Source organism: Maribacter sp. Asnod1-A12, assembly GCF_045063735.1.
Taxonomy (GTDB): domain Bacteria; phylum Bacteroidota; class Bacteroidia; order Flavobacteriales; family Flavobacteriaceae; genus Maribacter.
The window spans coordinates 3,368,433-3,426,103 of the sequence record NZ_JBEFNZ010000006.1 but is presented as its reverse complement, the minus strand read 5'-3'; the positions used below and the strand labels follow the sequence as shown (position 1 = coordinate 3,426,103).

The following is a 57,671-nucleotide window of genomic DNA, read 5'->3' as shown; positions in this document are numbered from 1 at the left end:
AGTTGCTGGGCAATTATCCCGTCCAAGTAAGCAAGAATTTGCAAAAAGAGTAAAAGATGCCAAACGGAACGCTAAGAGAAAACAGGCTGTTCGCGATAAGCATGCTCGTAAAGAAACAGGTATACGTAGTGCTCGTGAAGCACATGTTTTTGTTGCTCCAAAATTACTACCTGCAGCAGAATTGGCAAATAAAGATTTACCGGAATTGACAACACCTCGTAATTGTTACGTTTGCAAGGTTGAGTTTACTAAACTGCATCATTTTTACGACACCATGTGTACCGATTGTGGTGACTTTAATTATGCAAAAAGATTTCAGAATGCCAATGTAAAAGGACAGGTTGCCGTAATTACGGGATCACGTTTAAAAATTGGATATCATATCACCTTAATGTTGCTTCGTGGTGGTGCTACCGTTATAGCTACCACACGTTTCCCCGTAGATTCCGCGCTTCGTTTTTCCAAAGAGGAAGATTTTATGGAGTGGGGGCATAGACTCAAAATTCACGGTTTAGATTTACGCCACATCCCTAGTGTTGAAATATTCTGCAATTTTATAGAACAGCAATATGATAAGCTTGATATATTAATAAATAATGCCGCGCAAACCGTTCGTAGACCCGCTGGTTTTTACCATCATCTTATGGAAAATGAAGAAAAAGAAGTCTCTTCATTACCGAAGTTTGCTCAAATGGTGTTGAGTGATCATGAAAGTTGTTTACAAGAATTAAAAGGATTTAGTAAACAAGCATCACCAAATCAAAACATGCCGGTTACTTGGCACGGACCAGAACCGGGTATTGGTATACGAGCTTCTGCAAAGCTGTCTCAAATTCCATATAGTTTTGATAATGCGTTGGTAGCCCAAGAGGTTTTCCCAACGGGTGAATTAGATGCCGATCTACAACAAGTAGATTTGCGTAAAACAAACAGTTGGCGCTTAAAGTTAGGCGAAATAGAAACTACTGAAATGATTGAGGTTCAGCTGGTTAATTCTGTTGCTCCGTTTGTACTTTGCAATCGCTTGGCAGAGTTGATGAAGAAAGAGAATACAGGTCAAAAGCATATTATCAACGTAACGGCGATGGAAGGTAAATTTCACCGTTTCTTCAAAGAATCGCGTCACCCACATACCAATATGGCAAAGGCTGCCTTGAACATGTTAACACATACTGCTGCTGGTGAATTAGCAAAAGACGGAATCTTTATGAATGCTGTGGATACGGGTTGGGTAACAGACGAAGACCCTGCAGAATTGGCTAAGAAGAAGCAAGAAGTACACGATTTTCAACCACCCTTAGATATTGTTGACGGTGCTGCTAGAGTAATGGATCCTCTTTTTGACGGTATCAATACGGGGAAACATTGGTGTGGTAAATTTTTAAAGGATTACTTCCCAATTGATTGGTAATATCACAACGTTTAAAAGCTTTTATTGTTTCATTCTCAATTGTTTAGAAACGTTTAATAAAAAGTTAAAATTTATACGTTTCTAATTTACTAGTCTGAATCTATTTTCGTTTTTTTGCGGGATGATTAGGCTAACTATCAAAGTATTACTACAATTTCTTGTGTTCATTATCATCGGAATATCAATTCCCATGAATGCACAAGAAATACAAACCTATAACGGACATTTACAAATAGGGAAGTATAACGGTAAAGCAACGTATTCTTATAAAATTGTTGAGAACGACACCGTTCTTGATGGCAATTTTACAGTACTACGTTCCAATCTTCAAGAACTCTTAGAGAAACAAGATTACTCCTTTCAATTTAAAGGTGCTTTCGTGGACGGTACGGCAGATGGTCCTTGGAAATTTCAATTCGGAGAATTCAATTCTAAAAGTCAGTCTGAGGTTATAGATTATCAATACCGTGTTCTAGTGAGTGGAATTCAGAAATCTGCTATTGGTAAAATTAAAATGGGTAAGCCCAATGGTAAATGGACTATTGTAGAAGAAGAAATTGAAAATTCCGAAATATCCAAGACCTTATTTAAAAGTGTTATTTCTTTCGATAACGGTGTACCACAGCAAAACTTTAGCATCAATAACGAAAACTATACATTGGTAGGTAGATTTCTACGAGATGGTTTGGCGCATGACGAGTGGTCGTTGTTTCCTTCTAACGGTATGGACCAATCTGAAAGCTGGTTTTTTAAAGATGGGCTATTACAATCTATTAGAGTAGATGATGAAAACGACCATAAAACTATAAAGGCTTACCAAGGGTATAACGGTCAAACTAAAATCATCAATCTAAATGCGGGTTATATTAATGCTTTAGAAATTCAACTTTCGCAAGTAGATGTTGATATTCTTCATCATAATAGTCTACCTGAACTTTTAAAGCAAAATGCAGCACGTTATCAAGAAGTAGATGAGATATTATCTCAATTGGGTAAATCAAAATTTCTACCAGAGTTAAAAGTAAAAGTCCCTTATTACCCGCTTGATTCCTTAGAGGTCACTAAAATTGATAGCATTGTATCTTATTATAAAAAAGCACATGAGTTAGGTGAGTCTATCTTGCATAATTCACAATTGAACATCTTAAGATTATCCGATAACAATACTGCTTATCAATATAATACGGTAGTTCAATTGAAGGAGAATTTCTTAAATCCTATTCAAGAAATTGTAAGTTATGATTCATTGGGCATATTGGAATACACTTCTCAAGAGCAATTAATCAATCATGTGTTTGCTAACGGACTTCCAAAACCTCAAATGGATATTGATATACAAATAGATAGTGTTATATCTTCTAAATCTTATACAATTCCTTCAAGCTTTTCAATATCTGCTGCCACTCCCAACATAGAAAAAATTGAAGCTGTTGCTAAAATGGGCTATGACGGTATATTATCTATTGCAAATGAAGTAAAAGAAACACTTGCTCAAGAAAAACGACAAAACGAATTGGCTAGCTTGGAAGAAGAAATCATTATTAGAAATGATTCAATGATGGTTTTTATTGATTCTACGAGTTCAACTATTCCTTTAAAATACGCGACAGCCTTAAAACAAATAAAGTCTTTTACCAGTAAAACCATAAACGACTATTCTAAAGTGAAATCTGCAGAAAACAGATTAGCTGCTGCTAGAACAACTGTTGAATGTCTAAATAATTTAAACGAGTTATCTAAGACGGTTTCACAAATGCCAGTATATCAAACTACAATTAAAGAAAGCTATACCGATAAAATTTGGAATCCGTTTATGGCAACCTTAATGGATGAGGATATTAAAAAACGAATAACATCAGCTTATTCAAAATCGCTAGAACCTTATTTCTTAAATGAGATAGACCAACACTTGTCTTGCAATACTACTAAAGAATTAAACAGCACTATCAATGCTACATATACCAAGATTCTAGAATTAAAAGACCAAGACACCAAAAAACTTGAACGCAAGTTAAAGAGGCAAAAAGACCCTATTACTATATTAGAAATGTTGAATGTACAAAACACTGCAAAGCAATAGCCTATGAAAACGTTTCGTACATATAGCATAAAGCTTAAATTCTTATTCTTGTTTTTTCTAGTATTTCAAGGATTTTCACAAGAGAAAGAGGCTGTAGAATTGCCTGAGTATTCAAAATATAAAGATTTAGGTACAAAGACCTGGATCAATACTTATGGTAATATTAGAATTGGCAAGCGCTTATTTTGGGATGCGCAAACCCACCTTAGATTAGAAGAAACAGAAGCTACACCATTTTTTGGTCAGGTAGCCCAAGTATATAATAGACATGCCATTGGGTACATTCACTCTAAATATTTTAATGTTCGATTAGGTGGAGTTTTACGTTTAAATTTCAATACTGATGAAGCTTCTACAGATCGTAACTTAGTACCAGAATGGCGTATTTGGCATCAATATCAGTTTGCTCAATCACTTGCCAGTATGATGATTTATCATCGTATTCGTATAGAACATAGATGGACGCAAGGTTTTGCCGAAAATAGTGAATACATCTTTAGAAATCGTTGGAGGTATATGTTTAGAATGAAAATCCCTCTGAACAATCACAAGTTAAAACCAAAAACTTTTTACGTTGCACCAGAGGCAGAATTGATCATGCAAAGTGGAAAAGCGGTTGTTGCAAGCCCTATGGAAGATTTGCGTTTAACCACTACACTAGGTTATATTCTAACGCCAAGATTAACAGTTGCGGCAGGAGCAATGTATTCCCAAGGGCAAGATTTAGCTAACGGAGGATATTATAAGCAAAGCTGGGCAATGAGATTTCATGTTTACTATTCTCCTGATTTTAGAAAGGTAAAGAACAAACTTCCTGAAATTCACTTAACGGACTAGAGGGTCAGTAATAAGAAAAGTATGAAAAAAAAGGATATTACATTATACAGTTTGCTTGCTATCATTTCTGCACTAGCTCTTTATTTCGGAGTTAAATCCAGTACTCTAGAAAATGAGATAGGGGAGAGTAGCAAGGCAAAAGAGGAATTGGATGTACTTGTAACCGGTAATAAAGAATTAGTGGCAATTGATTCTGTATTAATGGAAGGTGATTATAATAAAGCAATTGAATCTTATAATACCACACTTCAAAATCATGAAGAGCTGAACAGCGTTATTCCTTTACGTATTGCCCTTGCTCAAAAATTAATGCAAAATAATACGGTAAATACTTCTGAAAAGGGAACAGAAAAAATCTCTGTAGATTCAATTACTGTAGCTCCGGTTTCGCAAAGTGAAATAAGAAGTATTGATTCTCTTAATTTTGCCCTAGAAAAAGCACGAGTTCAGTTAAATAACATGCGTAAGCAACTGAACAATAAATCTTTTGGTGAATATCTGAGTTTTACTAGTAAAAAAGGAACTGGTCTACATTATGTAGGTCAAGTGAAAAACAATAAGGCTAATGGTGTAGGTATTGCTGTTCTTGAAACCGGTAGCAGGTATGAAGGTGAATGGAAAGATAATTTACGTGAAGGCAACGGTACTTTTTATTGGCCTGATGGTGAATATTATATTGGCAGCTATAAAGATGACATGCGAAATGGTGAGGGAACATATTTTTGGCCTAACGGTGAAAAGTATAAAGGACAGTGGAAAAACGACAAGCGAAATGGCAAAGGTATTTTTCACAAGAAAGAAGGCTCTGTTATTAGTGGCATTTGGGAGAATGATAAGCTTAAGGAAGCTGACAAATTGAACAAAAAATAGTACCGGAATTTATTTTGCATAAATTTTATCAAATAGATCAGTTCTAATCTCAATAAAGAATTGTCAAAATAAGAAAATCGCAAAAATCATCTTGAACGTATGTTTTGCGTAATGGTTTAAGTAACTTTAGGTCTTAACCAAACTATTATTCAAACCTAAATGAAATCGTTCTTTCGTTACCTAGCCATTGCATCATTTGTATGCATTTCTTCATCCCTTTTTTCTCAAGATTTTTCAGCATTGGAGTATCGTACTATTGGTCCTTCAAGAGGTGGTCGTGTTACCACGGTTACCGGCACACCTGTTTTACCGGGCACTTTTTACCTAGGAGCTTCAGGTGCTGGAGTATGGAAAACCGATGATTATGGTACATCTTGGAATAATATTTCTGACGGATTTTTCGATACGCCTTCTATTGGAGCTATTGAAGTTGCCGTAAATGACCCTAATATCGTTTATGTTGGTACTGGTTCTGACGGACTACGTAGTAACATCATTAGTGGTAAAGGAGTTTATAAATCTATAGACGCCGGAGAAACTTGGGATCACATAGGGTTAGCAAAAGCAGGACAAATAGGAGCGGTTGAAATTGACCCTACCAATAGCAATATCGTTTGGGTTGCAGCAATTGGCGATGCATTCAAAGCAAATGAAGAACGTGGTATTTACAAAACTATAGATGGTGGTGTTACTTGGAAAAAGATGCTACACATATCTAACACAACCGGATTTGCAGATTTAGAACTATTACCCGGAAACCCTAATGTTGTTTATGCTGCTGCTTGGAAAGCACAACGTACACCTTGGACTATCATTTCTGGAGGAGAAAACAAAGAAGGAGGAATCTATAAATCTGTAAATGGCGGTAAAGATTGGATCAAACTAGAAACAGGATTACCACAAGGACTAATCGGTAAAATAGATTTAGCAGTTTCAGCAGTAGATTCAAGTATTCTTTATGCTGTAATTGAAGCTCCTGGTGATGAAGGCGGTGTATACAAATCTGTAGATCAAGGTAAGACCTTTGTACAGACATCTAATCATAAAGGGTTGGTCAATAGACCTTTCTATTATATTAATATAGAATTAGACCCTACCAATCCTGACATAGTGTATTCAAATGCCAACCCATTATTAAAATCTACCGATGGCGGAAAAAATTGGACGATGATGTCGGTTCCACACGGCGATAATCATGATATTTGGTTAAACCCTAATAATCCAGATTTACTAATACAATGTAATGATGGTGGTGCCAATGTTTCTCACAATGGTGGTAAAACATGGTCATCGCAATTCAATCAGCCAACGGCAGAGATATATCAAGTTGCTGTGGATGACCAATATCCTTATTGGATCTATGGAGCTCAACAAGATAATACCACTATAGCGATACCAAGCTCAGCACCTAGTGGAACTTCTGCTCAGGGTACTCAAGTTATGATTGAGGTGGGTGGTTGTGAAACCGGTCCGTCAATACCAAAACCAGGCAATCATAATATCGTTTATAATAACTGTAAAGGTCGTTTTAGTGTCTATAACAAAATTACCGGAGTAGGTAGGGAATATTCTATTGGTGCTTCTAATATTTACGGTCATAATCCTAAAGATTTAAAATATCGTTTTCAGCGTGTAGCTCCTGTTCATGTTTCGCCACATGATCCAGATGTTGTTTATATGGGCTCACAGTTTGTACATAAAACAAGGAACGACGGTGTTATTTGGGAAACGATCTCTCCTGATTTAACAGCTTTTGAAGCTGATAAGCAAGTGATTTCCGGCAGTCCGATTACTAGAGATATTACTGGTGAAGAATATTACAGTACTATATATTCCATAAGAGAATCAAAAATCAAAAAAGATTTAATCTGGACAGGATCTAATGATGGTGTGGTTTCTTTGACACAAGATGGCGGACAGACTTGGACGACCGTAACTCCAAAAAAGATGCCTAAAGGTGGTAGAGTAGAGTCTATTGAACCTTCTCAATTTAATCCTGCGACAGCATATATATCTGTAGATAGACATTTATTGGGTGATGCTACTCCGTATTTCTATAAAACGGCAGATTATGGTAAAACTTGGGAATTATTGAGTACTGCTACGAACGGAATTCCGTCTGACTATACCGCTAAAGTATTGCGTGAAGACCCTGAAAAAGCGGGAATCTTATATGCAGGTACTGAATACGGCATGTTCGTTTCGTTAAACGATGGACGAGATTGGAAATCTTTTCAGCAAAATTTACCGGTAACACCAATTACCGATATCATTATCAAAAGAGGTGATTTGGTTTTAAGTACCATGGGGCGTGGTTTTTGGGTATTGGATAACATTACCTCTTTAAGAGATTCTGCTATTGTTAATTTAGATGATACCCCTGTATTGTTTAAACCAGATAATACCTTTAGATATCGTACGCCTAGAAGAGCAAAAGGATTTCCTGACTATCCTTCAACGGGAGTTCTAATTGATTACTACCTAACAAAGGAACTTAAAAGCGAAGTACAATTAGAAATTTTAGATGCTAAAAATCAATCTATTGCAACTATCATAAGTGACTCTACAAAAGTGAAATCCAGTAAAGAAGAAGTAGAGAATATGGGGCTTAGTATGGCTTTTAGTTACTTTGACAATAAATTGGAAACTAAAAAAGGTATTAATAGGTTTCAATGGGATATGCGCCAAAAAGGAGCATGGAGCGACAAAGAATCTAGAAGCTACAAAAATGGACCAATAGTATTGCCAGGAACTTACACGGCAAAACTGACAGTAGGTAAAGAAACATTTGAGCAACCTTTTGAGATTCTGGTTGATCCAAGATTAGCAGAAGAAGGTATTGATGAAACAATTATAAAAGAACATTTAGTTTTTGAAAATAAAGTGTTAGCGCTACTGACCGAGGCTAGAAAATTTCAATCGCAATTAGAGAAAGAAATCAAGAAAACAACAGGAGACAAAAAAGCTTCTTTAGAGAAAACATTAAAAGAAATCAAGAATGATGAAGGGGCTTATCCGCAGCAAATGCTAGTGCCTCAAATTGCTTATTTGTCTTACATTGTTGGTGGTGCCGATAAAATACCTGGCAATGAAGAAGTAGAGCGTTTAAAAGAGCTTCAATTACAGTTTAATACCATAAAAAATCAAGTGGAATTGAACTAAACTAAAAATGGGCAATTGCAGTTGATATAACAATTGCCCAAAAATTCTCATCGATAAAATTCCACTTTCTGTATAAAAATATAGGCTAGACTTCTATTGCCTTTTAATAAGGAAGTATAAAGTTTCACATTTGGAGTGTTAATTATAAACACGCTTAAATGAAACATTATATATTCATAGCTGTCATTCTACTTACCCAATTTACATTTGGTCAAGATGTAGAAACCAATACGACTTCAAAAATATGGTCGCTAGAAGATTGTATTTCTTATGCCATTGAGCATAATATCACTTTAAAAGATGCCGATTTAAATACTAGTATTTCTGAAGTAGATTACAATCAGTCCAAATCTGCCAAACTACCGAATCTTTTTGGTAGTGCTTCTCAAAATTTTTCTAGCGGTACTTCTATTGACCCCATAACTAGTGATTATGTTTCCGATCAAATACATAGTACCAATGTTGGAATAAATAGCTCCGTCACACTCTTTCAGGGTAATCAGTTAACCAATCAGGTGAAGCAAAATAAACTTTTAATTGAGCAAAATAGTTTATTGGCACAAGAGGCCAAAAACAATATTGTTATCAGCATTTTAGAATCATATTTACAAACATTATATAGTAAAGAAGGAATTACAATTGCCGAAAACAATCTTAATGCCTCTGAAAAAGAGGTAATTCGTGCAAAATCTAGATTAGAAGCTGGTACTATTGCTTTGAGCGATTATACTGAGGCGCAAAGTCAAGCCGCAACTAATAAATACAATGTCATTGCAGCTAAAAACGACTATGAACTAAACATCATCACGCTAAAGCAATTATTAGAATTATCTCCGTTAGAATATTTACAGATTGAAACTGTTGATGAAAATGAAGATTTAATTCACCTTGAGCTAAATAGAGAGGCTATTTATACCAATGCCCTTTCATACTTACCGGAAGTAGAAGCTAGCGCTACCAATATACTTATAAATGAAAAAGAATTAGATATAGCAAAAGGCGGTTATTTACCAACGTTGTCAATGACCGGTAGTGTTGGATCTGGTTACACAAGTATTAGCGACAACAATTTCACAGATCAATTAGATGTCAATTTCAATCAAAGATTGGGCTTAAGTCTTAGTATACCGATTTTCAATAGAAACCAAACAAAGTCCGCTGTACAAATAGCATCTTTTAATATAGAAAAAGCCGAAATACAAAAACAAACGGTAGAAAAAGAGGTAATTAAAAAGGTGGAAACTGCATACCAAAACGCACTATCATCGCAAGAACAGCTAGTTGCTGCAGAAGCATCACAAGATGCCGCAGAACAGTCGTATAATCTAGCTCAAAAGAAATATGAGTTGGGAGATCTAAGTACAACAGACCTTGTGGTAAGTCAAAATACGTATACAAATGCCCAACAGAATTATTTACAATCTAAATACCTAAATATTTTATACCATCAATTATTACAATTCTATCAAGGAAACGAAATTAAACTTTAATCAAAATGAAAAATAAAAAAAATATCATAATAGGCGGTGTCATTTTGGTCATCTTAGCTTTTGTTGCATATAGTTTTTTCAAGGGTGATGATACAATTGCTATTGAAGCCAAAACAGTAGCTGCCAAAAAAGGTGATGTAACTACAATGGTGACAGCAACAGGAACAATCGAACCTATAAATCAAGTAGATGTAGGTACGCAAGTATCAGGTGTTGTAGAGAAGATTTATGTGGATTATAACAGTGTAGTTACGGAAGGACAATTAATTGCTGAACTAGACAAAACCAATCTTAAAGCTTCTATGACGCAAGCACAAGCTTCTTATGACAACGCGGTAAGCAATCGTAATTATTTACAAACCATTTACGACAGACAAAAGACATTATATGACAATCAAGTCATTAGCAAATCTGATTTTGATGATGCCGTTTACAATTATGAGACTGCAAAAGGTACGGTTACACAACGTTTATCTGATTTACAACAAGCAAGAACAAACTTAGGCTATGCCAATATCTACTCTCCTATAGATGGGGTGGTTCTTTCAAGAGATATTGATGAAGGACAAACCGTGGCGGCTAGTTACAGTACACCAACACTATTTACCATTGCCCAAGATTTAAAAGAAATGCAAGTGGAAGCTGACGTTGATGAGGCAGATATAGGTGTTGTAAAGGAGGGACAACGTGTAAGCTTTACTGTTGATGCCTACCAAGGTCAAGAATTTGAAGGTGAGGTAACACAGGTAAGGTTAGACCCAACAATTACTTCGAACGTGGTGACCTATACAGTGGTAATTAAAGCTGACAACCCTGATTTAAGATTGAAACCAGGTCTTACAGCTACCATTTCAATCTACACTTTAGAATTAAAAGATGTTTTATCTGTAGAAGCTAAGGCAATAAATTTTAAGCCGACTCCCCCTGAAATGATGGCTTATAATGAACAAGAACAATTGACTGTTGAACCTCCAAAAGGCGGCGGACCAAAACCTGATGAAAATGATGATAGTACAAGGGTTTGGGTTCTCGAATCTAATGGTGCCATTTCTCCAAAAAAGGTGACTTTAGGAGCTAGTGACGGGGTTAATGTTCAAATATTAAGTGGTATTAATAAAGGAGATAAACTGGTTTATAGTTTAAAATCAGAAGCTACTCAATCTGGTGCCCCAGCAGGCGGTACGGAAGAGAGTCCGTTTATGCCACAACGCCCAGGAGGTAAAAAGAAATAGCCATGAGTAAAGAAATCATAAAAATTGAAGACTTAAAGCGTGAGTTTACCATGGGTACCGAAACGGTTCATGCTTTACGTGGAATATCATTTACTATCAAAGAAGGTGAATTTGTAACCATCATGGGTTCTAGTGGATCTGGTAAAAGTACGATGCTTAATATTTTAGGGTGTCTGGACCAACCCACATCGGGTACCTATGAAATTGATGGTGTTAGTATGAAAGATTTAAGTAGAAATGAATTGGCGACAATCAGAAATGAAAAAATCGGATTCATATTTCAATCATATAATCTTTTAGCTAGAACTTCAGCCATTGAGAATGTCGAGTTACCGCTATTATATAATAGCAAGGTGTCTACAGACGAACGCAGAGAACGTGCTATAAAAGCTCTTGAAATGGTTGGTTTAGGAGATAGATTACATCATACTCCTTCTCAACTTTCTGGCGGTCAGCAGCAGCGTGTGGCCATTGCAAGATCTTTAGTAAACAACCCGGTAATGATATTGGCCGATGAGGCAACAGGAAATTTGGATACGAGAACATCTTATGAAATTATGTCGCTATTTCAAGATTTGAACAAAAAGGGAATTACCATCACATTCGTTACTCATGAGCCAGATATAGCAACATTTAGTAGTAGAACAATCGTATTAAAAGATGGTAGTATTATGCAAGATTATAAGAATCATAAAGTACAATCTGCAGCGGAGGAATTAGCAAAATTGCCACAAGAAAATCATTGATCATGAGAATATTAAATCTACTTAAAATTGCATTCAAGGCTATTGTTCTCAACAAAATGAGAACGTTATTGACCATGCTTGGTATTATTATAGGTGTAGCATCTGTAATTGCAATGCTTGCCATTGGTGAAGGTTCTAAAGAAAGCATAAGGAGTACCATTTCTAGCATGGGATCTAATATGATTACCATAAGACCTGGTACGGATGATAGAGGACCGGCAAGAGGTAGTGGGGGTGATGTGCAAACGTTGACACTAGATAATTATGAAGTCATAAAAGAAAAATCTACCCTATTGAGTTACATTACACCAGTGGTGAACGGTGGCGGACAAGTCATTAGTGGTGCAAATAACTGGCCAAGTACTATATACGGTGTAAACCCTGATTATCTAGAAATTAAAGTTGTTGGTCTTCAAAGCGGTAGCATGTTCACCGATGCCGAAGTAAAATCTGCCTCTAAGGTGGTCATTCTTGGGCAAACGGTAGTCGATAATGTATTTCCTGACGGGCAAGAACCAGTAGGGCAAATGATACGTTTTGATAATATTCCGTTTAAGGTAATAGGAGTTTTAGAAGAAAAAGGGGAAAATACCTTTGGTCAAGATCAAGATGATGTTGTAATTGCACCATACACTACGGTACAAAAACGAATTTTAGCAATAGATTATTTGAATCAAATAATGGGGTCGGCCGTTAGCGAAGATGACGCTCCCGATGCTGTTATAGAGGTCACCGATATTCTACGTGAAGAACATAAGCTCATGGATAATGAAGAAGATGATTTTACCGTACGGTCTATGGAAGAATTAATATCAACATTTAGTTCTACTAGTGAAATGCTAACTGTACTTTTAGTTGCTGTTGCCAGTATTTCATTGCTTATTGGTGGTATTGGCATTATGAATATCATGTACGTATCAGTAAAGGAGCGTACTAAAGAAATAGGGCTTCGTATGGCTGTTGGTGGTAAAGGATCAGATATTTTGCTGCAGTTTCTGATAGAAGCAATTTTAATAAGTATTACGGGCGGTGTGCTTGGGGTATTATTAGGGCTTAGCGCTACTGTTTTTATTGAAAAGTTCTTACATTGGCCTACAAGCGTAGCGATGTATTCTATAATAATTTCGTTTGCTGTTTGTGCGGTTACAGGTATTTTCTTTGGATGGTATCCTGCAAGAAAAGCTTCTGCTTTAGACCCGATTACAGCTTTACGTTATGAATAAATAATTATGTACAAGAATAAAAAAATAGTAATTGCGCAGCATCTTATAATTTGGCTGGTGTTGTTTAGCATGCCCTTCGTTCTATCTTACGGGCAAGATTTGGATACAAATAGGTTGATTGCACATTTCTTAATACCAATGTTGTTCTATGCCGTAATATTTTATTTAAACTTTTTTGTACTCATAGACAGGTTTCTTTTCTCTAAGAAAACACTGATTTTTATCATCGTCAATTTAGTCTTAATTGGTTTCTTTATTTTATTGAAAGAGTTTATTGAAGACAATTATTTTAGCGAACTAATTAATAATAGACCCCCAAATGCAAATAGGGAAGGACCACCGTTTAAATTGTTCATATATGTGCAAATGTTATCCTATGCGGCTCCTGTATTACTGTCCATAGCTATTAAATCGACTAAAAAATGGGTGAAGACAGAAGCAGAGCGAAAAGAAGCTGATAATTTTAAGTTACAAACAGAATTACAACATCTAAGATATCAACTTCAACCGCATTTCTTTTTCAACTCTTTAAATAACATATATTCATTAGTTGATATTTCGCCGGATAAGGCTAAATCTACCATACATAGTTTAGGTAAACTAATGCGGTATTTGCTTTATGAAACGAATACAGAATTGGTGACACTTTCAAAGGAAATTGAATTTATGCGAAAGTATATCGAGTTAATGAAGTTAAGATTAACAGATAAAACTGAAGTAGAATCTAGTTTTCCAGTTAGTGATTCACAAATTAAAATTTCGCCATTATTATTTATATCTTTAATTGAGAATGCTTTTAAACACGGTGTTTCTGCCAGTACAAAAAGTATGATTTCAATTGACATGGCCATTAAAGGAAATAAGGTGGATTTCACTATTGAAAATCATAATTTTCCAAAACAAGATAGTGACAAAAGTGGTAGTGGTATTGGCTTACCGAACTTAGAAAAACGGCTCCAATTATTATATCCAAATAAACATTCTTTTAAAAAAGAGCTTAAAGCTGGTGTTTACAGAGTTAATTTACAGATAGAGACTTAGGTAGTGTTCTGTATAAAATGAAATTTTCATTATTATAAACTTGTTGTAACTATATACATATGAAAAGTAACTTACTATTTATAATTTTACTTCTAGTAAATATTCACCTCTTTGCACATGAAGGTGGTCATGGAGACCCTTTAAAACAATGGGAAATAACAACCAATGATATAATTATCAAGGCTAATTTTATTTCATATGAGAACGGTGAAGTTTGGCTTATGGACGGCAATCATACTATTCAAACTTTTCAAATTACAGATTTTACAGAAGCTGATCAAAAGTTTATTAAAACAAAGAATGAATTCATTCATTCTTTAAATAGCAGCGCAGCTATTGAGGTTGATTCACAATCATCATTAAGTTTTCATTGGGCACTTATTGGTTTAGGTATTTTCCTTTTGTCCTTTTCTGTTTTCAAAATGATAAAACAAAAAAAAGTAATATACTTAACTCACGGAGTTCTTGGTTTGAGTGTCATTTTAATAGTATCATGTAAAAATACTGGTACTACTAAAACAAGTACTGTGCAAGTACCAGCAAATGATGTTTCGCTAATGCAAACTTTTTTTAAAAAATTTGACAGTGTCACAACGCATTCAGATGAGAACTACCTGTATGTTTCATCAAATGGATTACCAGATCATGACATGATGGTTGGTATTACAAACTGGCAGCAACAAGTGCCTATTAAACAAAATTATACCGGTGACAATAGTTTGGCTATACCTACGCATCCAAAAATGGCGGAACATCCACTTTCTACAAAAACTAACCTCTTAAAAGGTGCAATTGCGGTTGCTGTTAATGGTATCCCTATTTTCAACCCATTAAACAATAGAGGTGAAGATGCTAATGCTATTGGAGAATTAGACAATTGGGGCGGACATTGCGGTCGTGCAGATGATTACCATTATCATTTACCACCATTGCATTTACAAGATCAAGTAGGCGCAGGTAACCCAGTGGCCTATGCTGTTGATGGGTTCCCGGTTTATGGAAAAACAACAGAGTCTCTCGATGAATATTTAGGTATATTAAACTCAGATGGGTCTTATGAATACCACACTATTGATGAATATCCATATTTTATTGCAGGTATGAGAGGTGAAGTTGTGCTAGATCCAAAAACGGAAGCTCCTGAAAACCAGGTTTATCCCCAACCTAGAACTCAAGAATTACGACCTGCTTTAAGACCATTACGAGATGCTGAAATCATTGATTTCAAATCTTTAGGTGAAAATTCATATGCATTAACGTACAGCTTAGATTCAAAAGAATATACTATAAATTACAGTTGGAATAGTGATGACATCTATACCTACCAATTTATTAACCCTGATGGTACATCTTCCGTTGAAACTTATAAACCAAGACAAAAATGAAGCACTCCGTATTTGTATTTTCTTTTCTTTTTGTCTGCTTTATTTCCTGTAAAAACACAAATACTACAGAAGTAAATCACGATGATTTTAAAACTATACATTCCGATTTTAAACTAACAAGTATTGCGATAGAGGATGGTATTTTATTGGATGCATATAAGTGTGAAAAGAAGATTAATGATGTGGAAAATTCTATACCGCTCTCTTGGCAAAATGTTCCTGAAGGCACTAAATCTTTAGCTGTTGTAATGTATCATTATCCAAAAAAGGATAATAAAACTGAAATCAATTCATATCTACTATTATGGGATATAAATCCTGAAACAACAGGAATACCATACAAAATGGCATCTAAAGGTAATTGGTTTATGGGTGAAAATAAAGATGGTACAGCTATATCATATACATCTCCATGTTCTCATGGAAAAGGCAAACACGAATACACCATTGCTCTATACGCATTAGCAGAAAACCCACCTACTTTACCTAAAATGAATACTTTAGATGTAGATTATAATGTGTTCATGAATGCAATGGCTTCAGTAAAAATAATTGACAGAACAACTTTAACATTTTTAGACACCAAATAAATAATCTTATGAAATCTATAAAAAGCACCTTGCTAACAATTGCATTTCTATCAATAACACTTATTGGTTGTAAGAATAGCAATAAGACTGCACAAAAAGATGTAAAACAACAATCGGAAATTAGTATTTATAATGGTTCAGCTTCAGTTTCTCAAGGAGCGGCAACAGTAGAAACTGAAAATATATATGAATGCTATAGGGGTAGAGAAGCACCAATTGGTACATCTAAAACAACAGATGGTAGTAGTTGGACTGTACCGGCATTAGTTAATTTTACTGATGATAATTTCCCTTTGGCTTCAGATTTGTTCAACCCTTGTACAAAAGTTGAATACGCTTCCGCAGATGAAGCCCTAGCAGCATTAGATGGTACAGATATTGTTGAAGTAGATGCAGATGGCGAAGTAATTACAGCGTATATATTTGCTGACAATTATTTTGAAATGTACATAAACGGTATGCCTGTTGGTAAAGATAATGTGCCTTTTACGCAATTTAATTCTAACATTGTTCGGTTTAAAGTAAATACCCCTTTTACTATCGCCATGAAATTAGTGGATTGGGAAGAAAATAGTGGGCTAGGATCAGAAAGCAATAGGGGAAAAGCATTTCACCCAGGAGATGGTGGTATGGTTGGCGTTTTTAAAGATGCCAACAATGAAATTATTGCCACTACAAATTCAAATTGGAAAGCACAGACTTATTATACTGCCCCTATAAAAGACTTATCATGCGTTTCTGAAGAAGGTGCTTTACGATTAAGTAATAATTGCAGTACAGAAGATTCAGATGATGGTACCTCTTACTTTGCCTTACACTGGAAAACTCCAAAAGATTGGCAGTCTGAAAGCTTCGATGATAGTAAATGGCCTAGTGCATCTGAATTTGCAAATGATGTTATTGGAGTCGACAACAAACCGTCATATACCAACTTTACAGATATTTTCGATAATAATTCTGCTGATGCCCAGTTTATATGGTCTACTAATGTAATTTTGGATAACGAAGTGCTTGTTAGGTATACTGTAGAATAAATATCTGATTGTAAAGTAACTGATTAAATACAAGAAAACACTGTTCTTTAATTTATCTTAAAAACTAATATGGAAGCTATTCAAATAACCTGTATGATTGTTGACGATGAGCCTATGGCTGTTAATCTTGTAGAGAGTTATGTAGAAAAGACCCCTTATTTAAAGTTGATTAAAAAATGCAATAGTGCAATTGAAGCTATGCAATTCTTAAATTCAGAAGAGGTAGACTTACTTTTTCTTGATATTCAGATGCCAGATTTAACAGGAATTGAATTTTCTAAAATGCTTACGAAAAATTCTAAGGTCATTTTCACCACTGCATTTGATCAATATGCACTTGAAGGTTTTAAGGTTGAGGCTTTAGATTATCTACTTAAACCTTTTGATTATGCTGAATTCTTAACTGCTTCTAACAAAGCTTTAGAGTGGTTTTCATTAGTGAGAGGAAATAAAACCGCTCAAACTCAAGAAACATCTCAAGAAAAGGAGTTTCTTTTTGTAAAATCAGAATACAAACAACTTCGCATTAAACTTGCAGATGTACTATATTTTGAAGGATTGAAAGACTATATTAAAATTTGGCTGAAAGACAACCCCAAACCTATTTTAACATTAATGAGCCTTAAGAGCTTGGAGGAAGAATTACCGGGAACACATTTTATGCGCGTACACCGGTCATTCATTGTAGCTCTTAAATATGTTGAAGTAATTGAACGTAGTCAAATCATTATCAATAAACAACGCATTACGATTTCAGAGCAATACAAACCTCGGTTTTTAGAATACATCAATAATAATTCATTGAATTCTTAATGTTTAGACTAGTTCTATAAAAATTTACGGTAATTTATATATTAGGATATTTAAAAATTGATTTTCTTCAAGACAATCTAATTGCAGCTCTATATCTAATTGAAAATTAATAATATTTAAACTCTTAATTTTCAATATTCATCTTCTCAACAGATACATTTCAAATTCCAAAAACCTGTAAAAGTCAATTAATTAGAAACGCTTAAAACATTATTGAAATTTACCGGTTAATTCTTTTAGAGTCTTTTTTTGATTTATAACAGCTAATTATACTTTTTAATTCCAAGTAATTTTATGGCTATCACTATCAAAATGTCTATAAAATGAAAAATAAAACAACCGATACATCGAAACAAAAAGACTTAGAGAGTTATCAAAAAGATATGTCAAATAAAGCCTTGACCACCAATCAAGGATTAAAAGTAAATGATACTAACAATAGCTTAAAATCTGGGGAACGTGGGTCTACGTTACTAGAGGACTTTCTTTTACGGGAGAAAATTACAAATTTTGACCATGAACGAATTCCAGAGCGAATTGTACATGCTCGTGGTAGTGCCGCACATGGATATTTTGAATTATATGAAAGTATAGAAGAATTTAGCAAAGCAGGTATCTTTACAGACACTACAAGAAAAACTCCTGTTTTTGTTAGGTTTTCAACCGTTGCCGGGTCTAAAGGTTCGCCAGATTTAGCTAGAGATGTTAGAGGTTTTGCCGTAAAATTCTACACCCAAGAAGGTACTTGGGATTTAGTAGGTAACAACATGCCGATTTTCTTTATACAGGATGCCATGAAGTTCCCAGATTTAATTCATTCCGTCAAACCGGAACCGAATAAGGAAATTCCACAAGCAGCATCTGCTCACGATACTTTTTACGATTTTGTATCATTAACGACGGAAACATTGCATAATCATATTTGGGCTATGAGTGATAGGGCTATTCCTAGAAGTTTACGTATGATGGAAGGATTCGGGATTCATACTTTTAGATTGATCAATGATAAAGGAGAAGCACATTTCGTTAAGTTTCATTGGAAACCAACTTTAGGAGTACACTCTGTTACTTGGGAAGAAGCCGTAAAAATTAATGGGGCCGATTCAGATTTTCATCGTAGGGATTTATGGGATGCCATTGAAGCGGAACAATATCCAGAGTGGGAGCTAGGGATACAAATTGTACCAGAGGCCGATGAACATAAATTTGATTTTGATTTATTAGATCCTACTAAATTAATTCCAGAAGAAATTGTTCCGGTTAAAATCATTGGTAAAATGACTTTAAACAAGAACCCAGAGAACTTCTTTGCAGAAACAGAACAAGTAGCATTTTTACCAGGGCATATTGTTCCAGGTATCGATTTTACGAATGATCCATTATTACAAGGTCGCTTATTCTCTTACAGAGATACACAATTATCTCGTTTAGGGAGTCCTAATTTTCATCAGATTCCGATAAATCGTCCAGTTGTAGATACACATAACAATCAACGCGATGCACACATGCAAATGGATATACCAAAAGGACAAACAGCTTATTTTCCCAATAGTTTAAGCGGCGGTTGTCCACATTTGTCTAAGATGGCAGAAGGTGCATTTCATTCTTACGAAGAACGTATAGACGCTAAAAAAATAAGAACGCGAAGTGAAAGTTTCAGTGACCATTTTTCGCAACCTGCATTGTTTTATAGAAGTTTAGCCGATTGGGAAAAGGAGCATGTAGCTGCCGCATATACTTTTGAATTGGGAAAGTGTAACCATGATCATATTAAAGAACGCATGTTATGGTTAATTGCTCAAATTAATATGGATTTGGCTAAAACAGTTTCGGAAGGTTTGGGTATGAAAATTCCGAAAAATATTGAGAAACCAATTAATCAGGCTATTGGTGCCGATGCTGATGTTGAGAAACATCAACCTGGTAAAAAGAAAAATTATTTAGATAAATCAGAGGCATTGAGCATGGCTAATACAAAGTTTGATAGTATTGCTACTAGGCAAATAGCTGTGCTTGCGGCGGATGGATTTAGCATGAAAAATTATACCGCTATAAAAGAAAAACTGGAAAAAGAAGGCGCTGTAGTAAAGATTGTTGCCCCACATGGCGGAAGCATAACATGTGACCAAAATATGGATCATAAAGTAGATGCAGCAATCGCAACTACTGAAAGTGTACTTTTCGATGCAATTTATATTCCTGGTGGCGAAAAATCTGTAAAGACAATGATTGATAATGGAAAATATATCAAATTCATTAATGAAACTTTCAAGTATTGTAAAGCTATAGCTGTTGATGACGAAGGAGAACAAATTCTAGATCAATCTTTTGTATCGAAATTTAAAGATGATAAAGCCATTCACATTAACGAATCAGTTTCCAATTTCATAAAGAGTATAGCAAAACATCGTAATTGGGACAGACGAGAACATTCTGATAAAGTCCCTGTTTAATTAAAGTATTGCTCATGTGTATGAATCCATTGAAGATTTATTACTTCAATGGATTCTTTTAATTATTATCCTTTCTGAACTATTGTTAAAAACTTACGTAAATAAATTGACCATCTTAAGAAAAGTTCTTGAGATAGTATCCTTTAAATATTCTGAAAATAATCTTATTGCATTTGTCTAATTACAGACATCTGAAATATTAATAATCAAAACAAATAATTATGAAAACAAGAAATATTAAAAATCTAGTATGTATTGCATTAGCAATTTTGGCACTAAGTTCATGCAAAGACCAAGCAAAGATAGATGCCGATAAAAAAGCAATGGAAGAAAAAGTCGCTATGGAAGAGCAAAGCATGAAGGCAGAAGAAGCCAAAATGAAAGAGGAGGCCAAGAAAAAAGAAATGATGGCGACTAGTATAACAGCCGTAGCCAGCAAAAATGAAGAGTTATCTACTTTAGTATCTGCACTTAAAGCAGCTGATTTAGATAACATGCTATCCGAGCCAGGTAGTTACACGGTATTTGCACCATCTAATAATGCTTTTGAAAAATTACCTAAAAAACTATCTATAGCAGAATTAGGTAAAGCTGAAAATAAAGAATTATTAACCAACATTCTACAGTACCATGTTGTATCTGGTGTAATCACCAGCGATAAATTAGTGGCAGCTATTAAAGGCGCCAATGGAAAATATACATTTACAACTGTTGGTGGAAAAGATTTAACCGCTAGTCTTAAAAGCGACAAGATTATTTTAAAAGATGAAAAAGGAAATAAAACAGAAGTAGTTTTAGGGAATGTTAAAGCTTCTAATGGAGTTGTACACGTAATTAACGATGTACTTATATTGAAGTAAGGTTTAAATACTTTAAAGAAAAAGAGGACCATTTAGGTCCTCTTTTTAGTTAGTACCAAAAATCAGTAATCATTCTTCACTAGACATTACATCGCTCAATTCCAATTCTTCATCCATTGAATTATCTACAGGAACTGAATCTTTAATTATATTGAATTTTTCTACACGCTCCATATCATCTTCTTCACCTGAAAAATAAGGAAAGACATCCATAATTGGCGACTCTGCTATAGAAGGTACAGAATATTCTCCCATCGTATCTTTCATTACACTAATCGTATTATCATAAGCTTCTTTTACATCGTTAGCTTGTATTAATAGATACATATTCGTTTTACGTTCTTTACCGCTTTCCTCATCAAAAGCTATTAACGATACTTTAGATTTAAACCATCTGTCTGAATTCTCGAAAGGATGAATTTCTGCAAAATTGGCAACTTTTATATTCGTGATTTTAATTTCTTCTGTATCACTTAAATATGCCGACATTTCTTCGGTAATTCTACTCTCTGCTTCGGTATAAGAAATAGCATCGACCAAAAAAGGTTCGGTTTTTACCTTAAGCATTCCTGAAGCTTCATCTAATTTTCTATATTTTATTTTACACTCGTACCAAGTTGCACTCATATTTTCTCTTTTATTTTGGGGTGCTAAATATACTAGTTCGACATTGTTTGTTTGTTCAAAAAATGTAATAGATATTCACAAATTAATTCAAAAATAGCTAGCCTTCTTAAAATAAGACACTTACTACTAGCTTAAAAAATGAAGATGATAATTGTTTTTAAGAATTTAAAATAATTCTTGCTTTACATGATCGTAATAAGAATCACTAACAGGTATAATTGTATCTGAAAGTAATAAGTCTCTACCTTTTAATCCGGTTACATAGTTCTTATTTATAATATATGATCTATGTACTCTCATAAAAAGAGAACTGGGTAATTCTTGTTCTAATGTCTTTAATCGTTGATTGCTTATAATTTTCTTACCTGCCAAATGAAAGGTAACATACTCGCTATCACTAACTATATATAATATATCGGTGTACTTTACTTTATGTAAATCATAACCCGATTTTATAGTTATAGCATCTAACTTAGGATAATCATCATGGGTTTTTACCTTGTTAACAGCAGTAACAAATCGCTCAAATGTTATAGGTTTTAAAAGGTAATCTACAGCATTCAATTCATATCCCTCTAATGCATATTGGGAATAAGCCGTTGTAAAAATTATTCTAGTATCAGTATTTACCATTTTGGCAAAATCTGTTCCTTTTATTTCTGGCATTTGAATATCTAAAAATAGAAGATCTACAGTATGTTCTTTCATTAAACTTAAAGCCTCTAGAGGATTTTCTGCTTCACCTACTAAATTTAAAAATTCTAGTTTATCAATATAGGTAATCAATAGAGCTCTTGCCAACTCTTCATCATCTACTACTATACAGTTTATACTACTCATGTAACTGAAGTTTTAAATTCACTTTAAACGCCTTAGAAGTCTCGTTAATACTTAATTCATGACGATTTGGGTACAAGATAGCCAAACGTTTCTTTACATTATCTATACCAATGCCACCAACATCATCTGTAACTACTTTAAAATCAGGTTTGCTATTCTCTAATTCAAAATTAACATTATCTGATGTAGAACTTATTTTCAAATTAATAAATGTGCCATTAATTTTTTCAATATTACTATGCTTTAAGGCATTTTCCAAAAATGGTATCAGTAACATAGGTACTATAGCAACATTTTGATCTTCTATAGAAAATGATGTGTTTATAGGGTAGGTTTTACTGCTTTTAAGAGAGAACAACTTAATATAATTCTCTATATAATCTATCTCTTTATACAGTGGTACTATTTCTTGCTCGCATTCGTATAACACATATCGCAGCATATCAGACAAATAACTAATACTTTTTTGTGTTCTTCCGGCATCTATGGCCGATAATGCATAAATATTGTTTAAAGCATTGAATAGAAAATGAGGATTAATCTGTGATTTCAACAACTTCAATTCGGTTTGTAATGCCTCATTTTTATTAATGATTATTTCTTCTTCTTTACGTTGTGCCAGCAAAAATATCTCTACCAAGGTTGCAATAATATAAGCTATTGCAATTAACAAAAGATTTATAAAGAATCGAGAAGGTGGTCTTCTAACTACATCTGATGGCAAACCATCTTCAAATTTTGGTCCAAGTCCAGGTCCAGGTCTCGGCCCGGGTCCGGGTCCAGGACCTAAACCTATAGTTGATTCTGAACCTAACATAGGATCAGATACAATATTGGTCAACACAAGCGTAACTACAATTATAGTCGCTATAGAAACCAAAGTGAACAGTGTATATTTTTTTTTCAATAATAAATAGGGTACCGTAAAATATATTAGTGTGGCAATAACTAAAATTTGAAACAAAAGTGCCATCCCATTTTCTCCTACAAATTGAAAATCGCTACCACTAAAAATCCATGCTGTAGACCATATTAAAAGCCATAAAGCTACATGAAAAATAAAATTCTTATGTCTGTTCATGATGCAAATAAAAGGAATAAAAAATCAAACACACCCCATAAATATGTCTATAAACAGATGATAATTAAGCATTCATTGTAGAAATACTGCTTTTCACTTAAAAGGAAAAGGCAAACACTTAATACGCTCACATTATATAGAAGTTTCTTACATCTTTGTACTCGAATATTAGTTATAAAATTATAAACATTATGAAACGCATTACTTTAAAAACAGGATTACTATTTGCTATGTTAGTTGCATTTGGCACAGTAGCAGTTAACGCACAGTCGAAAGGCGAAAGAAAAGAGCCACCTACATATGCTAAACTTTTAGAAGAAATGGATGCAGATGAAGATGGTCAACTTTCTGAAGAGGAAGTTAAAGGTCCTTTAAAGGATAATTTTTCTGAAATTGATGCCAATGAAGACGGTTTTATTTCTGAAGAGGAATTTGACGATGCTCCAAAACCAAAAGGAAAACCTAGAAACTAAATTTAATTTAATTAGAATTAAATATTTATTCAATAATTTTTGTTGAAGTTAGCCCAAAGCTTCATGAGTGATCATGAAGCTTTACTTACAAACAAATAGATAAGTATGGTCTTATTTAGAAAGGTTAGAAGTAAGTTATTGAAACTAGAAAAATTTAAAACGTATTTCGTTTACGCTTTTGGTGAAATTCTGTTAATAGTTATAGGTCTTTTGATTGCTTGGAAAATCAATAATATGAACGAATCTAGAAAAAACAGAATCGTTGAACTTAAAATTTACAAAAGTTTAAGTCAAGAATTAGATACGAATTTGGTTGTTTTAGATAGTGCTATAGTAGATTATACGAAAAGCATTCAAATGCTTCAAAATACAATTAATTACCTAGGTACACAACCAACAGAATTGACACAAGACGCTAAATCATTAATTGTAAATTTAAATTATAATAAAACAATTGTAAGAGATGAAGCAATAAACTCGATCAACGCAACAAATAAATTTGAGTTTATCGAAAGTGACTCTCTCAAACAATTGATTTCTGCTTATCCTAATGAGCTAGATAGTTTTATTAATCAACAGAATAAGATTGAAAATATTATTACAGATCGATTAAAACCAGTTATAGAAAAGCATATTTCCCTTATGGAAATATTGCCGCAAAATAGTTATAACTATCAACGTATAAAAAATTATGGTAATCAGTCTAACTACCCCGAACTTCTTGTAAGTCGAGAGTATCAAAATAGTGTTATAGATAGATTATTACAGACTAAAGGTCAATTGACCATTGCAAAAAATTTAAAACAGAAAACGAAAACAATTGCAACAAAACTTAATCAAGAGTTGAACAAACCTTAGTCACTTTAAAAAATTATCAATTTAATACCTGAAAATTATGATCAAAAAAAACAAATATCCGATTTTAGCCTGCTTTCTTTTCTCTTTAATGGCTATTGGTTTTGTAAGTTGTAGTAGCGATGACTCATCAACTACAGATGACACTATAATTGAAGAGGATGATACAGACACTGATGATGACGACAGCAGCGATGACGATTCAAGTGTCGTAAATGTTGATGCTTCATATTTTTATACAGCAGATGGCTCTGTTACGATTACAACTATACCATGTACATTGTCTGATGGTACGGAAACAAACTGCTATCAAATAGTTACAACCAGTCTGCCTGGTGACCACGAAATGGGACCATGGTGTCCAGATAATATTACCGACGATGCAGAAGCTGGCGGTATATGGTTAGATAGCGGAGAGGTATACGATGTAGACGGTGCTTTTGTTGAAAATCTATCAACATTCTACAATGATTCTAGATGGATGATGTATGATACCAATGGTGACATCTATGTTACTGAATCAGAAGAAGATTGTATTAATGCTGCCAATCCTGATGTTGGTGAAGAATATGAAAATTTTTGTGTTCAGTGTTTACCGTCTTACATAACAGATCTTAGTCAAACTTGGACAATTCCAATTACTCCGGTTGCACAAGATTCGCCTGTTCTGTTTACCAGCGTTGGAGGTGGCGGCGGACCCGGTCAACAAACAACTACAGCACCATCAACTCGTGGGGTTGCACTAAACGGAATCGAATTTTCTGCACCGGCTCCTGTCGATAATATTTTAGCTGCATATACAATTGCTCCATTTGATGATGCTGGCGGACACATTAATGTTCACCAAGGCTATCATTATCACGCTGCTACCGGGTACAGCACCAAAGTAGTTCAAGATGATGGTCATGCTGCCCTAATTGGTTATGCTTTAGATGGCTATGCAATTTATGAATTAGATGACAGCAGTGGCGAAGAAGCTACTGATTTAGATGAGTTACGCGGTCATTCAGATGATACTAGAGGCTACCATTACCATGTGGATGCAGCAGGAAACAATAATTTCATAGATGGTTTAAAAGGTGCCTACGTTAATTAAAAAAATATACAATATGAAAAAGTACATTTTAATTTATATTACCGGACTATTTTCACTTCTAGGTTATGCCCACAGCCCCGATGCTTCTACTACCATGTTAGTAGAAAAAGAAAATAATACCTGGGTATTACAGATCAGTTCTTCTTTAACCGCTTTTCAGCAAGAGATAAGAACTCATTTTGCAGAAACTCCATATAAAACCCCCGAGGAGTTTCAGCAAATGGTACTGGAGCACATTAAAAACAATCTTGAATTGACTTACAATGACGGTAGTAAAATAACGTTAGGTCAAGGAATGGTAAAACTAGGACACGAAACAAAAGTCGTGTTTGAAGTTTTCGGAATTTCTTCCGACTTGGAAGATATACATGTAAAAAATACAGCATTCAAAGACATTGGTAATAGTCAAAGTGCATTATTTGTTTTTAAAGACGGTTTCAGTAAAGATCAGTTCATTTTAAATAATGATAATAATCATACTTTAGAGCTAAAAGTCAATGGCAATAAATTCATAGAAGCTGGTGAACAAAATGCTGGTATCAACCCATCATATGTTCTCTTAATTCTAATGAGCCTTTTAGGTTTTAGCTTCTTAATACAAAAGATTATACTTTCTGATGATCCAGTTTAATCATTATATAAATTAGAATTTAAAGTGGAGTGACCTTCTTGGGTTTCTCCACTTTTTATTTACCCCTAAATACCAATTAAAATTTATCTTATGAAAATTTATAATATCTACTGTATAAAATAAAAAACACATAATAACACCTATCAATTGATGGCAACTTATTCTGGTTTTAAAATGTCAAAAGAATATCTTCTATCACCTATTCCAAATAACTTAAAATTTATTAAACCAATTAAATTCGATATTCGCTTAATATAAGCAGTGATATACTGATTGTTAAAATTCCCAAACAAACTTATACTTATACTTGCAGCGCATACGAAACTAATATTCAGATTAGTTGAAAATCACACACAACCCAAATTGCATTTATTATGAAAAAAAATAGTTTAAAAAGAATACCAAAATCATCATTAGTTTTAGCGTTGTCATTTATTACTCTTTTAGCATGTAGCAGTGAAAGTGTTGACGATGACATAGCAGAAGATATTGCAAATACAGATGATTCTGATATTGATACAGAAGAAATTGCTACTGAACTTCATGCAGCCTACGCTGCTTTTAATACTGATGCCGTAACTATATATTTAGATGGGTCTGAGGTTGTTATTGAAACTACTGGTTTACCTAATCACGAAACGGTTTATTGGGGTGAAGGTAATGAGCTTTATAAAGAAGAATCTGATGTCGACACCACACCTAGTATTATGTCAAGCAATAATAATGCAACTACAATTCGCGTAGATGCAACCCCTAATTTAACAGGAAGTACTATCGAGACCGAATTAAATACCATTGGTATTGCAGTCAGTGGATCGTCGATATTCAATGATCAAGAAGGTGGCGGCACTTTAGATCAGGCAGCAGCTAGTTTAGATTGGACGGGAGCTCATATCGGGCCTGGTGTATATCATTATCATTTAGAGCCTAAAGCTTTTTCTGACGATGATGAAAACTTAGTTGGTATATTATTAGATGGTGTTTTTCTTTATGGACGTAAATGTAATTCTACAGGTGATTATCCTACAGATTTAGATGCCTCTGGCGGTCATACATCTGCAACTCAATACACTGATGGTGAAGAAGAATATCATTATCATATAATAAATGAAATATATTCAACAACAGGATCTTATTTAGCTTTTGCAGGTCCGTATCAAGGTTATTAAAAATGAGAGCATTCAATTTCCATATTATTTTCATATTTCTGACTTTACTATCGGGGTGCAATACTGCACTTGAAACTAAAGCTACAACCGAAAAGGCAGCTACGGTAAAACAGGAAACAAAATTTAAGGAAGAACTGAAGCTCAACCAACTTGAAGGAACATGGTATTACAAAAACTCACCTTATGATGGTTATTCTTTAACCTTACATGATAATGGAACTTTGGCGGAAAAGGTGGGTTTTATTAATGGAAAAAGAGAAGGTGTTGCCTTAAGATATTCTGACAATGAAGTTTTAAGAGTAGAGTACCATTATAAAAATAACCGTCTTGAAGGTTCTTATAAAACATGGTGGGAAAATGGTCAATTGGCGCAAGAGGCTAATTACGTAAATGGTAATATGCACGGCGTTGAAAAAAAGTGGTATCCAGATGGGCAATTGGCAAAACAAAGACAATTAGTTAACGGTAGGGAAGAGGGACTACAAAAAGCGTGGTTAAAGAATGGAACGCTATATGTCAACTATGAGGCTAAAAACGGACGTATCTTTGGTTTACGAAGAGCTAATTCTTGCTATCAATTAGAAGATGAAGTTGTAATTAGATCAGAAAACGAATTATTATGAAAAAGACCATATTCTACGTAATTGCTTTCATACTTTTTGTTGCTTGTAAACAGACAGTTAAAAAAGAAAATATACAAGTAACCGAAACAAGTAGGGTAGAGCATTTGCCATATTATAACGATGAGTCATTTACCCCACATTGGATAACTCCGAATACTGAAGAAGAAAAACAATTTCACAAAATTCCTGATTTTAAGCTGGTTGATCAGTTAGGAGATACATTGACCCAGAGGTCTTTCGAAAATCAAATTTATATTACTGATTTCTTTTTTACTACCTGCCCCGGTATTTGTCTTAAAATGACAAATAACATGACTAAAGTACAAGAAGCTTTTTTAGACAATGATGAAGTAGCCATATTATCACATTCGGTGACACCATCAATAGATTCTGTATCGGTTTTAAAAACATATGCCGAAAAAAACGGAGTGATAAATTCTAAATGGCACTTGGTCACCGGTGACAAAACTGAAATTTATAATTTGGGGAGAAACGAATATTTTGTGGAAAACGATTTAGGAATTCCAAGGGATATCAATGACTTTCTACACACAGAAAACTTTCTATTAATAGATAAGAACAAGCATATACGTGGCATCTACAACGGTCTAAATAGGGCTTCGATAGCGCAGTTGATTACTGATGTTGAAGCTTTATTGAAAGAAAGTTGAATCGAGAAACAGTAGTGATAATAAAAAAGCCCGTAAACAAATGTTTACGGGCTTTTTCAATTTATTAATCTAATTACTATTCTAAAGTAGCTAATAACTTTTCTGCAACTAATTCAGATGATGCAGGGTTTTGACCTGTAATTAGATTACCATCTTGAATTGCGTATGCTGCCCAATCTTCTTTTTTAGAATAGATTCCCCCGTTTTCTTGTAACATGTCTTCCACTAAGAAAGGAACTACGTCTGTTAATTGTACAGCCGCTTCTTCAGTATTTGTGAATCCGGTTACTTTCTTACCTTTTACTATTGGCTGATCATCTGTACCTTTTACTCCTTTCAGAGCTGCAGGCGCGTGACATACAAATGCTATTGGCTTATCTTGTTTATTAAATGTTTCTATCAAATTAATAGAAGTTACATCATTTGCTAAATCCCAAAGTGGTCCATGACCACCTGGATAAAATACAGCATCAAAATCAGATGCATTTACATCCAACAATTTTTTGGTATTGCTTATAAGAACTTGAGCAGATTTATCCTCCTTGTAACGCTTTGTATCTTTGGTTTGCGCATCTTCAGAATCACTACTTAAGTCAACAGGTGCTTGACCTCCTTTTGGTGTAGCAACTGTAATTTGCCCTCCTTTATCTAATAAAGCGTAATATGGAGCTGCAAACTCTTCTATCCAAAATCCTGTTTTTTTTCCTGTGTCTCCCAACTGATCATGAGACGTTAAAACGAATAATATTTTCATGGTATTTTATTATTTACATCTAATTTTATTGAAAGTATTTTAGATTTTCACTATCATTTTTCCTTTATTCTTTCCATCCATCATATCTAAGAATGCTTGTGGTGTATTCTCAAATCCTTCAACTATAGTTTCTTTATATTTTAATTTCTCTTCACCTAGCCAAGTAGATAATTGTTTTATAGCTACGGGAAATTTATCGGCATAATTAGAAACAATGAACCCTTGCATTAAGGCACTGTTCTTAACCAAGAATGGTTGTACCGCTACTGCCATAGGAATTTCCGTTTTATTATAAACTGAAATTGCTCCACAGATAATAATTCTTGCAAACTGATTGATATTGAAGAGAACGGCATCGGATATTGGTCCGCCTACATTATCAAAATAGATATCTACACCGTTTGGAGCAGCTGCTTCAATGGCAGATTTAATGTCATCGGTAGTTTTATAATTGATACCGTGATCAAAACCGAATTCTGACTTAAGCATAGCTATCTTTTCATCAGTACCGGCAATACCGATTACATTCAAACCAAGTATTTTTCCTATCTGGCCTACTACGCTACCAACAGCACCTGCAGCACCTGAGACCACTAAAGTTTCACCTTTCTTAGGTTTTCCTATCTCATGGAGACCTAAAAATGCAGTTAAACCTGTCATACCCACAATGCCTAAAAACGCACTTAGAGGAGCTTTACTATTGTCTATTTTCTGTAATCCATCTCCCGTGGAAACTTGTTTTTGTTTCCACTCTAATAATCCTGAAACAAAATCTCCCTTTTTAAAGTTATCGTTCTTAGATGCTACAACTTCTGCTACCATACCAGAACTAATTGGCTCCCCAACTTTAAAAGGAGGAACATACGATTTCGCATCGCTCATTCTTCCTCGTAAATAAGGATCTACAGATATATATTTTGACTCTAACAATATCTCGCCATCTGAAACCGAAGGTTCATTTTCAAATTCTATAAAATCAAAATCTGAAAGAGTAGGGGTTTCTACCGGACGTTTTTTTAAAATAATTGACTTATTCATAAGTTCATATTTAAATTTATTACTATCACTTAGACCGATATTCAGAAGATTACAAAGGCTTTATTTATGCTGTAAATATCAGGTCTAATATCTACTTTTTGTTACGGTTCAAAGTTACTTATAAAAAAGAATGAACATTCATTTTTTAACTAAACTTTATATAACCGATTATTATATAAAAAGAAAGGTACCTTTCTTTTTATTATTTACTTATCATCCATTATCATTATGGACTTTACATTGACAAATTCTTTCATACCAAATCCACCATGTTCCCTACCATAACCAGAATCTTTGACTCCTCCGAAAGGCATATTTGGTTCTGCTAGGCCGAATGAATTAATGAATACCATACCGGTATCAAAATGCTTTTCAGCCAATTCTGTTGCCTTTTTTATATCCTTCGAAAAAATTCCTCCACCTAGACCAAATCTACTATCATTTGCTATACGCATAGCATCCTCATCGTTTTTCGCTTTTATCAGCGAAGCAACAGGACCGAATAATTCATCATAATACGCAGGTTGACCTGGCGATACATTACCTAAAACAGTAGCAGGGTAGAAATACCCTTTACCATCTGGTATATATCCACCACATAGAATTTCGGCTCCTTGCTCTACACTTTCTTCCACTTGTTCATGAATCTTTTCTCTTAAATCTTTACGAGCCATTGGTCCTAATTCGGTTTCTTCTAACTTCGGATTACCAACTTTTAAGGCGTTCATAGCATTAACGAATTTTTCTTTAAATTCTTCATAAATCTTTTCTGTTGCTATAAATCGTTTTGCTGCTATACAGGTTTCACCATTATTATAAATTCTACCCATAACACTTTTCTCAACAGCTAAATCGATGTCTGCATCTTCCAAAACTAAATAAGCATCATTACTACCTAATTCTAAAACTGTTTTTTTAAGTTCGGCACCAGCTTTTTCTCCAATCTTTTCACCTGCAACAGGACTACCGGTTAATGTAACACCTCTAACCAACTTATGCTCTATTATAGCATTTGACTGCTCGTGCTCAATGACCATTACATTGAAAAGACCTTCAGGTAAACCTGCTGTATCAAAAATTGATTTCAATAATTTGGCAGTTCCAGTTACGTTCGAAGCGTGCTTTAAAAGAATACTATTACCGACCATTAAATTAACTATGGTGTAACGCAATACCTGATAACTTGGATAGTTCCATGGCTGAATACCGTAAATGATTCCTATAGGTGAGTAGGTTATAATCCCTTTTCCTCCATTAGATAATCTGCGTTCTTCATTTTTTAAAAATTCTGGAGCATGCTCTGCTGAATAATTACATATAGAGGTACAAAGGTCGACCTCTTGATTACTTTGCGTTAATAATTTACCCATCTCATCGGTCATTAACTCAGAAAGTTCTTTCTTGTAATTTTGAAGCTCTTGACCAATAGATTTTATAACTTTTCCACGTTCTTCAATTGACCTCATTTTCCATTTTAAAAACGCCTTATGAGATAGTTGTATGCTTTCTTCTACTTGGTCATCTGTCATGTATGTATGAGATGCAATTTCTTCACCTGTAGTTGGGTTAATTGTTTTGAATGTATCTTGTTTTGTTATCGTTGACATTTTTTGTTTTTTAATTTTAATTATTGTTGTTCACTTGGCACCAAATAGACATCATTGATATTTACACGTTTAGGCTGAGTTAATACGTAATAAATAGAATTAGCAATATCTTCTGCTTCTAATGTTTCCATTTTTTGCATTTCTTTCATCATTTCTTTTACATCTTCATCACTAATAGTGCTTGTCAAATTGGTGGCCACGGCACCTGGTTCAATTGAAGTTATATTAATACCATACTTAGGTGCCAGTTCTTGACGTAGCCCTTCTGAAAACATTTTTATTGCAGATTTTGTAGCACAATACACTGCACCACCAGGAAAATATCTATTCGCGGCCATTGAAGAAATATTGATAATATTGCCGCCTTTATTTTCTTTTAATTCTGGTAAGACCGCCGCTACTCCGTTAAGCACCCCTTTTATATTGACTTCTACCATTTTATCCCATTCATCTGTTTTTAATTTCTCTACAAACGATAAAGGCATTAATCCGGCATTATTTACCAATCCTGAAATTTTACCAAATTCACGTTTAGTTTTGGATATGACATTCTGAAAATCATCTTTCTTAGTTACATCACCAGCAGCAACTAAAGCTTCTCCACCATTTTTTTTGATTTCAGATTTTAAGTCGTTTAGCTCATCTTCACTTCTAGCCATTAACACAACTTTTGCTCCGTTAGCTGCTAGTTTTATTGCTGTTGCCCTACCTATACCACTAGATGCACCAGTTATTATTATTACTTTATCTTCTAAATTCATTACATGTTTTTTTTATTCAAAACCAAGTTACACGTAATGGTAGAAGTCTTTTGACTAGATTAAAATAAGAATTGACGGAAAAGGAAACGAATCAATATTTATTGATTCGAAGCTAATAAACATTTGTTTTATTAAAAGTGTGACCGATCTATAATAAGACAGAAATTTTGAATAAACTTACCCTTGAAGGTGAAAAGAGATAGCCAAATAAAATAGATGAAATTATACTTACAATATAGTTTAATTCGTACAAGTACTTCTAGTGAGCATCATATAATTACCATTACTTTTAAATTCTTTGATAGATATACCAACATACCGCTTAAACGTCTTTGATAAATGACTAACATCGGTAAAACCTAACTCATCGGCTATTTGTGTTAGAGTAAAATCAGAATTTAAAAGTCTGATTTCTACTAATTTCAATTTTGCTTTGATTATATACTCGCGTAATGGCATATGCACCTGTTTCTTAAAATATTCACTTACATAAGTAGGAGACATCATAAAAACAACTGCAAGATTTTCAACCTTTAACAAATTAGTTTTAGCTATATTCTCATTGATATAAGTAAGCATTTTCGTGATTTTTTCTTCCGAAACCTTTGCTTCCATTTCGAAATAATTGCTCTTTTTTATATTTCTAATTAATATCTCTAAAATACTGGTCATTAGGCTCGTTATAAGGTTTACAGATTCTTGTCCATAATTTCTTGTTTCTAACAATATCATTTCAAACAAGTTAACAATATGTAATCTATCGGTTTCTGATTTTAAAATATCGCCAGGTAACTGGTTATAGTTCGATAATATATACGAAGCCTCTTTAAACCATTCATTTCTATCAATATGTATTTTATCTACCCCTTTAAAAAAAGAATCTGTAAATTTTAAAAACACAAATTGTGTTTCATCTTTAATTTTAAAAGAATGACATTTAAGCGGTGGAAGCAAAAACACACTACCATTCTTATAAGTCGATTCATTATAATTTATACATTGAATACCTGAACCAGATTTAATTAGAACCAATTCAAAAAAATTATTTTTTACAGGTCGTTGTTTCCACCCTGACAATTTAACTTCTTGTATTTCAAAAGGTTTATACGCTTCTAAAACTTCCATAACAACATAATTTAAAGCCAAAACTATAATAAATATCTTTAATAAGCACTTGTAACTATACACAAACCTTGATTTATACAATTATCACCTTCATTTGTACTAAAAAATACGCTCAAATGGTATGTAAATTTGTGGCATAATAAAAAATAGCTTTAAATATGAGAATACCTAAAATTGCGAAAGAAGATATTATAAATGCTTTCAACTATAGACACGCTACGAAAGAGTTTGATGCTACTAAAACTATTTCTGACGCTGATATAAAATTTATTTTGGAAACAGCCCGTTTATCACCAAGTTCATTTGGTTTTGAGCCTTGGCATTTTATAGTAGTTCAAGACAAAGAATTACGCGAACTGCTAAAACCTGTAGCTTGGGGAGCACCACTAAAATTAGATACTGCTAGTCACTTTATTTTAGGTCTGGCAATGAAAGCCCCTATGGTAAAGCATGATGCTCCATATATTGAACACATGATGAAAGAGGTAAAACAAATGCCCGAAGATGTTGTAGAAGTATACTCTAAGTTTTACCGAGAGTTTCAGGAGCGTGATTTTAATCTAGATTCAGACAAGAAGTTATTTGATTGGTCTTCAAAGCAGACTTATATCGCTTTAGGAAATATGATGACTGCTGCTGCACTTTCAGGAATCGATTCTTGCCCTATAGAAGGTTTTCACCAAGAAAAAGCAGAAGCATTGCTTAAAGAGAAATTTGGCGTGGATACAGATAAGTATGGTTTAGCTTTTATGGCTGCATTCGGATACAGAAAGGCAGACCCGGAATTTCCAAAATCTAGAAGAAACAAAAATGATATTGTTACATGGAAATAGTAGCAAGCATCGATATAAAAATATTTCATTAAACACTCATAGCATAATTGTATAAAAAGATCGAATTCAAGTAGTTAATCGTATTAAATTATATTGAATAAAACGTAACATTGCTCGGCAAACCTTACTTAGAATTTAAGTAAGATAGATAAGGTGAAAACTCGCGCTAATTTTAATAATAATAAAAGACATTATATAAAACACATAAGATTCTTATAACACAGTAAAAGTTATAGAATTACCGTTATTGAGAAATACACCGGTTTAAGCATTTTTTGCTTATAATAGTTTGAAACTACAATAGTATTAGAAGTAATTTTACAAAAATAATTTTTGTTTTCAAAAAAAGCAATATATGAGCATTGTAGTAAGAATATTTCTTCTAATTAAAGGATTAACAATCGTTATTTCTTGTGGTAACATTAATGAAGCTAAACAAAATGATACCGGTATTAGATTACATTTTGTAGATGAATATATTTTAACTGATGAAACTTCATTTGCTAATACGAGGGTAGGAGGGTTATCAGGTATAGATTATGCAAATGGAGATTGGTTTGCCATAAGTGATGATAGTGAATCTCCAAGGTTTTATAAAGCTAATGTTTCGTATGATTTAAAAGGATTTGACACTATTCAAGTTACAGCAGTAACTCACTTTAAAGATGAAAATGGAAATAATTTACCTAAAGGAATTGTTGATCCTGAATCTATAAGATTTGATAATGGTGCTTTCATTTGGACAAGTGAAGGAAATATTAAAGATGGCTTAAAACCATTTGTGCAAATTGCAGATTCTACCGGTGCTTTTATAAAAGAAATCAATTTAGCCAATCGCTACTTACCTAATGACAATACAGATTTAGGACCTCGCCATAATAGTGTTTTTGAAGGCATATCATTAAGTTTCGATAAAAAAGGATATTGGGTAACGATGGAACTACCCCTTAAAGAAGATGGCGAAGAACCAACAATAGCAGAAACCGAGTCTCCTGTTAGAATTGCTTATATAAACAAAGAGACAGGGCGTTTCGAAAAGGAAATAGCATACGAATTAGATAATGTAACACGACCGGCCATAAACGGATCTACTTTTGAACTTAATGGTGTCGTAGAGATTCTAGAGTACGATACAAATAGATTTTTTGTATTAGAACGTTCTTATTCCATGGGATATAATGACGGTGGCAATACAGTTAAAATATATGATGTTGATGCTACAAAAGCAACTGATGTAAGTAGTATAAATAGTTTAAAAATTGCAGATTACACTAAAGTAACCAAAAGGCTTGTATTCAATTTTGAGAATATTCGCAAAGACTTAACAAACGGTATTGTAGATAATATCGAAGGGATCACTTTTGGATCGAACTTTAAAAATGGTAATCGTTCGTTGCTCGTGGTAGCAGATAATAATTTTAGCCTTTACGGCCCACAATTAAATCAATTTATTTTGTTTGAGGTAGTAAATTAAAATCATAAAACTTAGTACAAATCCCACTTCAAGCTCAATATGAAAATTAGACTATTATATGTAATCAAATCGCTCAAAACCCTGAGATTTACGTAAAATTTTCTTAGCTTCTCTTATATTTCAATAATTGCCAAAAATTTAAAATAATCTTGGATTTTTAGAAAGAAATCTAGTTCTTGCACGATTAATTTTTGCTTAAAATAATGGATGATTTAATTACATTTTCTATTGCTGTTTTTACTGGTTTTTTTGCCATTACAAACCCAATTTCTAACATGACCGTTTTTTTGTCTTTGACGCAAGGTGCAGATGAAGAAACAAAAGCCAGTATAAATAAAAGAGCAAATCTTATTGCCTTTATAATTGTTTTGGTATTTGTTCTTTTAGGGAAATACATTTTTGAATTATTTAATATTAGTATTCCGGCATTTAAAATTACTGGTGGCATCTTAATATTCTATATCGGTTTTGAAATGCTTCAATCAAAACAATCAAACGTAAAAAACATCAAGCATGTAAATATTGATGAGAATATTGCCGTGTCGCCATTGGCAATTCCTATATTAGCTGGCCCAGGTACAATCGTTACCGCAATGAACTTTGTATCTAGTGCCCAACCCGTTCATATTGCCATAGTTATTGCCATATTTGCCTTTATGAGCCTATTGACCTATTTAACGTTTAGACTTAGTAATTTAATCGTTCGTTTAGTTGGCTATAACGTTATTTCGGTAATTGGTAAAATTATGGGTCTGATCATTGCCATTATCGGTACTGGTATGATCATCGAGGGTATTAAATTATCATTTAATTTAATTACAAATCAATAAATCTTATTTAGATTATTTCCAAAATTTACTGCAATAATATGAAGAATGTTCTTGTTTTATTTGCTCATCCAAAGTTCGAAAAATCAAGAGCAAATATGGTTTTAACCAATCATATTAAAAACAAAGAAGGTGTTACTTTCCATGATTTGTATGAACAGTATCCTGATTTTCATATAGATGTACCCTTCGAAAAGAAATTATTGCAAGAACATGATGTTATTATATGGCATCACCCTCTCTATTGGTATAGTTGTCCTCCGTTGTTAAAACAATGGATAGATATGGTGTTGGAGTTCAATTGGGCCTATGGACCAAATGGTAAGGCCTTATCTTCTAAAATATGTCTGAATGTAATTACCACAGGCGGTAGTAAAGAGTTATACTGCAATCAAGGTACTAATAGTTATACCATAACTGAATTTTTAAGACCTTTTGAGCAAACTGCAAATATATGCCTAATGACATATCATAAGCCATTTACCGTAATGGGTACTTATCAGTTAACAGATAACCAACTTGAAACTTATGGATTTCAATACAGTGAATTAATTGACACTCTGCAAACTTAAAATAGCTATTTTCATCATACGCTAGCATCAATCAATGATGCTCATCAAAATCAACCAATATGACCGGCAGTATACTTTTCGATGCAATAGTTTTCTTATTGGGAGCAATTATTTGTGTTTCTATAGCCAAACGATTGGGCCTTAGTTCGGTTTTAGGCTATTTAATGGCGGGAGTATTAATTGGACCTTATCTATTAGGTTTTATAGGAGAAGAAGGAGAAGATATTCTTCATTTTGCAGAATTTGGTGTTGTAGTTATGCTATTCTTAATCGGATTGGAAATTGAACCTAAAAATTTCTGGAATATGCGTAAAACCATTGCTGGTATGGGCGGTATACAGGTTGTGGGTACCATGCTATTATCATATCTATTTTTTATGCTATTAGATTTTGATTGGAAGGTTTCTTTAGTCACTTCTATGGCTGTAGCTTTATCCTCTACCGCAATTGCCATGCAGACCATTAAAGAAAAAGGATTAATGGAAACCACTTTTGGAACTTCAGCCTTTTCTATACTATTGTTTCAAGATATCATTGTTATATTTATGTTAGGTGCTATCCCATTACTTTCAAATAGTGATGTAGCTGCCACAACCGATAACAATGAAGTAAGTAGCAATCTTTTAGATGGGTTACCTATGGGTTACCAGACGCTTGCCATTATTTTATCCGTTGCATTAATCATAGGTGCAGGGCAGTACTTAATAGTACCGATGTTAAGAAAAGTTGCACAAACCGGTGTTCGAGAACTATTGATTGCATCTGCTCTTTTAATAGTCTTTAGTATTTCTTTTTTAATGGAATATGTGGGACTCTCACCTGCATTAGGAGCTTTTTTAGGCGGTGTAGTGTTATCGAACAGCGAATATAAACATGAACTAGAAAGCACCTTAGAACCCTTTAAAAATCTACTATTAGGTCTCTTTTTTATAGCTGTTGGAGCTTCCATAAACTTTGTGGTGATTGCAAGGATGCCGTTGACTATTGGCGGTATTTTAATAGCTGTAATACTGATCAAAGCAATTGTTCTGTTCATAACCGGAATGGTATTTAAAATGAAGCTTGACCAAAAACTATTATTGACCTTCGGATTGGCACAAATTGGTGAATTTGCCTTCGTACTGCTTTCGTTTGCATTTCAATTGAATATTCTAGATCAAGAACAAATGGATATTTTATTAGTAATTACTGCCTTGACCATGTCTATAACACCTATTATAAGTATTGTAAACGAAAGATTAATTCTCCCTAAAATTGGGACAAAAGAATCTATTAAAAGACCTATGGACCATATTGCAAAGTCGCAAAATGTTATTCTTGTCGGCTTCGGACATTTTGGAAGCACCGTTGGTCGTTTTCTAAGGTCTCACGGTATTGAACCCACTATTTTAGATCAAGATTCTAACCGAGTAGATTTTCTACGTAAAGTGGGGTTTGAAGTTTATTATGGAGATGCTACACGTATCGATTTATTAGAATCTGCAGGTATCGCCCAAGCCAAAATACTTATATGTGCAATTGACAACCCTAGTGTCACCAAAGAAATTACAAAACTGGTCAGAGATAAATACCCAAATGTTGAACTTATGATACGTGCGCAAAATCGATATGATGCATATGAATTATTGAATATGGGTATGGAGAATATATATCGAGAATCTTTAGATACTTCTCTTTCATTGGCCAAAGACGTATTAAGCAAACTTGGTTTTCGAAAATATACCTTGAACCAACAAGTACAGAATTTCATTAAATATGATGAAACAAGTTTAAGAAGATTGGCAGCTGAACCTAAAGGTGATGAAAACTATATATTTAAAGCCCGCAAAGAATTAGAAGAGCAACAAAAATTATTAGAAGAAGATTTTAAAAGAGGTATTGTAGCGTATGATAATCACTGGGATAGTGAATCTATTAGAAAAGTATTAGAAAACCAGCAAAATAATGATTCTTCTACCAAGAATTAGTTCATAGTCAACACCTAAAAGATGTATTTTGTACTTCTATAAAATGTTCAAATTCATAGATAGAAACGGCTAATTCTTCTATTTCTAATTAAATAACAAGGTTATAGATTAAACCACAGCTACCTTTACATGTCAAAGTATTAAACGTAAAATAAAAGTTTAACCTTTTAAATTTAAAACTATGAAAACAAACACTAAAACATACGTAGTACTGGGTTTATTCCTTATAGCATTTGCTTTACCAAGTACAGCACAAACACGTAAAAGAACGGCAACAAAAACTACAACGACAAAAACTACAACAGTTACCAAAACACCGGGGAGAGTTTCAAGTAAGAAAGTACAGTATAGAACACCTACAAAGAAAGTCGTATCCGTTAGAACTGTACCTAATAAAACCGTAGTTAAACACAATGGTCAAAATTATTACTACTCTAATAACAAATATTATACAGCATCGCGTGGTAGATATATTGCCATTGCACCTAAGGTTGGGTTTAGAATAAATACGTTACCTACTGATTATGCTAGGGTTCGTTATAACAACAATATCTACTTCAACTTTGGAGGTAGCTTTTATGTGGAAGCAAATTCTGGTTATGAAGTTGTAGACCCTGAAATCGGAACTGTAGTTAGTGAATTACCTGATGGGCATGAAAAAGTTACTATTGACGGATTAACCTACTACGAATATTCTAATATACTGTATGAAAAAATACAAGTAAATGGTTCTAGAGCATATGAAGTGGTTGGTATAATTGATATGGAATACTAATTATTAAATTTTTAATAAAAGCGCTTACGGAGAAATTCGTAAGCGCTTTTACATTTTATAACATTCTATAAAAAATGATATTGGTTAGGTTGACAAAAAACGGAATTACTTAATTTTACATAGTAATAGAAAATATGAAGCGAACCGTGTTATTTATAAAGAAATGTCTTCAATAAATCAGTTCATTATAGGTAGTGTGGTTGTTTTTTTAGGTTTGTTTAGTTCTACAACTAATGATGTGAGACCTATAAAGAGCACATTGGTCTTTGATATTATAAGCAAGAATAAAATTATTGGTGATTTAAAAGCCACCAAGATTATTAAAGATTCAAAAGTACATTACAAATGTATTACCTCTATTAATACGAGAATTATTAAGGAGATTCAAGTAAACTATGAATATGATGTTACCTTTGAAAATAACAAACTAAAAAAGGCCAATGTACTTATAGATATTAATGATAAACCCTATGCCGACATTCTTACCAAATGGGAAATAGCTTATTACCAAATTTCAAAAAATGATAAAAATGAGTTAGTGGTAGAAGAAGATATCAAATATGCTACCATATTGCTATATTTTGTGGAACCAGTAAACATAGAACGGTGCTATTCTGAACAAGATGGAAGTTTTAATACCATTATACCTTTAGGTAATCATTCATATAAAAAGATAAATTCTAAAAACCATGAGAATATTTACTATTATAAATATGGTTTTTTGGAGAGAGCTGAAATAAATGGGGGTATAGTGAAATTTGAAATTGTTGTTCAAAAATGAATATTTTAAGCAAGAGAAATTAAATCAATTATGACAACTATTGGGTTAGTTCTTTCAGGCGGTGGCATACGTGGAGTAGCACATATTGGTATAATAAAAGCCTTGGAGGAACATGGTATTTACCCAACCCATATATCTGGTACTAGTGCGGGTGCTATTGTTGGTTCATTATATGCAGGTGGTGTAAAATGGGAAGATATTTTAGAATTCTTCAAAGTAATTCCTATTTTTCATGCCAATAGATTCGCCCGTAAAAAACCCGGTTTTATAGACACAGAGAAGTTTTATGATGAGTTTAAAAAGTTTTTCCCTAACGATAAATTTGAATCACTTCCTAAGGAGCTTTTTATAACAGCTACGGATATCGTTAAAGGGGAACTAAAGATTTTTGATACTGGAGAATTGATAAAACCAGTACTTGCATCTGCAACTTTTCCTGGTGTTTTTTCACCTATTAATATTAATGGGTCTTTCTACGTAGATGGTGGTGTATTAAACAATTTCCCTATTGAGCCTTTACAACCACACTGCGATAAAATAATAGGCAGCTATGTAAACGCACTAAAATCAATTAAAATAAAAGATTTAAAACATTCGTACAATGTATTGGAAAGAGCGTATAAAATAAAATCAGCATCAGAATCCATAGCAAAATTTTCAGAATGCGAGTTTGTAGTTTCTCCCGAAGAGCTTTGTGAATATGCAACTTTTGATATGAGATCTATAGATGCCATTTTTGATATTGGCTATAATAGTACTATAGATGTGCTACGTAAACAAGGATATTCTAAGCAATAAGAAAGCTTATATTATAGCTTTACATGACTAGCATGTTCCATAAAATAATCTTCAAAACGTTCTAATTTAGGATGCATTTTTTCTGAGTATATCACATATTGACATTTCATAATACTTTGTGCAACCGTAATCATAGCTGTATAGTCCGATTTCTGAATTAAAAAATCACCATCATTAATACTACAGATCTTCAATTGAGACGTACTTACCCCATTCAATAAAAACAACTTGTGTAGTGTAGTAGGTGTTGTAATAAGTATATCTATACCTTCAAATATTTCTGATTTTTGAATATCGATATGCAATTCCTTATAACTGGCATATAGTCTCATATCCGTATACTTGGTAAATTCAAAAAACTTATCATAAACTTCCAGTACCTTTTCTTTATTCTCAACCACAACAACAGCTCTTGGCGCATTGCCTTCGGCTTTACATTTTAGTTTCTGTAATGTTGTCAATATTAAGGTTGTAGTTTTACCACTTTCCTTTGGAGCTGTACAATATACATTTGCTCCGCTTTTAATTACGGGAATACTTTTCTTCTGGAAAGAAGTTGGTTCTGTAATGGAAAGGTATTCTAGTCTTTCTAATAAGTGTGGATTCAGTTTCTTAAATGACATTTGCTACTTTAAACTAATTAAACATACTATAACATTACAAAGATACAGCCTACCAACGTGCTAACCCTATTATAGCACTCTATTTTCTTATGAGAGAAAGCAATACAGAATTTCTTATGAATAAAGAATAAGAAAGACACCAAGCATAATACCCGCTAACGGCACTAATTTTTTACGTTTATTTTGTTCCTTAAAAATAAAACCGCCAACGACTACAGCTATCAATATTTGACTACGCTTTATGGCTGAAAGTAGCATTATCAATGCATCTGGATCTTGTAATGCTTTAAAATAAAAAAAGTCTGCCGTTTGTAAAAGAATACCCACCATAGGTATCGTCCACCGCCATTTAAAGGAACCTTTTAAATTAGCATTGGTCGCTCGTGTAATTACTACTACCACACCTATCATCAGCATAGTATAAGTACAAAACCAAAATTGTAGGGTAGGGGGATTAAGATTTAAACTTTGTATTAAAAACTTATCGTACAAACCACTTGAAGCTCCTAAAAAGGTGGCTCCTATAATAGCATATATCCACTTATTATTCTTGAAGTTTATACCTTCTTTTTTGCCAATTCTAGAATAAAGAAATACGGAAAAAATAATTAGGAAAAACCCAATCCACTGCCAAAAATTAGGGCGTTCTTGATAAATTAGAATCGCTCCAATAAACGTGAAAAATGGACCTGCAGAACGTATTGGTGTTACAATAGTAATTGGCAAGTGTTTCAAAGCTTGATATGCCAATACCCATGACGATGCCATAATCATAGATTTAATCAAGATAAACCCATGTGTCTTCAATGAAATATCAGATACAAATAAATCTATTGCCTGTAATTCTACAGGATAGTATTTAGAAGCCAAAAACAAGGGTAAAAACAATAAAAAACCAGCGATTAAGGTGCCTAAAAGAACAGAAAAGGCATCATTACCTTGTACGGCATGTTTTTTACATAAGTTGTGTAATCCTAAAAAAAGCGCTGCTAAAAGTCCGAGGTACATCCACATAATGCGCGCGAAGATATTGGTTTTTGACTATTCTGCCTTCTAGATAAGACATTCATATGTGATTTGTAATCGGTATAACCGGAAATAAAAAAGGGCTGTCTAAATTAGACAGCCCTTTTTAAAAATACTTCGCTTAACCTAATAAGCCATTTTCACGATTTTCTGTGCATCTTCTGGCATTAAAGCTTGGCGTTCACCTAATTTCCATCCACGATCTGTAAATCGCTTAGAAATTTCTTCGGCAGTGCCTTCATACTCTTTAGTGTAATCAGATAGCTTAGTATCGATACCTAATTCATGAAAGAATTCTTCGGTCTTTTCAATGGCAGCATATGCCTTGTCATCCATACTACCCTCCGTAATATTCCAAACACGTTCGCCGTACTGTGCTAATTTTTCTTTTTTAGCTTCAAAATTGTACTTGTAGTGACTTGGTGCAATTACCGCTAAGGTACGTGCGTGGTCAATACCGAATAATGCGGTTAACTCATGACCCATCATATGCACAGCCCAATCACCAGGCACTCCTTTTTGAATTAATCCGTTCAATGCCATTGTACAGCTCCACATAAAATCTGCGGCAGGTGTATAATCGGTAGGATCTTTTAATACTTTAGGAGCAACTTCTACTAATGTCTGCAAAATACTTTCTGCAAATCTATCTTGTAAAGATGCACCTATTGGGTAGGTCATGTATTGCTCCAATACATGTGTGAAAGCATCTGTAATTCCGTTTGCTAATTGACGTTCAGGAATTGAACTAATAACCTGTGGGTCTAAAATTGAAAACTCAGGAAACAATCCTGGACCGCCCATGGCTAATTTCTCTTTGGTTTCCGCTCTTGTAATTACAGCACCTGAATTCATTTCAGAACCTGTTGCCGGCAAGGTCAATACGGTCCCAAAAGGCATTCCTTTTTTGGTTCTCACATTTTTGGCAAGTATATCCCAAGGGGTATCTCCATCATATACCGCTGCTGCAGATAAAAATTTTGTTCCGTCTATTACAGACCCACCACCAACTGCTAATAAATAAGTAATGTTTTTATCTTTTATTACCTGTAACGCTTCCATTAGAACCGCATATTCAGGGTTCGCAGGTATACCACCAAACTCTGTAACATCTACCTTAGAAAATGCTTTGGTAACTTGTTCGTAAATACCGTTTTTCTTGATACTGCCGCCTCCGTAAAGCATTAATACTTTAGCATCTGCAGGAATTTCACTTTCTAATTTCGCTATGGTATCCTTTCCAAAAATAATCTTGGTCGGATTCTTAAATTCAAAATTGTTCATTTTCTCTCTTCTTTTAATTTATAATCTATACTTAAACCTTGAAAAACGGTTACTCTATAACCGTTACCAAGTCCTTCATTGGTTTTCTAACCTTTGCAAGATTCACCAACCAATCTTCACTTTCATTTCTGTACCCTAGTGGTAATAGCACTGCACTACGCAACCCTTTTTCGCGTAAGCCTAAAATTTTGTCTACCGCAGCAGGATCAAAACCTTCGATAGGGGTAGCATCTACCTCTTCAAAAGCTGCTGCTGCAATGCATTGTGAAAAGGCAATATATGCTTGCTTTGCAGCATGGTTAAAGTTTTCTTCTTCATCTTTTTGTGGATAAGAATCTAGCAACATCTTACGATAGTTTTCCCATCCTTCGTTCTTAAAACCTCTAATCTCATTGGTTAGATCGAACATGTAATTGATTCTATCTTCGGTATAGGTATCCCAAGCTGCAAAGACAAGTAGGTGAGAACAATCTGTAATCATAGATTGGTTCCAAGCTACAGGTCTTATCTGTTCTTTAATATCTTGATTTTTAACCACTATAATTTCAAAAGGCTGTAAGCCGCTTGAAGTTGGGGCCAAACGCGCTGCTTCTAAAATGCGTTTTACTTTATCTTCGGCTACTTTTTCACCGTTCATAGCCTTTGCGGCATATCTCCAATTTAATTTATCTAATAATTCCATTTTAATCTTTCTAATTTAAGTTGCTTTTGCTAATTGTTCTATATCGTTAGATGTTATGATAACATCGGTATTACTCGTTGTATTTGCTAAATTTAACATTGCCTGAGCAATGCTTTCTGCATTGATAATTCTATATTTTTTCAACGGACCAATAAATAACGGCTGAATGGCTTTGAATACTATTAGTCCTATTTTTTCAAGTGTTCGTTGTTCATCTCTTTCTCCTCCAATTAATGACGGTCTTAAAATTGATGTATGGGGTATGCCTTGATTTACAACATCTTGCTCCATTTCTCCCTTTGTTCTATTATAGAACACGTTACTTTTTTTGTTTGCGCCCATTGCAGATACCACTAAGTAGGTAGGGATTCCATTTTCTTTCGCCAATTTTGCCGCAGCAACAGGTATACCGTAATCAATGTCTATGTAACGTTTTTTATCTGGAGTTTTCTTTGCAGTTGTACCTATACAACAATACACTTCGTCTGCTGTAAATTCTTTTCTAAACTGTTCTAAGTCTAAAAGATTTCCTATAAACTGCTGTGCTTTACTTGACAAACCCTCAATTCTTGATCTAGAAAATAATTTTATAGTATCGTACCTATCGTCAATAAGTAATTTCTTCAACAATAATCCTCCCGTTAAACCCGAAGCTCCTAATATGATGGCTGTCTTTTTCATTCTACTTACACGTTTTAATGCTGCTCCATGCAGCTTCGTAAGCCTGGTCTAAATGCTCCTTATCCAATTTTACAGAACCTCGGTTTTGAGTAATCATTAAAAATGAAAGCGGATTAATTGAATAGGCATATAACATATAATCTGACAATGGTTTTATAACACCTTCTTTTTTACCACGTGCCCATAAATCGAGTAGGGGTTGCAAGTGCTTTATGCCTTCTTGCCTGCTAGCTTCATCTATCATTGGGGTATTATCACATTGCGCAAGAAACATGGCGTCGGCACTTTCTTTCAATTTAAACTCAGCTATTCGTTTCCAAATCACTTTAAAACCTTCTTCAACCGGCATAGTTTCATCATATGTGGCAAATGCATAAGCAGTATAATTAGCCTTAACCTCTATATAGGTTTTATTGACCAAATCTTGTTTGTTTTCAAAATATAGATATATGGTGGCAGGAGATACACAGGCCATTTTTGCAATCTTACTCATTGGTGTGGCATGAAATCCATCATTATTTACCAACTCTACAGTGGCATTAATTAATGCGTTTCTTTTGTCTATGCTTTTCTGTAATGCTGCCATAACTATGATTTCTTAGTACAAATTTACAAAAAATGAACGTTCATTCTTTTTTATTAACAGAACTTTAATTTAAATAGCGTGAAGGGAATCTAAAAAAACATAATATCCTTATAATTTCTAAGAACATTCTACAAACAACTTATTTCTTATTTCTCTAACTTTAAAAAGTACAATACAGGTAGTTCCCGCGTCCTTTTCAATTTCAAATTGAATCCCTTAACTTAATTTCCTAAATTATTATTAAAAATGTATAAAATTCTATCTCTAGACGGTGGCGGTAGTTGGGCTATTATTCAATTGTTAACCTTAAAAGATAGATACGGCAATTTAACGGGTCACGATATTTTAAAGAAATTTGATCTTGTAATTGCCAATTCGGGTGGTAGTATCGTTCTCGCTGCTTTAGCTGAAAATTATACCATTGACAAAGCCATTTCCCTTTTTAAGGAAAAGAAAAACCGAGAGCTTATTTTTCATAAGAACTCTTTTAAAGATCGTTATTTTCCTGTTGACTATTTAGGTCTTTTTAATGCGGGATTTGGACCAAAATATAGTGCAACTAAAAAAAAGGAAGCTTTTGAAAATCTATTTCCTCAGATTGATGAAATACAGATGGATGAAATTCCAAAACTGATTGGTAAAGCATCCCTTAAAATAGTAGTTGCCACATATGATGCCTTAAATAATCGTGCTAAATTCTTTAAATCATTCTCAACAAAACCAGATACTTACGATTCCGTTAGACTTACCCAAGCTATAAACGGATCATCTAACGCCCCTGTTCAATATTTTGATTTCCCGGCACGTTTTAAAGCTAAGCAAAGTGACATATATTATGAGTTATGGGATGGTGCCTTAGGCGGATTCAATAACCCTATTCTAGCTGGAATCATAGAAGCCTATAAACTAGGTGTTGACTTAAAAACGGTTCAGATTATATCTCTAGGTACCAGTAATTCATTAATGTCGTCTGAAGCGAAAAAAAACTTTTGGGATTGGAAACAGATTGCACTAATTTTTAGAAGAAAGAAATTTGCTTTCTCTAAATGGAAACCGCAATTTAACTTCTTTAAAGAAACGGTGTTACACCAAGCAAAAACAATTTTATACCAACCACCAGATACGGCCAACTATATTGCTATGATGTTTTTACAGGTAGCTACGGACAAATTACTTAACGAGCAAATTATTCGCTTATCACCCTTAATTCATTATGATGAGCAAACCGAAACATCAATAATTCCTTTAGTTCAAGATTTATACAGATTGGATATGGACCTAACCAAAGATGAAGAAATTGAAACATTGATTAATTGTTTTAATGCTTGGAAAAGCGGAAAGTTATATAATCAACCCATAGAATTTAAAGTGGAGCGCAATAACGATTTATCATTTATTAAAGGCGATAAATGGTATCAAGAGGGGATGGAAAGGTGGAGGGGCTGGGAAGCTGCTGAATAAATTTCCAACTTAAAATTTCCTAGTTTTAACTAACATATTTTATTAAATACTTGGCTTTGCTATCGTAGTATGGTTTATAAATGCTTTTACCTATTTTTGAAAAAATAGATAACCCTGCACCATGACACTAAAACAACAATTTTACATCATTATTTTTTTATTTGCAGTACCACTTATAGCTCAAGAAACTAGCCCTTCTGAAGTATTTTGGAACAATTTAAAATCTCATTGTGGTAAGGCATACGAAGGTAGTTTAGCATTACCTGAAGAAGATGAAAGTTTTGGTGGCAAAAAACTTGTTATGCATGTTAGGGCATGTAGCGATAACGAAATTAAGATTCCGTTTTATGTTGGTGACGATAAATCTAGAACATGGGTTTTAACTAAAAATGATGGAATACTTACCTTAAAACATGACCATAGGCATGAAGACGGCACTGAAGATGATGTGAATTTTTATGGTGGTACAGCAAGTAATGCAGGTAAAGCTGATATTCAGTTTTTCTCAGCAGATGTCGCAACTCAAAAAATGATACCTGGTGCTGCAACCAATGTTTGGTGGATTACATTAAACGATACTACTTTTACTTATAATTTAAGAAGACTAGGAACTGACCGAGTTTTTAAAGTGGTAATGGATATTACTAAGCCGATTGAAGAACCAGAAGCTCCGTGGGGTTGGGTAGATTAAATGAATCATTATCGGGAATCTACATCACTTATAAATAGATTGTTGTTACTCCCTGAATAACTGTACCTATCTTTGCCGAAAATTATTTTATGTCAAATCAGTTTTCGGATTTAGGAATCAATAAACAAATTCAACAGAGTTTAGAGGAATTACAAATTACAGTACCTACAGATATACAGAAAAAATGTATTCCTGTTGTCCTAAATAAAAAAGATGACCTTGTTGCATTAGCAAAAACAGGAACTGGTAAAACTGCTGCATTTGGCTTACCATTACTGCAATTAATCAATACAAAAAATACAGCAGTACAAGCTGTTATTTTAGCACCAACAAGAGAATTGGCACAACAAATACATGCCAACCTAATTTCATATGCCAAACATAGTCCTGCAGTATCAATTGCTTCAGTATGCGGTGGTATACCTATAAAACCTCAAATAGAAAGCTTAAAAGAAGATACTCATATCGTAGTAGCTACGCCTGGTCGTTTAGTTGATTTGGTAAAACGTGAGGCTATTGATATTAAAAAACTGAAGTATTTGGTTTTAGATGAAGCTGATGAAATGGTCACTGCCCTAAAAGAAGACCTAGATACTATTATTGCTGGTATACCTAAAGCTAGACGTACATTTCTCTTCACCGCTACCATGTCCGGAGCTATTAAACAATTGGTTCAAAATTACATGTCTAAACATGTAGTACATAAAGAGGTTGATATGGCAACCCTTGGACATAAAGGTATTGATCATAAATATGTGGTAGTTGAGCCTATTGAAAAATTAGATGTGCTTATGCACTTTTTAAATACAAAAGAAGGGCAACGTGGTATCATTTTCTGTAAAACAAAAGCGGCAGTAAACAAGTTGGCTAAAAAATTAGCTATAAATAAATTTTCATCAGGTGCTTTGCACGGTAGTTTATCTCAAGGAATTCGTGATCGTATAATGGGTCAGTTTAGAGAAGGGCATATCAATATTCTTGTAGCGACAGATTTAGCTTCTCGTGGCTTAGATGTTAAAGAATTGGGTTATGTAGTCAATTACCATTTACCGGACACCTATGATGCATATGTTCATAGAAGCGGACGTACAGCTAGAGCAGGAGCAAAGGGACTTTCATTAACCATTCTACAAAAAGAAGAAGTTGCAGAAGTATTTGATTTCGAAAAAGAATTAGGTATTTCTTTTTCAAAATACCAAAAAGCAGATGCACAGAGTATCGAAGAAAACAACACATTACTTTGGGCTAAAAAAATCTTTAAAACCAAGCCTAATCGCGAAGTATCTGAAGAATTCAAAACTAAGGTAAGAACCATTTTTCATCACTTGACTAAAGAAGAATTAGTGGAGAAAATATTAGCGAATTACCTAGCTCAAAATGCTAGTTTACATATTAAATCAGAGGAACCGAAAAAGAAAAAATAATTATAGCAATCACTATTAATAGTTATTGTTAACTACACCTTAAAGTATAAAAAAAGCCGACTTATTTAGTCGGCTTTTTTTATATGTAAATAGTTTTGGTCTACAAATATGCTTTCAACATTTCGTTTTGAGACTTGTTACGTAGTTTACGTACAGCCTTTTCTCTAAGTTGTCTTACACGCTCTCTTGTTAAGTCAAAAAGTTCTCCAATTTCACTTAAACTTTTTGGGTGGCTCTCACCAATACCATAATAGAGCTTAATAATTTCACTTTCTCTGCTTGGCAATGTATTTAACGCTTGATTAAGATCAGTTTTAAGTGAATCCATCATCATACCTGCATCTGGTCTGTTTGCATCTTTAGAACTTACTACATCATATAAATTAGATGATTCTCCTTCTTGAAAAGGGGCATCCATAGACAAGTGTCTCCCTGAATTTTTTAAAGCAAGTTTTACTTGCGTGCTGCTCATATCAAGTTCTCTCGCTATTTCCGTAGTACTCGGTGGTCTTTGTAAAGATTGCTCTAGTGTAGAGTATACTTTATTTATCTTACTGATTTCACCAATTTTATTCAGTGGAATACGTACCATCCGTGACTGTTCTGAAATCGATGATAGTATTGATTGTCTGATCCACCATACGGCATATGATATAAACTTGAAACCTCTGGTTTCGTCAAAACGTTTTGCAGCCTTCACCAAACCAATATTTCCTTCGTTAATTAAATCTGAAAGTCGTAATCCACTACCTTGATATTGTTTTGCTGTAGATACTACAAAACGTAGGTTAGCATTTACTAAGGTATTTAGGGCATTTTGATCTCCTTCGCGTATTCTTCTAGTTAGTTCCACTTCTTCATCTGCGGTAATCAAATCAATTTTTGATATTTCTTGAAAGTACTTTTCTAATGATTTAGTGTCTCTGTTTGTAATTTGCTTAGTGATCTTTAGTTGCCTCATATATTATTTTAGTTTTTATCGTTGTTATAATTTAAGCAATTTTTTAATAATATCCTAATGAAATCAAGTATTTAATATAATTGTTTTAATGGATTTCAAAAATTGATTAATTAAATCTAAAATTATATGATATTTTGATCATATTTTATCAAATCTTTAATACTTAGACAATAGTTACCCCTAGAGGTTGATCCTCTAGAAAAAAGCTCGAAATTCGGACTAACCATAACAAACCAACATGAAAACGACCTCTTCTATCATTATCTTATTTTTCTATACAAGCTTTATTTTTAGCCAAACTCCCGTGCAATCTTATTTTGAATGGACAGAATTACCTTTTGCAAAAGAAGAGTTAAGCGAACGACGAGATAACCTAATGAATATTTTAACGGAACACGATAGAACAGGAATAGTGATTGTACCTGCTAATGACGGATTTTCATTCGGAGAAACATTTAGACAGGCAGATGATTTTTATTACTTCACCGGATTAGAATTACCAAATGCCATTTTGGTTATGAATGTAGCCAACAAATCAATAACTATATACACCCCTGAACGAGATTTACGATTTGAAAATAGCTCTCGTACAAATGATTTTCCAGGTAGACCTTTATTGTATGATAAGCATATTACAGAAAAAACCGGAGTAACTCTTGCATCTATTGACGACTTTACCCTTCTGATGGATGCTGAAAGTAAAAAGGAAAACACCATTTTAATTAATAGTGGACGGCAAGGTGACATTACTTATGCATCTGATGCCTACATAGCTACCCATTCTCCTGTTCAAGTTCTGTTACAAGCCTTGAGCGGAAAACATCCCAAATTGAAACATGAAAATATGTACGATGCAGTTGCCAATGTACGTATGATTAAATCTGAAGCTGAAATTGAAATTATTCGAAAGGCTGCTAACATAACGGTAGAAGGTATTAAGCAATCTGCTAAAATGATTAAACCTGGGGTAGATGAGCGTTACCTAGAGGGTATTTTAGAAGGCGACTTTAAAATTAACGGTTCTCAACGACTAGCTTTTGGTTCCATAATTAAATCAGGACCAAATTCTCATTGGCCTTGGAGAATATTAGCAACCCACTATAACCGTAGAAATAGAGTTATGGAAAAAGGCGACTTAGTTATTTTTGATGTCGGTTGTGAATATGAGCAGTATGTTAGTGATATTGGTAGAACCTTTCCCGTATCTGGTAAATTTACCGATAGACAGAAAGAGATTCTTGTCATGGAAACTAAAATAGCAGATGAGATAATTAAGTTTCTTAAACCCGGAATCACATTTAAAGATGTACAGACACTAACTAATAGTATTATTCCTGATGATGCAAAAAAATATATGCAAGTAGGCTTGTTTTTTGGTCATCATTTAGGGCTCTCAACCGGAGATCCAAACTTATCCACTGCAGCTCTAAAACCAGGTATGGTTTTTACTGTAGAGCCTTGGTACTATAATCATGATGAAAACATTTCAGTATTTACTGAAGATATGATTCTTATTACTGAAGATGGTTGTGAAGTTTTAAGTAGTGATTTACCAAGAACCCCTGACGCTTTAGAAGATTTGATGAAGTAATAAGAGTCCCAATTTATATATTGGCTATTTCTAAATTAGGGTATATTCAAATTTCATTATGAATGAAGGTCAAATGCGTGTTAAAGCTAATTACAAACACAATTATGAGAGGCTGATTAAAATCTAAAATAGTTAAGACCCACAGAATTTATTTCAATTAAATCAGAATATAAAACCGTCTACCTGATTCAACAATCTACTTAATAGTGGGCATAAAAAACCGATCTAAAATAGTATTAGATAGGATTTAAAGTATCATTACTTAAAGTATTACTCATAGAACTCTGAAATAGCTTCCAATGGTTTTCTTTCAATATCTGGCACGTAAGTTGGTGTCTTTGGATACCCAATCGGTAACAACAAAAATGCACGTTCATTACTTGGACGATTCAATAGTTTTGCTAAAAAATTCATTGGGCTAGGAGTATGTGTCAATGTAACTAAACCTGCATTATGTATCGCAGTTATCAACATACCTGCCGCAATGCCTACAGATTCATTAACGTAGTAATTATTTACCTTGTTACCATCGCTATCTAAATCATGTACTTTTTTAAAAACGATAATAAGCCAAGGTGCATCTTCTAAAAAGGGCTTATACATATTTGTACCCATCGGCTCAAGATCTTTTAACCAACGGTCGCTCATTCTACTTTCATAACTTTCCTTTTCTTCCGCTTCGGCAGCCTCTCTGATCTTTGCCTTTAATGTAGTATTAGAAACAGCACAGAAGGTCCAAGGTTGTTTATGCGCACCTGACGGTGCCGTAGAAGCCGTTTTTATTAAAGTTTCAATTACTTCTTTTGGTATAGGTGTATTTGCATATTCTCTAACGGATCTTCTTTCATCTAAATGTTTATAAAAGGCCTCACTTTTGACAATGAGTTCTTCTTTAGACAATGCATTTTCTTTATAAAGTACATGCGTGTGTCCGTTTACTTCTATACTAGATTTAGATGTCATTGCTTTTAATGAGTTTTAATTGCTGATTTCACTTTCAAAGATATTGTTTTTTTTACTGTATTAATTAAGGCAAATTACTGATGTAATAGGCGTTTAAAAGATTTTAAGAAACAAATGGTAATTCATTTACCAAGTAAAACCATCCGTTTACTTAACAACACTCCTTTTACGCTGAATAGGAAAATAATGCATGAAAGGTAATTCTATATTTACTCAAAAGCTTATACAGCTATATTATAATGAGTACCCAAAAATAACTTAATCTTAAAATTCAAAAATATGAGAAAATCAGTTTTAAAAGTAGGTTTTACCTCTGTTTGCGTATCTATGCTATTATTTACTTCTTGTAGTGATGATAATGATGACTTGACCATTGTAGAAGATAACACCACTACTGATGAAACAGAAGAAGCTAGTAGTACCGTTGATTCTAACTCATATATACTAGCAGTTGCACCAGATGATGGTGTATTTTTAATTGACCACGATGGTAATACCTTGTACGATTGGGATTTTGATGGAGATCTACTGGGTAATGATGCCGAATTACTTAGCGATGGTAGTTTAGTAGCTACTATTAAAGTAGATAATCCGCAAATTACTTATGGTGGTTATGGTGGTAGTTTTAGAAAAATAAACGCAGATCAAACTATTGCTTGGAATGTTGATTATTCTAGCGATACCTATATATCGCACCATGATGTAAATTACCTTTCTAACGGAAATATCATATTTCCTATTTGGGAACAGGTTAGTCAGGATGATGCTGCCGAAATGGGATTTTCTGGAAATTTTGATATCTATCCGGATGCTATTATAGAAATGAACCCATTAACTCAAGAGGTAGTCTGGGAATGGCATGTTACCGATCATATTGTACAAGATTTTGATGAAAGTAAAGAGAACTTTGGGGTAGTCGGAGATGTTCCAAACCTGATTGATATCAATTACAATAATGACCAAACTGATGGTGATATTACCCATGTAAACGGTATAACATTAGACGAAGAAAATGATTTGCTTTATATGACCGTTAACTTTTACAGTGAGGTATGGGTAATTGATCATAGTACCTCAACGGAAGAGGCAGCTTCTAGTACTGGCGGCAACTATGGTTTAGGAGGTGATTTAGTTTATCGTTTTGGAAACCCGTTGGCGTATGATAATGTTGGCGAGGTCACCTTAAACAGAGTACATTATCCAAACTTATTCGATGACAACAAAATGTTGCTATTCGTAAACAACAAATATGATAATCAGTCTGCAGTAGCTGAATATCAATTGAGTCCCCCTTATGAATTAATAGCTGGTCAAGATAACGAGCCTGCGCTTATTTGGGAGTTTACAGATTCGGATTTATATAGTAACGGACTAGGCAGCGGCGTACGAATGAGTAATGGAAATACACTAATTGCGGAGGGTACAGGTGCTATTTGGGAAGTAAATAGTAGTGGCGATGTATTATGGAGATTTACAAATTATAGCAGACCGTGGCGAGCCTATGCTTTCACAACTGATGATGAAGCCATAACTGCCTTAGGTCTATAAAAATAGTTTTTTGGTTTAATTGATTGATTGGTTAAAAAGAGCTCCTTTAGTAATGTAGGGGCTCTTTTTTATTTTAGAAAAAATACAAGATAAATTCATTTTTAGCCTTCATCGGTCACTCGAGCCTGTTTACTAAATACTAACAGCTATTCACTTAATTTATAATAAAAGAATCTTTTTTAAGCTTAGGTTTGATATTAATACATAACAAGTAGCATTTATATTATGAAATTATATATTCAATTAGTATTGCTTTTAACATTGACGACAGAACAAGCACAACAAACAGAACAAACAGAACAAACAGAACAAACAGAACAAAATATCACCTATAGTAGTTTTATTTATGATGATAATGTTCACGTACAGTTAAGTACTGTAGATCAACCTACAATGCTCTCTATGTTACATCAAGGATTTTATGTCTATTTTGATACTAAAGGAAAGAAAAAGAAAAATGTTTCCATTCAATACCCAATTAATATAGCACCTTCTGAGCGTCCAAATAGAAATGACAGAGAAAATAGAAATAATATAGAATCGCAAGAAGAAGACAAAAAAGGTCCGGATATTTCTATTCTTGTTGCCGAGATGTCAAAAAAAGCAGAATATATAAACCAAGATACTGAACAAGAATTTCACTTAGATTTAAACAAACTTGGAGTTTCCATTATATATGATTACAACGAAGATAGTAAAGAGCTACAATACGAACTAATTATCCCTAAACGTGAAATAAGCGATGCTGACTTCTCGAAACTATCAATTGGTATCGTTACACCGAAAAGGGAAAAAGAATCTAATGACAAAGATTCGAACATCAGTTTTGGCGGTGGCGGTCAAGGTGGTGGAGGTGGAGGTAGAGGAGGTCAGGGCGGACCTGGTGGAGGTCAAGGCGGTGGTGGTCGTGGCGGATCTCAAAGTGGACCTCCAAATCAGGAAGATAGACCAGAAGAAATATCACTTGATATTTGGTTTAAGGCAGATATAGGATAACTGTATTGTCACTGATTTAAAATCAATAATTATATGTTCGATAATAATATTAATTCCTAATATTTATAGCTATAATTGATTATTCGAAAAATGTTCTTAGAATACACCAAGGATATAGGTAAAACGTTTTTTTTCTTACTATTTTAATTTTCATGGAAGACAGAAGTACGTTTATACGAACTGAAATACTGGCAGGTATCAGCTCATTTTTAGCAACATTTTACATCATCATTGTAAACCCATCAATTCTTTCTGCTTCTGGAATGCCCTTTTCTGCTGCGGTAACCTCAACGGTTCTCGTCTGTGCCTTTGGTAGTATTATGATGGGGGTTTATGCAAAGAACCCTTTTATTATTGCACCAGGCATGGGCTTAAATGCTTTCTTTACCTATACTGCCGTATTAGGCTTAGGTTTAAGTTATCAAACGGCCTTGGGTGCCGTGTTCTGGGCAGGTATTTTATTTCTAATCTTAAGTGTTCTTAAAGTAAGGGATAAAATCGTACTTGCCATACCACACTCCCTAAGGTATGCTATTGCCGCCGGTATCG

54 protein-coding genes (2 of these 54 cut by a window edge) are annotated in these 57,671 nt (G+C 33.9%); 38 read left to right on the top strand and 16 right to left on the bottom strand.

Annotated elements, in window-relative coordinates:
- From ACJJVP_RS14780 to ACJJVP_RS14705, 16 genes are all read left to right on the top strand, one after another.
- Positions 1-1,411: the 3' portion of an SDR family NAD(P)-dependent oxidoreductase gene (locus ACJJVP_RS14780; RefSeq protein ID WP_405414705.1), read on the top strand. 140 nt of this gene lie to the left of the window's left edge; the window shows 1,411 of its 1,551 coding nt (coding positions 141-1,551); its start codon lies beyond the left edge, outside the window; it ends in the stop codon at positions 1,409-1,411.
- Between the two features lie 190 nt (positions 1,412-1,601).
- A complete protein-coding gene (locus ACJJVP_RS14775) occupies positions 1,602-3,491 on the top strand; it encodes a hypothetical protein (protein ID WP_405414703.1) in 1,890 nt (629 codons plus the stop codon).
- A gap of 3 nt (positions 3,492-3,494) precedes the next feature.
- On the top strand, positions 3,495-4,328 hold the full coding sequence (locus ACJJVP_RS14770; protein ID WP_405414700.1) for a DUF2490 domain-containing protein: 834 nt from the start codon (positions 3,495-3,497) through the stop codon (positions 4,326-4,328).
- Between the two features lie 21 nt (positions 4,329-4,349).
- Positions 4,350-5,198, top strand: a complete 849-nt coding sequence (locus ACJJVP_RS14765; RefSeq protein WP_405414697.1) for an MORN repeat-containing protein — start codon at positions 4,350-4,352, stop codon at positions 5,196-5,198.
- Positions 5,199-5,357: 159 nt separating this feature from the next.
- Positions 5,358-8,360, top strand: a complete 3,003-nt coding sequence (locus tag ACJJVP_RS14760; protein ID WP_405414694.1) for a WD40/YVTN/BNR-like repeat-containing protein — start codon at positions 5,358-5,360, stop codon at positions 8,358-8,360.
- 158 nt (positions 8,361-8,518) lie between these two features.
- Positions 8,519-9,850, top strand: a complete 1,332-nt coding sequence (locus ACJJVP_RS14755; RefSeq protein WP_405414691.1) for a TolC family protein — start codon at positions 8,519-8,521, stop codon at positions 9,848-9,850.
- A complete protein-coding gene (locus ACJJVP_RS14750; protein WP_405416209.1) occupies positions 9,850-11,082 on the top strand; it encodes an efflux RND transporter periplasmic adaptor subunit in 1,233 nt (410 codons plus the stop codon). The genes ACJJVP_RS14755 and ACJJVP_RS14750 overlap by 1 nt, the downstream gene beginning before the upstream one ends.
- Positions 11,083-11,084: 2 nt before the next feature.
- A complete protein-coding gene (locus ACJJVP_RS14745; RefSeq protein ID WP_299317143.1) occupies positions 11,085-11,828 on the top strand; it encodes an ABC transporter ATP-binding protein in 744 nt (247 codons plus the stop codon).
- 2 nt (positions 11,829-11,830) lie between these two features.
- Entirely contained in the window at positions 11,831-13,051 is a 1,221-nt protein-coding gene (locus tag ACJJVP_RS14740) for an ABC transporter permease (protein WP_405414689.1), read from the top strand.
- Between the two features lie 6 nt (positions 13,052-13,057).
- Entirely contained in the window at positions 13,058-14,092 is a 1,035-nt protein-coding gene (locus tag ACJJVP_RS14735; protein ID WP_405414687.1) for a sensor histidine kinase, read from the top strand.
- A 59-nt stretch (positions 14,093-14,151) separates the two neighbouring features.
- Entirely contained in the window at positions 14,152-15,477 is a 1,326-nt protein-coding gene (locus ACJJVP_RS14730; protein WP_405414685.1) for a YHYH protein, read from the top strand.
- A complete protein-coding gene (locus ACJJVP_RS14725; protein WP_405414682.1) occupies positions 15,474-16,067 on the top strand; it encodes a YbhB/YbcL family Raf kinase inhibitor-like protein in 594 nt (197 codons plus the stop codon). The genes ACJJVP_RS14730 and ACJJVP_RS14725 overlap by 4 nt, the downstream gene beginning before the upstream one ends.
- Positions 16,068-16,075: 8 nt before the next feature.
- A complete protein-coding gene (locus ACJJVP_RS14720) occupies positions 16,076-17,101 on the top strand; it encodes a hypothetical protein (RefSeq protein WP_405414680.1) in 1,026 nt (341 codons plus the stop codon).
- Between the two features lie 69 nt (positions 17,102-17,170).
- A complete protein-coding gene (locus tag ACJJVP_RS14715) occupies positions 17,171-17,914 on the top strand; it encodes a LytR/AlgR family response regulator transcription factor (protein ID WP_405414678.1) in 744 nt (247 codons plus the stop codon).
- A 323-nt stretch (positions 17,915-18,237) separates the two neighbouring features.
- Positions 18,238-20,367 (top strand): catalase, encoded by a 2,130-nt coding sequence (locus ACJJVP_RS14710; RefSeq protein WP_405414676.1) that lies wholly within the window; start codon positions 18,238-18,240, stop codon positions 20,365-20,367.
- A 221-nt stretch (positions 20,368-20,588) separates the two neighbouring features.
- Positions 20,589-21,227: a fasciclin domain-containing protein gene (locus ACJJVP_RS14705; protein ID WP_405414673.1), complete on the top strand. Its 639-nt coding sequence runs from the start codon at positions 20,589-20,591 to the stop codon at positions 21,225-21,227.
- A 69-nt stretch (positions 21,228-21,296) separates the two neighbouring features.
- Here ACJJVP_RS14705 and ACJJVP_RS14700 read toward each other — a convergent pair whose 3' ends face one another.
- The 3 genes from ACJJVP_RS14700 to ACJJVP_RS14690 all read right to left on the bottom strand — a co-directional run bounded on the left by ACJJVP_RS14700 (position 21,297) and on the right by ACJJVP_RS14690 (position 23,775).
- Positions 21,297-21,854, bottom strand: coding sequence for a DUF4494 domain-containing protein (locus ACJJVP_RS14700; RefSeq protein WP_405414670.1), 558 nt, complete (start codon positions 21,852-21,854; stop codon positions 21,297-21,299).
- Positions 21,855-22,019: 165 nt separating this feature from the next.
- Entirely contained in the window at positions 22,020-22,694 is a 675-nt protein-coding gene (locus ACJJVP_RS14695; protein WP_405414668.1) for a LytR/AlgR family response regulator transcription factor, read from the bottom strand.
- Positions 22,687-23,775: a sensor histidine kinase gene (locus ACJJVP_RS14690; RefSeq protein WP_405414666.1), complete on the bottom strand. Its 1,089-nt coding sequence runs from the start codon at positions 23,773-23,775 to the stop codon at positions 22,687-22,689. Before ACJJVP_RS14690 ends, ACJJVP_RS14695 begins: the two co-directional genes overlap by 8 nt.
- 191 nt (positions 23,776-23,966) lie before the next feature.
- On the opposite strand from ACJJVP_RS14690, the gene ACJJVP_RS14685 reads away from it, so the two are divergent.
- From ACJJVP_RS14685 to ACJJVP_RS14655, 7 genes are all read left to right on the top strand, one after another.
- Positions 23,967-24,248, top strand: coding sequence for an EF-hand domain-containing protein (locus ACJJVP_RS14685; RefSeq protein WP_405414665.1), 282 nt, complete (start codon positions 23,967-23,969; stop codon positions 24,246-24,248).
- A 138-nt stretch (positions 24,249-24,386) separates the two neighbouring features.
- The gene (locus ACJJVP_RS14680) at positions 24,387-25,106 is read left to right on the top strand and encodes a hypothetical protein (protein ID WP_405414663.1); all 720 of its coding nucleotides are present in this window, start codon (positions 24,387-24,389) and stop codon (positions 25,104-25,106) included.
- A gap of 37 nt (positions 25,107-25,143) precedes the next feature.
- The gene (locus ACJJVP_RS14675; protein ID WP_405414661.1) at positions 25,144-26,199 is read left to right on the top strand and encodes a YHYH protein; all 1,056 of its coding nucleotides are present in this window, start codon (positions 25,144-25,146) and stop codon (positions 26,197-26,199) included.
- A gap of 13 nt (positions 26,200-26,212) precedes the next feature.
- A complete protein-coding gene (locus tag ACJJVP_RS14670; protein WP_405414660.1) occupies positions 26,213-26,830 on the top strand; it encodes a hypothetical protein in 618 nt (205 codons plus the stop codon).
- A 374-nt stretch (positions 26,831-27,204) separates the two neighbouring features.
- Positions 27,205-27,999 (top strand): YHYH protein, encoded by a 795-nt coding sequence (locus ACJJVP_RS14665; RefSeq protein WP_405414657.1) that lies wholly within the window; start codon positions 27,205-27,207, stop codon positions 27,997-27,999.
- Positions 28,000-28,001: 2 nt separating this feature from the next.
- The gene (locus ACJJVP_RS14660) at positions 28,002-28,622 is read left to right on the top strand and encodes a toxin-antitoxin system YwqK family antitoxin (RefSeq protein WP_405414655.1); all 621 of its coding nucleotides are present in this window, start codon (positions 28,002-28,004) and stop codon (positions 28,620-28,622) included.
- Complete coding sequence (locus ACJJVP_RS14655) at positions 28,619-29,293, top strand: SCO family protein (RefSeq protein WP_405414653.1); 675 nt, start codon at positions 28,619-28,621, stop codon at positions 29,291-29,293. Before ACJJVP_RS14660 ends, ACJJVP_RS14655 begins: the two co-directional genes overlap by 4 nt.
- Before the next feature lie 76 nt (positions 29,294-29,369).
- Here ACJJVP_RS14655 and ACJJVP_RS14650 read toward each other — a convergent pair whose 3' ends face one another.
- From ACJJVP_RS14650 to ACJJVP_RS14630, 5 genes are all read right to left on the bottom strand, one after another.
- A complete protein-coding gene (locus ACJJVP_RS14650; protein WP_405414651.1) occupies positions 29,370-30,047 on the bottom strand; it encodes a type 1 glutamine amidotransferase domain-containing protein in 678 nt (225 codons plus the stop codon).
- Between the two features lie 39 nt (positions 30,048-30,086).
- Positions 30,087-31,085: an NADP-dependent oxidoreductase gene (locus ACJJVP_RS14645; RefSeq protein WP_405414650.1), complete on the bottom strand. Its 999-nt coding sequence runs from the start codon at positions 31,083-31,085 to the stop codon at positions 30,087-30,089.
- Positions 31,086-31,291: 206 nt separating this feature from the next.
- Positions 31,292-32,692 carry an NAD-dependent succinate-semialdehyde dehydrogenase gene (locus ACJJVP_RS14640; protein WP_405414647.1) on the bottom strand — a complete coding sequence of 467 codons (1,401 nt, stop codon included), beginning with the start codon at positions 32,690-32,692 and terminating at the stop codon, positions 31,292-31,294.
- Positions 32,693-32,712: 20 nt separating this feature from the next.
- On the bottom strand, positions 32,713-33,453 hold the full coding sequence (locus ACJJVP_RS14635; protein ID WP_405414645.1) for an SDR family oxidoreductase: 741 nt from the start codon (positions 33,451-33,453) through the stop codon (positions 32,713-32,715).
- A 240-nt stretch (positions 33,454-33,693) separates the two neighbouring features.
- Positions 33,694-34,578, bottom strand: coding sequence for an AraC family transcriptional regulator (locus tag ACJJVP_RS14630; RefSeq protein ID WP_405414643.1), 885 nt, complete (start codon positions 34,576-34,578; stop codon positions 33,694-33,696).
- A 158-nt stretch (positions 34,579-34,736) separates the two neighbouring features.
- On the opposite strand from ACJJVP_RS14630, the gene ACJJVP_RS14625 reads away from it, so the two are divergent.
- The 8 genes from ACJJVP_RS14625 (at position 34,737) to ACJJVP_RS14590 (ending at position 42,605) form a co-directional block, all read left to right on the top strand.
- Positions 34,737-35,411, top strand: coding sequence for an NAD(P)H-dependent oxidoreductase (locus tag ACJJVP_RS14625; RefSeq protein WP_405414640.1), 675 nt, complete (start codon positions 34,737-34,739; stop codon positions 35,409-35,411).
- 355 nt (positions 35,412-35,766) lie between these two features.
- Positions 35,767-36,885, top strand: a complete 1,119-nt coding sequence (locus ACJJVP_RS14620) for an esterase-like activity of phytase family protein (protein WP_405414638.1) — start codon at positions 35,767-35,769, stop codon at positions 36,883-36,885.
- Between the two features lie 203 nt (positions 36,886-37,088).
- Entirely contained in the window at positions 37,089-37,715 is a 627-nt protein-coding gene (locus ACJJVP_RS14615; protein WP_405414636.1) for a MarC family protein, read from the top strand.
- A gap of 38 nt (positions 37,716-37,753) precedes the next feature.
- Positions 37,754-38,284, top strand: a complete 531-nt coding sequence (locus tag ACJJVP_RS14610; RefSeq protein ID WP_405414635.1) for an NAD(P)H-dependent oxidoreductase — start codon at positions 37,754-37,756, stop codon at positions 38,282-38,284.
- A gap of 59 nt (positions 38,285-38,343) precedes the next feature.
- Positions 38,344-40,251, top strand: a complete 1,908-nt coding sequence (locus ACJJVP_RS14605; protein WP_405414633.1) for a monovalent cation:proton antiporter-2 (CPA2) family protein — start codon at positions 38,344-38,346, stop codon at positions 40,249-40,251.
- A 181-nt stretch (positions 40,252-40,432) separates the two neighbouring features.
- Positions 40,433-41,026, top strand: coding sequence for a DUF6515 family protein (locus tag ACJJVP_RS14600; RefSeq protein WP_405414631.1), 594 nt, complete (start codon positions 40,433-40,435; stop codon positions 41,024-41,026).
- Between the two features lie 163 nt (positions 41,027-41,189).
- The gene (locus ACJJVP_RS14595; protein ID WP_405414629.1) at positions 41,190-41,807 is read left to right on the top strand and encodes a DUF6134 family protein; all 618 of its coding nucleotides are present in this window, start codon (positions 41,190-41,192) and stop codon (positions 41,805-41,807) included.
- 30 nt (positions 41,808-41,837) lie between these two features.
- Positions 41,838-42,605 carry a patatin-like phospholipase family protein gene (locus tag ACJJVP_RS14590; RefSeq protein ID WP_405414627.1) on the top strand — a complete coding sequence of 256 codons (768 nt, stop codon included), beginning with the start codon at positions 41,838-41,840 and terminating at the stop codon, positions 42,603-42,605.
- A gap of 11 nt (positions 42,606-42,616) precedes the next feature.
- Here the strand turns inward: ACJJVP_RS14590 and ACJJVP_RS14585 are convergent, their stop codons facing one another.
- The 6 genes from ACJJVP_RS14585 to ACJJVP_RS14560 form a co-directional block, all read right to left on the bottom strand.
- The gene (locus ACJJVP_RS14585; RefSeq protein ID WP_405414625.1) at positions 42,617-43,228 is read right to left on the bottom strand and encodes a DEAD/DEAH box helicase; all 612 of its coding nucleotides are present in this window, start codon (positions 43,226-43,228) and stop codon (positions 42,617-42,619) included.
- Between the two features lie 114 nt (positions 43,229-43,342).
- Entirely contained in the window at positions 43,343-44,242 is a 900-nt protein-coding gene (locus ACJJVP_RS14580; RefSeq protein ID WP_405414623.1) for an EamA family transporter, read from the bottom strand.
- 138 nt (positions 44,243-44,380) lie between these two features.
- Complete coding sequence (locus tag ACJJVP_RS14575) at positions 44,381-45,538, bottom strand: iron-containing alcohol dehydrogenase (RefSeq protein ID WP_405414621.1); 1,158 nt, start codon at positions 45,536-45,538, stop codon at positions 44,381-44,383.
- 49 nt (positions 45,539-45,587) lie between these two features.
- The gene (locus tag ACJJVP_RS14570; RefSeq protein ID WP_405414619.1) at positions 45,588-46,220 is read right to left on the bottom strand and encodes an NAD(P)H-dependent oxidoreductase; all 633 of its coding nucleotides are present in this window, start codon (positions 46,218-46,220) and stop codon (positions 45,588-45,590) included.
- Between the two features lie 15 nt (positions 46,221-46,235).
- Positions 46,236-46,901, bottom strand: a complete 666-nt coding sequence (locus ACJJVP_RS14565; RefSeq protein WP_405414618.1) for an NAD(P)H-binding protein — start codon at positions 46,899-46,901, stop codon at positions 46,236-46,238.
- A gap of 1 nt (position 46,902) precedes the next feature.
- On the bottom strand, positions 46,903-47,487 hold the full coding sequence (locus ACJJVP_RS14560) for a TetR/AcrR family transcriptional regulator (protein ID WP_405414617.1): 585 nt from the start codon (positions 47,485-47,487) through the stop codon (positions 46,903-46,905).
- A gap of 246 nt (positions 47,488-47,733) precedes the next feature.
- Between ACJJVP_RS14560 and ACJJVP_RS14555 the strand changes: the two genes are divergently transcribed.
- The 3 genes from ACJJVP_RS14555 to ACJJVP_RS14545 all read left to right on the top strand — a co-directional run bounded on the left by ACJJVP_RS14555 (position 47,734) and on the right by ACJJVP_RS14545 (position 51,063).
- Positions 47,734-48,948, top strand: coding sequence for a patatin-like phospholipase family protein (locus ACJJVP_RS14555; RefSeq protein ID WP_405414616.1), 1,215 nt, complete (start codon positions 47,734-47,736; stop codon positions 48,946-48,948).
- 121 nt (positions 48,949-49,069) lie between these two features.
- On the top strand, positions 49,070-49,639 hold the full coding sequence (locus tag ACJJVP_RS14550) for a hypothetical protein (protein WP_405414614.1): 570 nt from the start codon (positions 49,070-49,072) through the stop codon (positions 49,637-49,639).
- 89 nt (positions 49,640-49,728) lie between these two features.
- Positions 49,729-51,063 (top strand): DEAD/DEAH box helicase, encoded by a 1,335-nt coding sequence (locus tag ACJJVP_RS14545; protein ID WP_405414613.1) that lies wholly within the window; start codon positions 49,729-49,731, stop codon positions 51,061-51,063.
- A gap of 100 nt (positions 51,064-51,163) precedes the next feature.
- Here ACJJVP_RS14545 and ACJJVP_RS14540 read toward each other — a convergent pair whose 3' ends face one another.
- Positions 51,164-52,024, bottom strand: a complete 861-nt coding sequence (locus ACJJVP_RS14540) for an RNA polymerase sigma factor RpoD/SigA (RefSeq protein WP_299799672.1) — start codon at positions 52,022-52,024, stop codon at positions 51,164-51,166.
- A 238-nt stretch (positions 52,025-52,262) separates the two neighbouring features.
- Here ACJJVP_RS14540 and ACJJVP_RS14535 point away from each other — a divergent pair, with 238 nt between their 5' ends.
- Positions 52,263-53,615 (top strand): aminopeptidase P N-terminal domain-containing protein, encoded by a 1,353-nt coding sequence (locus ACJJVP_RS14535; RefSeq protein ID WP_405414611.1) that lies wholly within the window; start codon positions 52,263-52,265, stop codon positions 53,613-53,615.
- Between the two features lie 270 nt (positions 53,616-53,885).
- Here ACJJVP_RS14535 and ACJJVP_RS14530 read toward each other — a convergent pair whose 3' ends face one another.
- Positions 53,886-54,578 carry a nitroreductase family protein gene (locus ACJJVP_RS14530; RefSeq protein WP_405414610.1) on the bottom strand — a complete coding sequence of 231 codons (693 nt, stop codon included), beginning with the start codon at positions 54,576-54,578 and terminating at the stop codon, positions 53,886-53,888.
- Positions 54,579-54,857: 279 nt separating this feature from the next.
- Here ACJJVP_RS14530 and ACJJVP_RS14525 point away from each other — a divergent pair, with 279 nt between their 5' ends.
- The 3 genes from ACJJVP_RS14525 to ACJJVP_RS14515 form a co-directional block, all read left to right on the top strand.
- Complete coding sequence (locus ACJJVP_RS14525) at positions 54,858-56,126, top strand: arylsulfotransferase family protein (RefSeq protein WP_405414609.1); 1,269 nt, start codon at positions 54,858-54,860, stop codon at positions 56,124-56,126.
- Positions 56,127-56,351: 225 nt separating this feature from the next.
- Entirely contained in the window at positions 56,352-57,122 is a 771-nt protein-coding gene (locus ACJJVP_RS14520) for a hypothetical protein (RefSeq protein ID WP_405414607.1), read from the top strand.
- A gap of 152 nt (positions 57,123-57,274) precedes the next feature.
- Positions 57,275-57,671, top strand: partial view of an NCS2 family permease gene (locus ACJJVP_RS14515; protein ID WP_405414606.1) — the 5' portion only. 908 nt of this gene lie beyond the right edge of the window; 397 of the gene's 1,305 nt are visible here — the first part of the coding sequence; it begins with the start codon at positions 57,275-57,277; its stop codon lies off the right edge, out of view.

Bases quoted from the DNA above. Each gene is read 5' to 3' on its own strand.
- ACJJVP_RS14775 (WP_405414703.1), top strand. From the start codon at position 1,602: ATGAATGCACAAGAAATACAAACCTATAACGGACATTTACAAATAGGG.
- ACJJVP_RS14770 (WP_405414700.1), top strand. From the start codon at position 3,495: ATGAAAACGTTTCGTACATATAGCATAAAGCTTAAATTCTTATTCTTG.
- ACJJVP_RS14765 (WP_405414697.1), top strand. From the start codon at position 4,350: ATGAAAAAAAAGGATATTACATTATACAGTTTGCTTGCTATCATTTCT.
- ACJJVP_RS14760 (WP_405414694.1), top strand. From the start codon at position 5,358: ATGAAATCGTTCTTTCGTTACCTAGCCATTGCATCATTTGTATGCATT.
- ACJJVP_RS14755 (WP_405414691.1), top strand. From the start codon at position 8,519: ATGAAACATTATATATTCATAGCTGTCATTCTACTTACCCAATTTACA.
- ACJJVP_RS14745 (WP_299317143.1), top strand. From the start codon at position 11,085: ATGAGTAAAGAAATCATAAAAATTGAAGACTTAAAGCGTGAGTTTACC.
- ACJJVP_RS14740 (WP_405414689.1), top strand. From the start codon at position 11,831: ATGAGAATATTAAATCTACTTAAAATTGCATTCAAGGCTATTGTTCTC.
- ACJJVP_RS14735 (WP_405414687.1), top strand. From the start codon at position 13,058: ATGTACAAGAATAAAAAAATAGTAATTGCGCAGCATCTTATAATTTGG.
- ACJJVP_RS14730 (WP_405414685.1), top strand. From the start codon at position 14,152: ATGAAAAGTAACTTACTATTTATAATTTTACTTCTAGTAAATATTCAC.
- ACJJVP_RS14725 (WP_405414682.1), top strand. From the start codon at position 15,474: ATGAAGCACTCCGTATTTGTATTTTCTTTTCTTTTTGTCTGCTTTATT.
- ACJJVP_RS14720 (WP_405414680.1), top strand. From the start codon at position 16,076: ATGAAATCTATAAAAAGCACCTTGCTAACAATTGCATTTCTATCAATA.
- ACJJVP_RS14715 (WP_405414678.1), top strand. From the start codon at position 17,171: ATGGAAGCTATTCAAATAACCTGTATGATTGTTGACGATGAGCCTATG.
- ACJJVP_RS14710 (WP_405414676.1), top strand. From the start codon at position 18,238: ATGAAAAATAAAACAACCGATACATCGAAACAAAAAGACTTAGAGAGT.
- ACJJVP_RS14705 (WP_405414673.1), top strand. From the start codon at position 20,589: ATGAAAACAAGAAATATTAAAAATCTAGTATGTATTGCATTAGCAATT.
- ACJJVP_RS14700 (WP_405414670.1), bottom strand. From the start codon at position 21,854: ATGAGTGCAACTTGGTACGAGTGTAAAATAAAATATAGAAAATTAGAT.
- ACJJVP_RS14695 (WP_405414668.1), bottom strand. From the start codon at position 22,694: ATGAGTAGTATAAACTGTATAGTAGTAGATGATGAAGAGTTGGCAAGA.
- ACJJVP_RS14690 (WP_405414666.1), bottom strand. From the start codon at position 23,775: ATGAACAGACATAAGAATTTTATTTTTCATGTAGCTTTATGGCTTTTA.
- ACJJVP_RS14685 (WP_405414665.1), top strand. From the start codon at position 23,967: ATGAAACGCATTACTTTAAAAACAGGATTACTATTTGCTATGTTAGTT.
- ACJJVP_RS14675 (WP_405414661.1), top strand. From the start codon at position 25,144: ATGATCAAAAAAAACAAATATCCGATTTTAGCCTGCTTTCTTTTCTCT.
- ACJJVP_RS14670 (WP_405414660.1), top strand. From the start codon at position 26,213: ATGAAAAAGTACATTTTAATTTATATTACCGGACTATTTTCACTTCTA.
- ACJJVP_RS14665 (WP_405414657.1), top strand. From the start codon at position 27,205: ATGAAAAAAAATAGTTTAAAAAGAATACCAAAATCATCATTAGTTTTA.
- ACJJVP_RS14660 (WP_405414655.1), top strand. From the start codon at position 28,002: ATGAGAGCATTCAATTTCCATATTATTTTCATATTTCTGACTTTACTA.
- ACJJVP_RS14655 (WP_405414653.1), top strand. From the start codon at position 28,619: ATGAAAAAGACCATATTCTACGTAATTGCTTTCATACTTTTTGTTGCT.
- ACJJVP_RS14650 (WP_405414651.1), bottom strand. From the start codon at position 30,047: ATGAAAATATTATTCGTTTTAACGTCTCATGATCAGTTGGGAGACACA.
- ACJJVP_RS14645 (WP_405414650.1), bottom strand. From the start codon at position 31,085: ATGAATAAGTCAATTATTTTAAAAAAACGTCCGGTAGAAACCCCTACT.
- ACJJVP_RS14640 (WP_405414647.1), bottom strand. From the start codon at position 32,692: ATGTCAACGATAACAAAACAAGATACATTCAAAACAATTAACCCAACT.
- ACJJVP_RS14635 (WP_405414645.1), bottom strand. From the start codon at position 33,453: ATGAATTTAGAAGATAAAGTAATAATAATAACTGGTGCATCTAGTGGT.
- ACJJVP_RS14630 (WP_405414643.1), bottom strand. From the start codon at position 34,578: ATGGAAGTTTTAGAAGCGTATAAACCTTTTGAAATACAAGAAGTTAAA.
- ACJJVP_RS14625 (WP_405414640.1), top strand. From the start codon at position 34,737: ATGAGAATACCTAAAATTGCGAAAGAAGATATTATAAATGCTTTCAAC.
- ACJJVP_RS14620 (WP_405414638.1), top strand. From the start codon at position 35,767: ATGAGCATTGTAGTAAGAATATTTCTTCTAATTAAAGGATTAACAATC.
- ACJJVP_RS14615 (WP_405414636.1), top strand. From the start codon at position 37,089: ATGGATGATTTAATTACATTTTCTATTGCTGTTTTTACTGGTTTTTTT.
- ACJJVP_RS14610 (WP_405414635.1), top strand. From the start codon at position 37,754: ATGAAGAATGTTCTTGTTTTATTTGCTCATCCAAAGTTCGAAAAATCA.
- ACJJVP_RS14605 (WP_405414633.1), top strand. From the start codon at position 38,344: ATGACCGGCAGTATACTTTTCGATGCAATAGTTTTCTTATTGGGAGCA.
- ACJJVP_RS14600 (WP_405414631.1), top strand. From the start codon at position 40,433: ATGAAAACAAACACTAAAACATACGTAGTACTGGGTTTATTCCTTATA.
- ACJJVP_RS14595 (WP_405414629.1), top strand. From the start codon at position 41,190: ATGTCTTCAATAAATCAGTTCATTATAGGTAGTGTGGTTGTTTTTTTA.
- ACJJVP_RS14590 (WP_405414627.1), top strand. From the start codon at position 41,838: ATGACAACTATTGGGTTAGTTCTTTCAGGCGGTGGCATACGTGGAGTA.
- ACJJVP_RS14585 (WP_405414625.1), bottom strand. From the start codon at position 43,228: ATGTCATTTAAGAAACTGAATCCACACTTATTAGAAAGACTAGAATAC.
- ACJJVP_RS14580 (WP_405414623.1), bottom strand. From the start codon at position 44,242: ATGTGGATGTACCTCGGACTTTTAGCAGCGCTTTTTTTAGGATTACAC.
- ACJJVP_RS14575 (WP_405414621.1), bottom strand. From the start codon at position 45,538: ATGAACAATTTTGAATTTAAGAATCCGACCAAGATTATTTTTGGAAAG.
- ACJJVP_RS14570 (WP_405414619.1), bottom strand. From the start codon at position 46,220: ATGGAATTATTAGATAAATTAAATTGGAGATATGCCGCAAAGGCTATG.
- ACJJVP_RS14565 (WP_405414618.1), bottom strand. From the start codon at position 46,901: ATGAAAAAGACAGCCATCATATTAGGAGCTTCGGGTTTAACGGGAGGA.
- ACJJVP_RS14560 (WP_405414617.1), bottom strand. From the start codon at position 47,487: ATGGCAGCATTACAGAAAAGCATAGACAAAAGAAACGCATTAATTAAT.
- ACJJVP_RS14555 (WP_405414616.1), top strand. From the start codon at position 47,734: ATGTATAAAATTCTATCTCTAGACGGTGGCGGTAGTTGGGCTATTATT.
- ACJJVP_RS14550 (WP_405414614.1), top strand. From the start codon at position 49,070: ATGACACTAAAACAACAATTTTACATCATTATTTTTTTATTTGCAGTA.
- ACJJVP_RS14545 (WP_405414613.1), top strand. From the start codon at position 49,729: ATGTCAAATCAGTTTTCGGATTTAGGAATCAATAAACAAATTCAACAG.
- ACJJVP_RS14540 (WP_299799672.1), bottom strand. From the start codon at position 52,024: ATGAGGCAACTAAAGATCACTAAGCAAATTACAAACAGAGACACTAAA.
- ACJJVP_RS14535 (WP_405414611.1), top strand. From the start codon at position 52,263: ATGAAAACGACCTCTTCTATCATTATCTTATTTTTCTATACAAGCTTT.
- ACJJVP_RS14530 (WP_405414610.1), bottom strand. From the start codon at position 54,578: ATGACATCTAAATCTAGTATAGAAGTAAACGGACACACGCATGTACTT.
- ACJJVP_RS14525 (WP_405414609.1), top strand. From the start codon at position 54,858: ATGAGAAAATCAGTTTTAAAAGTAGGTTTTACCTCTGTTTGCGTATCT.
- ACJJVP_RS14520 (WP_405414607.1), top strand. From the start codon at position 56,352: ATGAAATTATATATTCAATTAGTATTGCTTTTAACATTGACGACAGAA.